Consider the following 55,500-nt stretch of genomic DNA (forward strand, 5'->3'; position numbering starts at 1 on the left):
GCTTGGGGCTTGGGGCTTCGGGCCGAGCGACGACGGCGCGAAGCGGGAAAATGGTGAAGCGGTTGGTGAAGCAGTGAAGCGGTGTAGCGGGTGCGGCGCGAAACCAGGCCCCGACGCGACAGCACCGCGCGTCGGGGCAGGCGTCGGTCAGGCCGCCGCGATCGGGTCCGCGCCGAAGCGGTTCGGGCCTTCGGTGCCGCGCGAGCACATCCACACGAGCAGCAGGATGCCGCCGACGATCGGGATCAGCGCCAGCAGCAGGAACCAGCCCGAGCGGCCCGTATCGTGCAGCCGGCGCACGCTGACCGCGATGCTCGGAATGATCAGCGCGAGCGAGATCAGGCCGAGCACGACGAGCAGCAGCAGCGTGATCAGGCCCGCGTCGTGGCCCGCCGCGCCGACGACCTGCGCGACGATCGACAGCACGCAGGTGAGCAGCGCGAAATACCAGTATTCGGCACGGCGCGCGCGGCCTTCGAAGGTCGCGTATTTATTGAGTACGGAACGAACGGCTTCTGAAAAATTCATCTTATTACCCTCCTGTTTTATATTGACGACCCCGGAAACAACGCCGGCATTATATGTTTGAATTTCGGCGGACTCCAATCTATTTTCACATGGCGGGTAATGCGTTCGCCCGGCTGCAGCGCGTGCCAGTACGGCGCGGGAACGGATACCGCAGCGGAATGCGGCGCCACAGACTTGCATGCCGCGTCATTTTAATAATCTTTAACACCTGACATAAACGACAGCCCCGGATAATCCGGCACTTGATTACAACCGAATGAAACCCGGTACGATCGATAATCGCTGCGAGTGACGCATTCGATTAACCGGCCGGTATTACGCCGGCGCGCAAGGCGCGCTACGCTTCGTCATTCCCGATTCCGGCCGAACCGCACCATGCTCCGTCGTCCATTCGTTCCGTCGCTGTCGCTCGCCTGCGCGCTGGCAACCGGCTGCGCGGGCACGCCGGCCCTGCCGCCCGGCGCGCAGGCGCCTGACGCACCGCATCCCGGCACGATCGCCCTGCACCATGCGTGGAACGGGTCGACGCAAACCCTGCGCGCGCAGGATGCCCCCGCGAGCGTCGCTTTCCGCTGCGCCGACGCGCGCGGCGAACCGTCGGAACGCGCCCGCGCGGCCTGGTGCGTGCCGGTCGTCGAGATCGAATCGGTGTCGGTCGATGCCGCCGGGCGCCCGGTCGCGCCGGCCGACGCCGTCCGGATCGAAAGCACCGCGTACGGGCCCGGCCACCGCTTCCTCGACCATACGCAGCTGAGGCGTGCCGGCCGGCCGCCGGTCTAGCGCCCGTATACGCCGATCACGGGCTTTCCCGGCCCCCTGCCGGCCATGGGGCCGGCGAGGCACCGTTCACGCCGACAACGGGCCGGCGCACGCGCCTAGCCCGCCGCCGCCCGCTGCAGCGCGGCGAGATCGAGCTTCTTCATCGTCATCACCTGCGCCATCACGCGCTCGGCGCGCGCGGGATCACCCGCCATCAGTTCCGGCAGCTGCACCGGCACGACCTGCCACGACACGCCGAACCGGTCGCGCAGCCAGCCGCACTGTTGCGCGCGCTCGTCGCCGCCTTCGGACAGGCGCGCCCAATAGCGGTCGATTTCGTCCTGGTCCCGGCAGTTGACGACGAACGACACGGCCGGCGTGATCTGGAACACGGGGCCGCCGTTCAGCGCGATGAACGCCTGCCCGTCGAGCTCGAACGCGACGGTCATCACCGCGCCCTCCGCGCTGCCGGATGCGTGCGCGCCGGCCTTGCCGTAACGCGCGACGTGCACGATGCGCGCGTTGTCGAACACCGACACGTAGAAACCGGCGGCCGCCTCGGCGTCGCGGTCGAACCAAAGGAACGGGGTGATGCGTTGTATGCGCGGGCTCATGGCGCTGCCTCCTCGATGTCGTGCCGGCACGGCCGCCGGTATTACATCGTAGGCGCTCTTCCCGCACGCGGCGGCGCTCCGGCCCGGCCGGTCGTGCCGTGCGCGGCCGCCGGATAAAAAAGGGGGCGATTTCTCGCCCCCGTTCCTTTCAGCGTGCGGCCCTGCCGCGTCAGAACGCGACGAAAGGCGCCGCGCCGCCGGTCGAGGTCTTGTCCATCCCGAAGTAGATCGTCCTGCCGTAGAAGTGCGGCATGCCGATGTCGAGCCAGCTGGACGAACCGAACGGGCCCGCGATGTCGTTGAACGCGTATGTCGACGGGTTCGAGAACAGCGAATCCGCGTTCATGAACGTGATCGGCACAGTGCCGGACACGCCGTTCTGGCCGGTCAGTGTCGCCGAGTCATTGACCGTAGTCGCCGGGCAGTAAAACTGCGTGTTCCTCGTGCATGCCGTCCCGTTCGCCGACGAATCGTTGAAGAAATACGCGTTCGAGCCCGTATCGAAGAAAGCGGTCACGTTGCGCCCGAGGAACGTCGCGTTGACGTCGCCCGTCGTGGTCGACGTCATCACGGTCTTCCCGGTCAGGTCGGGCAGGCCGAACGTCAGCGTCCCGGTTGCGCTGGCCTGCCCGCTGTTCGAGATGCTCGGCATCGTCACGCTCACCCCGCTGCTGTCGGCGAAACGATGAACCGGGTTGGCCACCTGCTGCGCCACCGGCACGAGCGCGACCGCGCAGCTCGCGTTGTCGCCGTTCGGGCACGCGTAGTAGTTGTTGCTCGACGACGTCGACGTCGCGCAGGTCGTGCCGCAGTCGACCGGCGCCGGCCCGATGCCGAGAATCCCGTTCGCGCCGAGCGCGCTCGCCGAGTTGGCCGACGCTCCGCCGTTCGTGCACGAGGCCGGCACGTTCGTCGTGCCGAGGTCGCCGATGATCTGCACGGGCAGCGAACGCGCCTGCTCGGCGCCGATCGACAGGTCGACCGTGCGCACCGAACCCCACGTATAGCTCGACACGAACTTGCCGCACTCGGCGACCGGCGCGCCGCCGCTCGTCACCTGCGGGAGGCTGCCGAGCACGCCCGACACCGCACTGCCGACGAGCCGCAGCCCGTAGGACGCGGTATCGACGAGCACGTTGTTGACCACCTGGCAGTTCGACGTGCCCGGCGCGCAGACCTTCACGCTGATGGTCGGAATGTTGATCACGTTCGCCACGCCGGCGTTGACGTTGATGACGGCCGTGTTCCCGGAATTGCCGTCCGAGCCGCCCGAACCGTTGTTGCCGCTGTTGCCCGAGTTGCTGCTGCCGCCGCCGTCGCCGCCGCCACCGCATGCGGTCACGAGGATGGCCGTCGCCGCCGCGAGGCCCAGCACGCCGAGCCAGCGCTTGAATGTACGAGGAATGCTCAAGGTCGCTCTCCCGCTGTCACTGGATGTCGGTGCCGGCCAGGCCGGCAGGCAGCGCCGCCGGCAGCCACGCCTGGCCCGAGAAGGCGCCCATGTGGCCGCCCGTCCGGATCACGAGGCCGCTCGTATCGACGGACACGGGCGCGCGCCAGCCGCGCGCCTTGTGCGCCGCCTGGACGCCAGCGGTGTACTGCGGGAAATAGCTGCCGAGCAGCGATGCGAGATCCGGCATCGTCGGCCCTTGCCATGCGAGGCCGAACACGCTGCCGGCGGCCGACGTGTATTCGTGAATGACGGTGCCCGACCCGAGCGTGATTTCGCGGACGGTATAGGCGGCGGCACTCGCCTGCACGCCGTCCGCCGAACGCATCGCGCGCTGCAGCGCACGCACGCTTGCGGCCTGATCGTCCGCCGGCGGCGACATCGGTGCGCCGCCCAGTTCGGCGTGCGCGTGGACGGCCCACAGCACACCCGTTGCAGCCGTCGCGTGCGCGACGGCGCGGCCCAAGCGTTTCAGCTTCACATTCCCTCCCACGGGACTGGCTTCGTGGCAGCGTGCGCGGCGATCGTGCCCGCGCCGCCTGCCGACGTATGAGTCGTATGAATGACGCTTCGTTGCTGCTGACGCGTAGTATGCCTGCTGAGTGTGTCGAAGTGTCAATTCGACGCAGGCCGACCGGCGCGTGCGCAGGCGGCTAGCCCGGGTAAACGTGGTGGACGTTGTGGAAACGGCGCGACGCATGCATCGCGCCGCCCCGCGAGACGGAGGCGCGTCGATGCACGCGGCAGGGTCAGAAGCCCAGGCTGGCGAGCAGGTCGTCGACCTGCCCCTGGTCCTGGACCACGTCGGATTTGCCTTCCGGCGCGATCTGCGGGCCGTTCAGCAGCGACTCGGGGCTGCCGGTCGAGCTCATCTGCTCGGCGGCGAGCGCGGCCGCGGTGGCCGCGAACTGCTCGCGCCGCTCGGGCGCGATGTTCTCGACGAGCACCGTGAGGAGCTGCTGCTCGATCAGGTAGACCATGTCCATGATCTTCTTGATCACCTGCCCGGTCAGGTCCTGGAAATCCTGCGCGAGCATGATCTCGAGCAGTTGCGCGCTGGTCGCCGACGTCGATTCGGGCAGCGTGCGCAGGAACGTGCGCGTATCGTCCATCAGCTCGCGCACTTCCGCGTGCTCGATCGGCGCCGCATACCACTGCGCCCAGCGCGCGTCGAGTGCTTCGGCTTCGCTCTGGAGGCGCGCCTGCATCGGCTTGGCCACCTCGATCGCATTCAGCACGCGCTCGGCGGCCTGCTCGGTCATCGTCGCGACGTAGCGCAGCCGGTCGCGCGCATCGGGCACGGCTTCGGCCGCCCGCTCGACATGCTTGTCGAGCCCGAGCTCGCGCATCGAATCGCGCAGCGTGCGCGTGACATGGCCGATGCGCGCGAGGATGCGGTCGCTCGCGTAATCGGCACCTTCGGCCTGGCCGTCGGCGCTGAACCCGGCGCCCGTCAGCGCGGCATGGATCGGCTCGTTCACGTCAGCTCCCGGCCTTCGCCATCTTGTCGATGATCTTGTTCAGCTTCTCGTCGAGCGTCGCGGCCGTAAACGGTTTCACGACGTAGCCGCTCGCGCCGGCCTGCGCCGCCGCGATGATGTTCTCCTTCTTCGACTCGGCCGTGACCATCAGCACCGGCAGGTGCGTGAGCGTCGCGTCCGCGCGGATTTCCTTCAGCATCGCGAGGCCGTCGAGGTTCGGCATGTTCCAGTCCGAGATCACGAAGTCGTAGCCGCCGCCGCGCAGCCGCGCGAGGCCGGCGAGGCCGTCCTCGGCCTCGTCGACGTTCGAGTAGCCCAGTTCCTTGAGCAGGTTGCGGACGATCCGGCGCATCGTCGGGAAATCGTCCACCACCAGGATTTTCATGCTCTTGTCCATCGTCGTTCCTTTCCAGATTCGTTTCCGTCGGGACGCGCATCGTGGCACGCGCCCCGTGACATTCCATTCAAACGCGCTGCACGCGGTCGCCCATCGTCGCCAGGCGCGCCATCACGCGGCGGCTCATGTCGGCGAGCGGCGCGACCTCGTCCGCGCCGCCGAGCGCGATCGCCTCGCGCGGCATCCCGAACACGATGCAGCTTGCTTCGTCCTGCGCGAACGTGTGGGCGCCCGCGCGTTTCATTTCCAGCAGGCCGGCCGCGCCGTCGCGGCCCATCCCGGTCAGGATCACCCCGATCGCGTTCTTGCCCGCGTGCGTCGCCGCCGAGCGGAACAGCACGTCGACCGACGGGCGGTGCCGGTTGACCGGCGGCTCGTCCGACAGTTGCGCAATATAGTTCGCCCCGCTCCTCGCAAGCAACAGGTGCGCGTGGCCCGGCGCGATATACGCGTGGCCCGGCAGCACGCGCTCGCCGTGCTCGGCTTCCTTCACCGCGATCCGGCACAGGCCGTTCAGCCGCTGTGCGAACGATTTCGTGAAGCCCGGCGGCATGTGCTGCGCGATCAGCACGGCCGGCGCGTCCGGCGGCAGCGGCGTCAGCACTTCGCGGATCGCCTCGGTGCCGCCCGTCGATGCGCCGATGATGATCAGCTTCTCGGTACTGACGAGCGGGTTGTTGATCATCGGCGCGGCCGCGTGGCTGTCCGCCGCGCGCGCGACGGCCTGCGGCTGCGGCGCCTGGCGCACGCGCGCACGCGACGCCGCGCGGATCTTGTCGGCGAGCTTTTCCGCGTAGTCGAGCATCCCGTCGCGAATCCCGACGCGCGGCTTCGTGACGAAATCGACCGCACCGAGCTCGAGCGCGCGCAGCGTGATTTCCGAGCCGCGCTCGGTCAGCGACGACACCATCACGACCGGCATCGGCCGCAGGCGCATCAGCTTCTCGAGGAAGTCGAGCCCGTCCATGCGCGGCATTTCGACGTCGAGCGTGAGCACGTCGGGGTTGTGCTGCTTGATGAGCTCGCGCGCGACGAGCGGATCGGGCGCGGTCGCGACCACCGTCATGTCGGGCTGGCTGTTGATGATCTCGGTCATCAGGCTGCGGATCAGCGCCGAATCGTCGACGCACAACACTTTGATCTTCTGCACTGCGGTCATGCCTCCTGCTTTCTTGATAGGTTCGCCGCATACGGGCTGCCGGCTTGCGGGTTCGCTGCCCGTAAGCCACTGGAGCCGCCGGCGCCGCCCGGCGCCGCGCCGCGTGCGCCGAACAGCTCGATACGCGGGCGCGCCGGCTGCGGCGCGGCCGGCCGTTTCGCCGCAAACAGCTCGACGTGAGGGCGCGGCCGCGCGGCGCGCAGGCGGTCGGCCTCGCGCGCGAGCGCGGCTTCGCGCTCGGTCACGCCCGGCACCTGCAGCCGCAGCTTCTTCACCATCGCGCGGCCCGTGCGCGGCATGAATGCGACCTTGCGCGGATGGACGTCCTGCAAGTCCTCCGCTGTGATGCGGATGCGTTCGAGCGCCAGGTAGCGGCGCACGAAATCGGCGTTGCGATCGCCGATGTTGATCGTCGTCATGCCGGCCAGCACGGCCGCGCCGCCGAACACCTTCGCCTCGAAGCGCTCGCGGCGCCCGCCGGCCTTGATCAGCTCGTTGATCAGCACTTCCATCGCGTACGCGCCGTAGCGCATCGAGTCGGACGCGGCCGCGCCCGCATCGGCGCCGTCGTCGGGCAGCATGAAGTGGTTCATCCCGCCGATGCCCGCGTACGGATCGTGAATGCACGCGGCGACGCACGAGCCGAGCACGGTCATCAGCACCATGTCCTCGGACGTCGTGTAGAACTCGTTCGGCAGCAGCTTCACGCCGGGCAGGCCGAAGTGGTTGTCGAAGTAGCGATTGGTCGCGATCGGCAGTGCGCTCATCCGCGCTCTCCAAAGGCGGGCACGGCGCCCGCGGCCCGCACACGCACCGGCGACGCCGTCGCGGCCGCCGCGGCCGCCTGCGCGCCGCGCGGCCGCGCGCCCTGCGCGGCGTCGCGGGTCAGTTCGTACACCGTCTGCCCGCGCAGCCGGAACGCCTGCGTGACGTACGTGAAGTTTTCCGAATGGCCGGCGAACAGCAGCCCGCCCGGCTTCACGAGCGGCTCGAAGCGCGACAGCACCTGCCCCTGCGTCGGCTTGTCGAAATAGATCATCACGTTGCGGCAGAAGATCGCGTCGAACGGCTTCGCGATCCCGTAGTCCGCATCGGTCAGGTTCAGCTGCTCGAAGCGGATCATCGCGCGCAGCTCGGGGCGCACCTTCACGCGGCCGGCCTGCGCGCCCGTGCCCTTCAGGAAGAAGCGCTTCAGCCGCTCCGGCGCCAGGTGCTTGACCTGGTCATACGTGTAGATGCCGGCCTCCGCCTTCGCGAGCACCTGCGTGTCGAGGTCGGTCGCGAGGATCGACGCGCCGCGCGCGGCCGATTCGCCGAGCGCCTCGATCAGCGTGATCGCGATCGAGTAAGGCTCCTCGCCGGTCGACGCCGCCGAACACCAGACCGATACGGGCGCCGGGCGCCCTTTCACGAAATCCGCCAGGATCGGGAAATGGTGCGACTCGCGGAAGAATGCGGTCAGGTTCGTCGTCAGCGCATTGGTGAACGCTTCCCACTCGAGCGGATCGTCTTCCTGCTCGAGCAGGTCGAGGTAGTCGCGGAACGTGTCGAGGCCGCGTGCCCGCAAGCGGCGCGCGAGACGGCTGTACGCCATGTCGCGCTTGTGCTCGGACAGCGAGATCCCCGCGCGTTGATGGATCAGCGCGCGGATGCGTGCGAAATCCGCGCCCGTGAACGCGAAGTCGCGCCCCGGCTCGCCCGCGCGAGGCGAGGCATCCGGTGCATCGGGTCGAAACGGCGCGCGCGCGTGCGACATGATTTAGAAGGTCTCCCAATCGTCATCGGACGTGCCGGACGTGGCCGGCGCCGGCTTCTCGCCGTTCAGCGCCGGGCGCACGAGCGCGGGCTTCGCGGCCGGCTTGCCGGCCGGCGCGGCGGTTTTCGCGAGACGCGGCCCGTAGCCGCCCGCGGCGGCGCCACGGGAAGCCGGCGCGTCCTTCGGCGCATGCGCACCGGCATCGGCCGCGCGCTTCGGTTCTTGACCGGCGCCCGACGCGGCCGCGGCACGCGGCGCCGGCGCGGCACGCCGTGCCGGTTGGGCGGCGGCCGGCGGGGCCGGCAGCGCGGCGACCGGCGCCGCGTCGAAACGCGGCTCCGACGTCAGCGCCGGCGCAGGCGCCGGTTCATGCGCGACCGGCCGCGCGACACCGCGCGACGGCGCGAGCACGATGCCGCCCGCGACGCGCCAGCCTGCGACGACCGTCTTCATCTGGCGCGTCTGCTCCTCGAGCGACGCGGCCGCGGCGGCGGCCTGCTCGACGAGCGCCGCGTTCTGCTGCGTGACCGAATCCATCTGGCCGACGGCACGGTTGACCTGCTCGATGCCGGTCGACTGCTCCTCGGACGCGGCGCTGATCTCGCCCATGATGTCGGTCACGCGGCGCACGGCCTGCACGATCTCGTCCATCGTCGAACCGGCGCGCGACACGAGCGCCGACCCGCTTTCGACCTTCTCCGCCGAATCGCCGATCAACTGCTTGATTTCCTTCGCGGCGCTCGCGCTGCGCTGCGCGAGCGAGCGCACCTCGCCCGCGACCACCGCGAAGCCGCGGCCCTGTTCGCCCGCGCGCGCGGCTTCGACCGCCGCGTTCAGCGCGAGGATGTTGGTCTGGAATGCGATGCCTTCGATCGTGCCGATGATGTCGACGACCTTGCCCGAGCTCGCCGCGATGTCCTGCATCGTCGACACGACCTGGCCGACCACGTCGCCGCCCTGCGTCGCGATGTCCGACGCGTTCACCGCGAGCTGGCTCGCCTGCCGCGCGTTCTCCGCGTTCTGGCGCACGGTGCCCGTAAGCTGCTCCATGCTCGACGCGGTTTCCTGCAGCGACGCGGCCTGCTCCTCGGTACGCTGCGAGAGATCGGTGTTGCCGGTCGAGATCTCGCGTGCGCCGACGTCGATCGATTCGGTGCCGCGATGCACGGCCTGCACCATCGCCGTGACGGCGTCCTGCATCCGCTTGATGCCGCCGAACAGGCGGCCGATCTCGTTGGTGCTGAATACGTTCACCGGCTGCGTGAGGTCGCCGCCGGCGATGCGCTCGAAGTGCGCGATCGCGTCCTCGAGCGGCTGCACGATCAGCCCGCGCAGCGCGAAGCGGATCGCGATCACGACGACGAACGCGATCGCGATGCCGGCCGCGATCAGCCCGATCATCAGCGAGATCTGCGACTGCGTCGCGGCCTGGCGTTCTTCCGCGCGCTTCTGCAGCGACGCGATCACGGCCGCCGCGGTCTGGTCGAACGCGACGAACATCGGGCTGATCTTCGCGTCGGCAATCGCGTGGTACGCCGCCATGTCGCCCGCGCGCGCCGCCGCGAATTCCGGCTCGACGCCTTCCTTCACGATCGTCGTGTAGCGTGCGGTGAGCTCGTCGAGGAGCGCCTGCTCGACGCCGAGCTTCGGCAACGACTGGAACGCCTGCCAGTTCTGGTTCGACTTCGCGAACAGCTCCTGCGCGCGGTCGAGCACCTTCGGCGCGTCGGCCGTGTTGCCGGCTTCGGTCAGCGTGCGGAAGCGGTCGAGCGCGACGCGCGAGCGCAGCAGGTGCGCGGCCGTGTCGTCGAGCGTGTGGATCGCCGGCAGGTCGACGTGCGCGATCTCGTCGAGCGAGCGGCTCGCGTGATTCAGCGCGTACAGGCCGAGCCCGCCGACGGCTGCGGCCAGCGCCACCAGGATGAGTCCCACCGCCGTGAGCGTCGTGCGGATCGACCAGTTATGCAACATTGCAGATTCTCCCGAAATTCCTGCGCGCGCGGCGCGCTTACCCGCCGAGCGTCTCGATCAGCGCCATTTCACGGCTCGACATCAGCTTCTCGATGTCCATCAGGATCAGCATCCGGCCGTCGACCGTGCCGAGGCCCGTCAGGTACTCGGTCGTCAGCGTCGCGCCGAATTCCGGCGCCGGCATGATCTGGTCGGTCTGCAGCGTCAGCACGTCCGACACGCCGTCGACCACCATCCCGACCACGCGATGCGCGACGTTCAGGATGATCACGACCGTCTGGTGGTCGTACTCGACGCGGCCGAGATGGAACTTGATCCGCATGTCGACGATCGGCACGATGATCCCGCGCAGGTTGATCACGCCCTTGATGAAATCCGGCGCGTTCGCGATGCGCGTGACGCTGTCGTAGCCGCGGATTTCCTGCACCTTCAGGATGTCGATCCCGTATTCCTCGTCGCCGAGCGTGAACACGAGGAATTCCTGGCCCGTCGCGTCGCCTTGTTCCGCGTCGCGGCGGCTCGTTGCCGCGTTCGCCGCGGCCGGATTGATCATTTGGACTTCAGCAGACACGTTTGCCCCCAATCGGTTGAATGGCGAGAGACATCAGAACATCGCGAGCTCGGCGCCGGCACGGGCGCCGTGCGTCGCACGGGTTTCGCGGTTCAGCGCCGCGACGTCGACGATCAGCGCGACGCTGCCGTCGCCGAGGATGGTCGCCGCCGAGATGCCGTGCACCTTGCGGTAGTTGGTTTCGAGGTTCTTCACGACCACCTGCTGCTGGCCGACCAGTTCGTCGATCAGCATCGCGAAGCGGCGCCCCTCGGTTTCCATGATCGTGACGATCCCCTGCGTCGGGTCGGTGCGCGCGTCATCGACCGAGAACACCTCGTGCAGCGCGACGAGCGGCAGGTATTCGCCGCGCACGCGCACCACGCGCTCGCCGTTGCCGACCGTGTAGATGTCGTCGTTCGACGGCTGCAGCGACTCCATCACGAAGTTCAGCGGCAGGATGAAGATCTCGTTGCCGACCTTCACCGACATCCCGTCGAGGATCGCGAGCGTGAGCGGCAGCACGATCCGCGTGGTCGTGCCGCGGCCGGCCTGCGACGTGATCTCGACGTGGCCGCCCATCGACTGGATGTTGCGCTTCACGACGTCCATCCCGACGCCGCGGCCCGACACGTCGGTCACCGTCTCGGCGGTCGAGAAGCCCGGCGCGAAGATCAGTTGCCAGACTTCGTCGTCGCTGATGTTGTCGGACACCTGCATGCCCTGTTTCGCGGCCTTCGCGAGAATGCGTTCGCGGTTCAGGCCCGCGCCGTCGTCGCTCACCTCGATCACGATGTTGCCGCCGTGATGCGCGGCCGACAGCACGAGCTGGCCGACCGCATCCTTGCCGGCGGCGACGCGCTTGTCGACCGTCTCGATCCCGTGGTCGAGGCTGTTGCGCACGAGGTGGGTGAGCGGATCGATGATCCGTTCGATCAGGCTCTTGTCGAGCTCGGTCGCCTGGCCGAACGTGACGAGCTCGACCTGCTTGCCGAGCTTGCCGGCGAGGTCGCGCACGAGCCGCGGGAAACGGCTGAACACGTAGTCCATCGGCATCATCCGGATCGACATCACCGCTTCCTGCAGGTCGCGCGCGTTGCGCTCGAGCTGCGCCATCCCGTTGAACAGGCGGTCGTGCAGCGCCGGATCGAACGCGCTCGCGGTTTCCGCAAGCATCGCCTGCGTGATCACGAGTTCGCCGACGAGGTTGATCAGCTGGTCGACCTTCTCGACGCCGACGCGGATCGAGCTGCCTTCGGCGCCCGATGCGGCCGCGGCGGCCGGGCGCGCGCGCTTGTCGTCGTGATGCGCGGCGGCCTGCGGCGCATGGTCGGCGTGCGCTGGCTGGGCCGGCTGCGGCGCCGGCGCGGCGGGCGCGGGCGGCGCTGCGGATGCCGGTGCGGCCGGTTGCGCGGCGGCCTGCGGCGCGAAGACCTCGGCGCGCACCGGTTGCGCGGCGGCGGCCGGTTCTGCAGCGGGGGCCGGTTCCACAGCGGATGCCGCGGCGTCATGAGCGGCGGCCGGTGCGGCCGGCGCCGTGCCGCGCGCGACGCGGATCTGGCTTTCGTCGATCACGAAGCAGCACACGGCGACGATGTCGTCGGACGGCACGTCCGATTCGACCCACAGCGTCAGGTCGGCGCCCACTTGCTCGCGGCCCACGATCCGGCCGAGGTTGCCGAGTTCTTCGGTCAGCAGCTCCTGGTCCTTCGCGTCGACGCCCACGAGCGTGATCTTCAGGTGCGGGCCGCCTTCGTCCGCGCCGGCATCGGCTGCCGGATGCGCAGCCGCGACGGCCTGCTCGACCACGTGGTCGGGCGCACGAGCGTCGCCGGCGGCCGTCTCCACGGCCGGAGCAGCCGGAGCAGCCGGTTCAGCGGCAGCCGGCGCGTCCGCGCCGCTCTCGGCCTTCAGCCGCTCGAGCTTCGCGCAGATCGTCGCGGCGGCGGCCGCGTCCGGTTCCGCGCTCGCGCGGTAGTCGACGAGCTGGTCGGACAGCACGTCCTTGGTCTCGAGGAACGCGTCGACCATTTCCTTGGTCAGCGTCAGCTCATGGTTGCGTGCGCGGTCGAGCAGCGATTCGAGGATGTGCGTCGTATCGGTCAGCGCGGAAAAGCCGAACGTCGCGGCGCCGCCCTTGATCGAATGCGCGGCGCGGAAGATCGCGGCCAGATCCTCGGGGTCGGGCGAACCGACGTCGAGGTTCAGCAGCAACTGCTCCATCTGCGCGAGCAGCTCGTCCGCTTCGTCGAAAAATGTCTGGTAGAACTGAGTGATGTCGAGAGTCATGCCCGGTCCCGGGTTGAATGCGTCGCGTGAATGTCAGGAGGCGGCCGGTTCGGACAGCGTCGCGACCAGGTCGACCAGCACGGCGGGGTCGATCGGCTTCTCGATCCAGCCGGTCGCGCCCGCGTCGCGCGCGGCGTCCTTGAATGCGTCGCTGCCTTCGGTCGTCAGCACGAGGATCGGTGTTTCCGTATAGGCGGTCAGCTTGCGCAGCGCGGCGATCACTTCGAGCCCGCTCTTGCGCGGCATGTTCTGGTCGGTCAGCACCAGGTCGTACGGCACGGTGGCCGCCAGGTCGAAGCCGGCCTCGCCGTCCGGCGCCACCGTCACGTCGTAGCCGGCCTGCGCCAGCGTTGCCTGGAGCAGCGCACGCATGGTCGCGGAGTCGTCGATGGCGAGAATGGTTCGGATCATGTCTGTCTCGGAATCTTTTAAGCGTCAGGGTTTCGGCACGGCGACGGCGGACGCCGCGAGCGCCGGCCGCGCGGCCGGCGCCGGGCCGGCCAGCTGCTGCGCGAGCTGCTGCGAGCCGGCCGCATCGGCCGACAGCGTCGTGGTCGTCGCATCGTCGCGCATCAGCGCCTCTTCGGATTTGCGGTTCAGCACGATCACGCTGATCCGGCGGTTTTCCGGGTCGAGCGGGTCGGCCTTGTTCAGGTTCTGCGTCGACGCAAGGCCGAGCACCCGCAGCACCTTCGCCTCGTCCATGCCGCCGGAGATCAGCTCGCGGCGCGACGCGTTCGCGCGGTCGGCCGACAGTTCCCAGTTGCTGTAGCCGCCCTCGCCGCCCGCGTACGGCACGGCGTCGGTATGGCCCTGGACGATGATCCGGTTCGGCACGTCGTTCAGCGTCTTGCCGATCTCGCGCAGGATGTCGCGCATGTACGGCTCGACGTGGTCGCTCGACATCGCGAACATCGGCCGCTTCTGCGAATCGACGATCTCGATGCGCAGCCCCATCAGCGTGGAATCGATGCGGATCTGCTGCTTGAACTGGCGCAGCGTCGGGTTGGCCTCGATCGCGGCCATCAGCTTGATCTGCAGGTCGTGCAGGCGCGCCTGCTCGAGCCGGTCCTGCGCACCCTGCGCCTGCGACCGGGAATTCTCGTCGCCCGCTTTCGCGAGACGCTCGGCGAGCTGCGTCATGCCGTCGGTGCGGCGCAGCGTGCCGGCGTCGACGCTCGACAGGTCGCGGCCGCCGCCGTTGATGATGCTGGAATCCTGCGAGCTGCGGTCGCCGCTGCCGAACAGCGCGGCCTTCAGCGGCGTGTTGAAGTATTCGGCGATCCCCTTCAACTGCACCGGCGTGACCGAGCTCAGCAGCCACATCAGCAGGAAGAACGCCATCATCGCGGTCATGAAGTCCGCGTACGCGAGTTTCCATGCGCCGCCGTGGTGACCCTTCTTCGCCGGGGCCACCCGCTTGACGACGATTGCGCGATCCTTGCTCTTGCTCATCGGGGGCCCCGCGTCACTTCGCCTTCACGCGGCGCACGTGCTCTTCGAGCTCGGAAAACGACGGGCGCTCGGTCGAGAACAGCACCTTGCGGCCGAACTCGACCGCGATCGCCGGCGCATAACCGTTCAGCGTCGCGAGGATCGTCACCTTGATGCACTGGAACATCTTGGTCGACTCGGCGACGCGCTGCTCCGCGAGGCTCGCGAGCGGCCCGATCAGCCCGTACGACAGCAGGATCCCGAGGAACGTGCCGACCAGCGCCTGCGCGATCATCGCGCCGAGCACCGCGGGCGGCTTGTCGGCGGACGCCATCGTGTGCACGACGCCCATCACGGCCGCGACGATGCCGAATGCCGGCATCGCGTCGCCGACGCGCATCAACGCATGCGCGGGGCCTTCGCCTTCCGCGTGGTGCGTCTCGATCTCCTCGTCCATCAGGCTCTCGATCTCGAACGCGTTCATGTTGCCGCCCACCATCAGGCGCAGGTAGTCGGTCAGGAATTCGACGATGTGGTGATCGGCGAGGATCTTCGGGTATTGCGTGAAGATCGGGCTCTTTTCCGGATCGTCGATGTCGGCCTCGAGCGTGAGCGTGCCTTCCTTGCGTGCCTTCGCGAGCAGCACGTAAAGAAGCGCCATCAGCTCCATGTAGACATCCTTCGTGTATTTCGAGCCCTTGAAGAGCGTCGGCAGCACGCGCAGCGTCGCCTTGATGGTCTTGCCGCCGTTGCCGAGGATGAATGCGCCGACGCCGGCACCCACGATCATCAGGATCTCGACGGGCTGGATCAACGCGCCCAGATGCCCGCCTGCCAGCGCATAACCGCCGAAGACGGACAACAGCGTCACGAGTGTTCCCACGATAATCAGCACTGCCTGTCCCTCACGAATGACCGGCGGGGAGACCGCCGTTAAACAGGTTTACGGCAGTCGGCAGGAAAACTTTCGCGGCCGCCCGGCGGCGGCCCGACGGTGTTTACCAGCAATTCGCAGACGATTAGCGGGCGATCCGCACCGCCCGGCGCGGCCCGCTCGCGCCCGCCCGGCGGCGCTCAGGCCGCGGCGGCGGCCAGTTCGGCGCGCGCGGCGGCGGCCTTGCGGGTCTTGCCCGCGCGCGACGGCGGCTGGCAAAGGCCGCAGACGAAACCTTGATGCGGATCATGCGCATGCGCGACGAAGTGGCCGCCGCAGCGCGTGCAGGGGGTCATCTGCAGCATCCCCGAATCGAAGAAACGCACGAGCGTCCACGCGCGCGTGAGGCTCAGCGCGGCTTCGTCGCCGGACAGGTTCACGTGCTCCTGGTAGAGCCGGTACGCCTTCACGATCGACTGGATCGGCTCGCAGCGGCCGTGGTCCTGCATGAACCGGTAGATGTTGTAGAACAGCGACGAGTGGATGTTCGGCTGCCACGTCATGAACCAGTCGGTCGAGAACGGCAGCATCCCCTTCGGCGGCGACACGCCCTTCAGTTCCTTGTACAGCTTGATCAGACGATCCCGCGACAGACTCGTCTCCGCTTCCAGCAACTGCAGCCGGGCGCCCAGTTCGATCAGTTCGATGGCGAGGGTGATTTCCTTCACCTCGATCACGACGCTTTTGCTTGCCATGGTGATAACCGTCCGCTTGACGTGATTCGGATGGATGGCCAGTACGCTGCCCGCCGGCGCGACACGCCGGGACTCAACGCAAGGCGGGGTGATGGATCAGCGGACGCCTTCGACCTGCTGCCCGGCCATCAGGATGGCCGAGTGGGCGTGCGCGACGACATCGCTGCGGCCCTTGTCGGCGAGCGACGACAGCAGCGCGTGATCATCGAAGCGGAAGCGGCACAGCATCTGGTTGGACGCGGCGAGTTTCACGGTCTGTGCGAGCGTGAGGTTCCCGAGCACGTCGGCCAGTTCCTGGGAAATTCCCATGCGGAACATGCCCATCGCCTTGTCTTCCCGCAGCAGGCGTTGCGCGAGGAGGAGGTACGACAGGTTGACCTCTTTGATCTCACTGAGCATTTCGCTGGTAGCGCTCATGATTCCCCCGTTAAAGAGCTTTCTTTGGCCATTCGTGTTATGAAAACGTTTGCTCGCTCGGAGCGCTCTGGGCGCTCGGTCGGCTCGTTTATAGTCTTACAGGGCGAATTTTGGCCAAACGGCATTTATGCCGGTATCAGCGAAGTGGCGTATGCCATGCAGGATTTGTCTGTAAACCGTGTAGGAATTTTTCCGACAAGGCGAATTGAAAGCTTCAATCGCGAAAGCAAGTGCCGACGCGGGTTCGGCCGAGATGGATCCAATGGCCCCGGTTCAATGACGAAAGGCTTGCCGGCAAGGCTGCCGGCAATCGGATCGGTAAAAATTATAGTGCTTTTTCACAATGACGCAACAATAGTTGCATCTGTCTCCATTCCTGATTCCGCGCCCTTTTTCTCGGGGTTTTTGCGTATTTCATCGTGTAACAAGCCTTAAGTGTTTGAAAAAACACTCGAACCCCTCAGGGCGATATCGATAATGGACTCCAATGGGCGGCGGCGCGAGCCGTGCCGGCCCGCCCCGCAGCTTGCCGTCCGGCGCCCCGCGCACCCCGCCCAGGGCACGGCCACGTACCGCCAACCGCGTGCGTCGGCGAGTTCCGCAACCTTGTACGGGATCCGCACCGGCACCACCGTGCCCCCGGATCAAACAGGAGAACACCCATGCGAATCGCCCAGATCGCGCCGCTTTACGAAGCCGTTCCGCCGAAACTCTACGGCGGCACCGAGCGTGTCGTGTCCTACCTCACCGAGGCGCTCGTCGAACTCGGCCACGACGTGACGCTGTTCGCCAGCGGCGACTCCGTCACGTCGGCGCGCCTCGAGGCGGCCTGGCCGCGCGCGCTGCGGCTCGATCCGTCGATCCGCGATTCGATGGCGCCCCATATGCGCCTCCTCGAGCAGGTCGCCCGGGTCGCGCACGAATTCGACGTGCTGCACTTCCACCTCGACTACCTGCCGTTCTCGCTGATGTCGCGCCTCGACACGCCGTATGTGACGACGCTGCACGGCCGCCTCGACCTGCCGGAACTGCAGCCGGTGTTCGACGCGTTTCCCGACGCGCCGGTCGTGTCGATCTCGAACAACCAGCGCAAGCCGCTGCCGCAGGCCGCGTGGGCCGGCACCGTGTATCACGGGCTGCCCGATACGCTGCTCACGCCGCAGCCGGGCGTGAAGCCCGAATACCTCGCGTTCCTCGGCCGGATCTGCCCGGAAAAGCGCGTCGACACCGCGATCCGGATCGCCGCGCAAAGCGGGCTGCCGCTGAAGATCGCCGCGAAGGTCGACAAGGCGGACGCCGATTATTTCAAGGAAGTGATCGAGCCGCTGCTCGGCGAGGCGCACGTCGAATTCATCGGCGAGATCAACGAGGCGCAGAAGCCGGCGTTCCTGTCCGGCGCGAAGGCGCTGCTGTTCCCGATCGACTGGCCGGAGCCGTTCGGCCTAGTGATGATCGAGGCGATGGCCTGCGGCACGCCGGTCGTCGCATTCAACCGCGGCTCGGTGCCGGAAGTGATCGAGGACGGCGTCACGGGCTTCATCGTCGAGGACGTACAGGGCGCGGTCGGCGCACTGCACCGGATCGACAGCCTGTCGCGCACCGCAATCCGCGAACGTTTCGATACGCGCTTCAGCTCGAAGGCAATGGCGCAGCGTTATGTCGAAACTTACGAATCGCTTTGCACGGGAGCACGCCAGCCGGTATTGCGCCGCGTCGCCGGCGCCTGATACGGAAATCCGCGAAGAAATATTTCGTAATCCAATCCGCGCCGCAATCGGCGCGCCAAACAAAAGAGCCGCATCGAGATGCGGCTCTTTTGTTTGGGGTTTTCGATCATTCGATCAGGAAACGATCGCGGTTTTTACCGACGATCCAATTCGGCGGCTTGCCGCGCCCGCTCCAGGTCGCGCCCGACTTCGGATCGCGGTATTTCGGCGGCAGCGGCGCCTTCTTCGGCGGGCGCCCGCGCTTCGCTCGCTCCGCGAAGCCCAGATCCTGGGCAGTCAGTCCATATTCGGCAATCTTTTGCTGGACTTCGGCAATCACTGCCGCCACTTCCTGGCGGCGCACATCGTCCGCCTGGGCCTGCAGATCCGCGATCTGCGCCTTGAGTTTCGCGTATTGAGACATTTTTCGACTCCCCTTTTGATGATGCGGCCCCGGCGAATCCGGCCGGGACACCAACATCCGTTACGCCATCCGCACTGCCGCCCTGCCCTTCGAAATTAATGCTGCCATCTTTAACCGATTCGACTATATCGAGAATGCGGACTTATTCTAATAAGGGCATTCGTCAGCCATTAAAATTTAACAATCGTTGACCCTCCCCCACCCGATTCATTTCCTATAATCCAGACCAATTCCGGATGACGGTTTAAATGCGTCGCGTCGTCCGGTCGCCTTCAATCCACTTGAACTTGAACGAGGTCCTTACATGAATCTTTCTCAGCGTCTCGCTGCAGAGGCATTCGGCACGTTCTGGCTGGTGCTCGGCGGGTGCGGAAGCGCCGTGCTGGCCGCCGCCTTTCCGGGCCTCGGCATCGGCTTTGCCGGCGTCGCACTTGCCTTCGGCCTGACGGTGCTGACGATGGCATTCGCAATTGGCCATATTTCGGGCTGCCACCTGAATCCCGCGGTGAGCGTCGGCCTGACGGTGGCCGGCCGCTTCCCCGCACGCGATCTCGTGCCGTACATCGTCGCGCAGGTTGTCGGCGCGACGCTCGGCGCATTCGTGCTGTACCTGATCGCCACCGGCAAGCCGGGCTTCGACGTCGTCGGCAGCGGCTTCGCGACGAACGGCTTCGGCGAGCGCTCGCCCGGCCACTACGCACTCGGCGCGGCGTTCATTTGCGAAGTCGTGATGACGGGCTTCTTCCTGTTCGTGATCCTGGGCGCCACCGACAAGCGCGCACCGGCCGGCTTCGCGCCGATCGCGATCGGCCTTTGCCTGACGCTGATTCACCTGATCTCGATTCCGGTCACCAATACGTCGGTGAACCCGGCCCGCTCGACCGGCCCTGCGCTGTTCGTGGGCGGCGAAGCGATCGGCCAGCTCTGGCTGTTCTGGGTGGCGCCGATCATCGGCGCGGCACTCGCCGGGATCATCTACCCGCTGGTCGCGGGGCGTGACAACGCCGTCGACCTGCTGCCGGCATCCGCTCGCACAAGCGAATAAATCACTACGGGGTCAAGCGAGCAGAGCAGCGAGCCTCACGCTGTCCAAGAAGATAGAGGCAGGTAATTTCGACGGGCGCCGCTGGCGCCCGTTTTTCATTTCCACCCGGGCGGGACGCTCAGGACGCGGCGGCGTTGCCTTCGAGCGAGAACAGCGTGCGCAGGTGGCGGGCGACGCCCGCGTCGAAGTTGTTGCCGATCCGCGGGATGTGCGGCAACCGCGCGACCAGGTCGGGGTTCGCGTTGTTCATCATGAACGCGTGGCCGGCGGTTTCGAGCAGGTCGATATCGTTCATGTTGTCGCCGAACGCGATGCAGTGGCCGGTGTCGACGCCGAGCCGCGCGAGCACCGAGCGCAGCGCGCGGCCCTTCGACACGTTCGCGGTCATCACTTCCAGGCAGTCGGGCAGCGAGTACGTGACATACAGCGCATCGCCGAAGCGCACGCGCATCTGCTCGGCGACGACCGCCAGATCGGCCGGATCGCCGATGTACAGCACCTTCGCGATATCCGTGCCGTCGTGCGCGGACATGTCGATCACGTCGTAGCGGAAGCCCGAATCCTGGTGGAATTCGAGCAGGTGCGGCGCGTCGCGGTCGATCAGCCAGCCCTGGTCGGTGAACAGGTTGACGATCACGCGGCCGTGCGCACCGACGATATCCGGCTGCACGAGGCCGCGGACGATTGCCGGATCGATGTCCTGCGCGTGGATCGTCGTGTCGTCCGGCGCATGCACGCGCGCACCGTTCGACGTGATCAGGTACGGCCGGATGCCGAGCACGTCGCGAATGCCGGCGACGTCCGCGTAGTGGCGCCCGGTGGCGATCACGAACTGCAGGCCGTCGCGGTCGAGCCGGCGGACGGTGTCGATCGTGTACGGATCGAGCTGGTGGTCGCTGTTCAGCAAGGTACCGTCGAGATCGGTGGCGATGACTTTGTACATGGGACGGAAGAATGGCGCTCAGGGCTCTGCGGAACGGCCATTCTAACGTCGCGCCCGGTTGCCTGCCGGACGGTTCCCGGTCGATCGCCGCCGTCGGCCCGGTTTCGGTGCGCGTTCAGCTGCCCTCGAATGCCTTCAGTTGCTCAGTTGCCTTCCGCCTCGCGCAGCGCCTGCAGCGCGAGCCGCAGCGCGCCGTGCGCCGAATCGTCGAGCGGCGCGCGCAGCCGTGCGGCATGGCGCGCCGGCACGGCCGGAGCCAGTGCGTCCGCCAGGCCGCCGCACAGCGCGACCGGCAGCGCCTGCTGCGGATCGAGCGCGTCGATCATCTTGCCGATCTCGTCGCCCGCCTGCGCGATCAGCGCGCCCGCGACCGGATGCGAACGGTGCGCGAACACGATCGGCGCAAGCCGCGCGTAGATCGTCTGGTTCGCATCGCACGACCACTGGACGAGCGCGTCGCGATCCTGCGCGCCCGTTTCCGCGAGCAACGCGTTCGCGAACGCATCGCGCGGTACGCGTCCGTCGAGCGCTTGCTGCGCATACGCGAGCGCGCGCACGCCGAGCCATGCACCGCTCGCCTCGTCGCCGGACGGAAAGCCGAAGCCGCCCGCGATCCGGCAGGCGCCGGCCGCGTCGAGCGCCGCCGCGATGCTGCCGGTGCCGAGCGCGACGATGAGCCCCGGCGCGCCGCCGTGTGCGCCGACGACGGTCGTATACGCGTCGCTCTCGACCGCGAGCGCGCCGAGCGGCGCCTGCGCGCGGAACGCGGCGAGCCACGCGGCATTGTTGACGCCCGCGAGCCCGCAGCCGAGCGCGCACTGCGGCCAGTCGAATGCGAGGCCGGCCCGCGTGAACGCCTCCGCGCAGGCCGCGCCGATCGATACCCACGCGCGCTCGATGCCGAGCCCGAGCCCCGACGGGCCGCCGCGCCCCTGCGCGAGCTCGCGCCCGTGCCGGTCGGCCAGCACCGCGCGCGTGCCCGTGCCGCCACCGTCGATCCCGATCGCAAAAAGTAATGCCGCCATGCCTTCATCCCGCTGATTCGAACAGGCGCCAAGCTTAACCGGATCGGCGCCGCGCGCCCATCTGCCGTTCGGCCGGCTGTTCCGTGAAAAGGGCTTCCGCTATGCTGGCACGATCGAACCGACACTGAAAACGAGGCAGACGATGTCGCAGCGGTGCAACTGGGTGAAGACTGAAGCGGATGCTCACTATCACGATACCGAGTGGGGCGTGCCGTCGCACGACGATCGCCACCTGTTCGAAATGCTGATCCTGGAAGGGGCGCAGGCCGGGCTGTCGTGGTCGACGATCCTGAACAAGCGCGCGGGCTATCGCGACGCCTTTGCGGATTTCGACGTCGATGCCGTCGCGCGCTTCACGCCGAAGCGCATCGAAAAGCTGCTCGAGAATCCCGGTATCGTGCGCAATCGCGCCAAGGTCGAATCGGCGGTCACCAATGCGCGTGCCGTGCAGCGCATCCGGGAAGAACACGGGTCGCTCGCCGCGTTCCTGTGGTCGTTCGTCGGCGGCACGCCGGTCCAGAACGCGTGGCAGTCGTACCGCGACGCGCCCGCGTCGACCGAGCAGTCCGACGCGCTCAGCAAGGCGCTGAAGGCGTACGGCTGCAAGTTCGTCGGTTCGACGATCTGCTATGCGCTGATGCAGGCCACCGGCATGGTCAACGATCACGAGGTCGGCTGCCCGTGCCACGCGCAATGCGCGGCGCTCGGCGGCAAGCAGCCGGCGCGCCGGCGCAAAGCGGGCTGACGGCGCGGGCATCCGCCGGCCGCTCATCGTTCGCCGCGGCCCTGCAGCGGTTATGCCGGTTATGCCGGCAATTCCTGTCAGGCCGCCGGCTGCCCCCTCACGAAACGATGCTCAACGCGCAACCGCTCACCTGGCGGCGCGCGACGGCGCCGGCGCCGGCGCAACCGCCCGTGCACCGCGTGCGGCCCGCACGCGCGCGCTGCGCTTCTTCACCCAGATGCAGATGCCCGTCACGCTCAGCATCGCGATGACGATCCCGAGCACGCTCACCGCGGCGCGGCCCGCGACGCCGGCGATCCGCCCCGAGTGCAGCGGAAACTGCCCCTGCATGAACAGGTCGCCGGCCGAGCCGCGGCCTGGCACCTGGGTGGCGACGGGCTTGCCGGTCACGGCGTCCCAGTAGAGCCACGCGTTGCCGAGCCCGACGTCGCCGTGCTCGTTGCCGGGCGTGAAGAACCCGACCGCGTAGGTATTCATCGCCGGCGCGAACAGCAGCGCGCCGGGCGGCGCGGCGATCCCCGCGTCGCGCCCGGCCGCGCGCGCGATCTCGACGATCCGCTCGCGCGGCAGCATCGTGCTGCCCGGCGGCGCGGGCGGGAAGTGTTCGGGATTCGTGTACGGCGTCTCGGCGAGCGGCGACACCAGCGATACCAGCGGCCGCACGACCGGCACGGCGAGATTCATCGAGATCGACGTGACCGCGACGACCAGCAGCAGCCCCCACACCCACACGCCGCCCGAGCGGTGCAGGTCGAACACCAGCGGATAGCCGCCGCGCCGCACGCGGAACACGAACGACTTGCGCCAGCTTTTCAGGTTCGGAAACGCGAGCACGAGTGCGATCAGGCTGTCGATCGCCCACACGATGCCGACGACGCCCATCACCCAGAACCCGAAATTGATCCCGCCATACACCGGCAGGAACAGCGAGTAGTGCAGCCGGTAGATGAACGGCATCACGTCGAGCCGCGCGAGCGACAGCGCGCCCCATTCGCGGCGCCCCTGCACCGCGCCGGTCGCGGGATCGACGGCGATCTGGCTGAAGTCGAGCGCATAGGGCTGGCCGGTCGCCGGATCGGTGCGCGGCATCACGCCGGCCTGCAGCGTGTGGCCCGGTTCGATCGCGAGCGGCAGATAGGTCACCTGCACACGCGGGTCGGCGGCCTCGATGCGCGCCGCGAGCGCGAGCGGATCAAGCGGCGCCGCATCGCTGCGTGCGGTGTAGAAGTCCGGGTTCAGCAGCGCGTCGAGCTCGTGGTCCCACGCGATCAATGCGCCGGTCAGCCCCGCGACGAACAGGAACAGCGCGATCGCGAGGCCGAACCAGCGATGCAGGCGGACGAGAAACGGTCGCAGGAACGCGTTCATCGCGCACCCGGCAACGGGAAAGCGGGCCGGCACGAGCGGCCCCGGATCAACGGAATGCAGGTCATTTGAGGTCACGCGCCGCGCACGAGCGGTGCCGGCCGTCGCTGGCGAGGCCGGATGCCCTTGCACGCGGCATGGAATTGTTGCGCGTTCGACGGGTTTTGATACGATGCGCGACATTTTATCGCAATGCGAATGATTCTTACTTGCATTTTTACTTTTCCACGATGACCGTCAGCCTCGCCCGCCCTCCCGTCCGTCCACGTCGCGTGGCCGCCGCCCTTGCCTGCGTTGCCGCGTCGCTCGCGCACGCGGACGATTCGCCCGGCGGCGCCACAGTGCTGCCTGCCGTCAACGTCACGGCTGCGCACGACTCGCCGCAGCACCTGACCGACACGGTCTCCACCGGCGCGCTCGGCACGCGCCGCCAGCTCGACACGCCGTTCTCGACGACGATCGTCACGTCGGAGGAACTCGAGGCACGCCAGCCGTACAAGCTCGGCGACGTGTTCGCGAACGACGCGTCGGTGTCCGACAACAGCGGCGCGTACAGCGCGTGGGCCAGCTACATGACCGTGCGCGGCATGCAGCTCGACTGGCAGAACGGCTACAAGATCGACGGGCTGCCGTTCGTCACGTACGGGATCACGATGCCGTACGAGCAGCTCGATCGCGTCGAGTTGCTGAAGGGGCTCGGCGGTTTCCTGTACGGCTTCGTGACGCCCGGCGGCGTCGTCAACTACGTGACGAAGCAGCCTGGTGCCGAACCCGTGCGCAGCGTCGACGTCGGCTACCGCAGCACCAATGTGTGGACCGAGCACGTCGATCTCGGCCAGCGCTTCGGGCCGGACGGCAGGTTCGGCGCGCGGCTGAACGCGACGCACGAGGAAGGCAAGACGTACAACGACGGCAACATCCGCCGCGACAGCGTATCGCTCGCGCTGCAGGCGAACCTGACGCGCGACCTGTCGGTGAATGTCGGCGCGCTGTACCAGGATCGCCGCACGACGGGCCAGACGCCGTCGATCTTCACCGGCAGCTATCCGGGCGGCGTGCTGCCCGCGACGATCAGCGGCGGCACGACGAACCTCGGCGGCAGGGACCAGTACCTGAACACGAACCTGCAGCTCTATACGGCCGGGCTGCAGTACCAGCTCGCGCCCGACTGGCAGCTCGACGTCGCGTACAGCTACAGCAAGGCGACGCGCCGTCGCAACGAAAGCACGCTGTACCTGCAGGATGCGGCCGGCAACTACACCGACAGCCGCTACGTCGGGATGGAGGATCATCGCTTCAGCCAGTGGCGCGCGATGGTCGAGGGCAAGGTACGCACCGGCCCGTTCAGCCACCAGATCGTGATCGGCGCGTCGTGGCAGAAGCAGGCGAACGACTATTCGGCGAACAGCGTGTTCGTGCCGCTCGGCGCCGGCAACCTGTATGTGCCGAATCCTTACCGCTACGACAGCCCGCACGGCTTCATCCAGTACCGCACGAGCGAGATCGTGCAGAAATCGCTGTTCGCGAGCGATACCGTGCAGCTCACGGAGCGCTGGTCGGTGCTCGCCGGCGTGCGCTACATGAACTACGAGCAGCGCTCGTTCCAGGCGAGCGGCGCGGAGGATCCCGGCTATCGCCAGAACGGCGTGGTGACGCCGACGTTCGCGGTGATGTTCAGGCTCGCGCCGACGACCACCGCGTACGCGAGCTACGCCGAATCGCTCGAGCCCGGCAGCCGCGTGAACGACGTCTACGCGAACGCCGGCCAGGTGCTCAAGCCGCTGCGCAGCAAGCAGTACGAACTGGGGATCAAGAGCGAGCACGCGCGCTGGAGCGCGACGGCCGCATTGTTCCGCATCGAGCGCAGCGCCGAATATGCGAACGCGGCGAACATCTACGTGCAGGACGGCGAATCGGTCATTCAGGGGATCGAGTTCGGTGCGCGCGCGAAATTCGGCGCGCGCTGGAACGCGGGCGTCGACGCGATGCTGCTCGACGCGTGGTACGCGAACGGGATCGGCAACAACGGCAACCGCGTCGCGGGCGCACCGCGTTTCGTGCTCGCCGGCGACATCGGCTATGCGGTGCCCGGCGTGCCGGGGCTGACGCTCGGCGTCGATGCGAAATTCACCGGCGCGACGCCGCTGCGCGCGGCCGGCGGCCTCGATGCCCCGGGCTTTCTCGTCGTCAATGCGGGGGCGCGTTACCTGACGCGGATCGGCCGCCACGACGTGACGCTGCGCGCGTCGATCGACAACGTGCTGAACCGCCGTTACTGGGAATACCAGTACGCGGACTACGTGAAGCCGGGCGACCCGCGCACGGTGAGCCTGAGCGCGAAGCTCGACTTCTGAACACCGCGCCGGCGGCCGCAAGCCGTCGGCGGCCAGCCGGCATGGCCGCACCGCGGCGGCCTCGGGATTTTCCCCGGGGCTCGAAAAATTCCGGGCCCCCAAAAGCAAAACGGCGGAGCGGCTTCTTTCGAAGCTCGCTCCGCCGTTTCGCGGCGAACCGTCAGACGCTCTTAGTGGAGCTTCTTCGGCAGCATCTGGCTGCGCAGGCGCTTGTGCAGGCGCTTGACGGCTGCTGCCTTCTTGCGCTTGCGGACTGCGGTCGGCTTTTCGTAGGACTGGCGTTCGCGCAGTTCAGCGATCAGGCCATTTTTTTCGATAGCACGGCGAAAGCGGCGAATCGCCACTTCGAACGGCTCGTTTTCTTTCAGAAGAATCGTCGTCATGTCGTTCCTAAATTGCTTAAACGGTCAAAAACGTAGCGGCCAAGCGCCACGCACCGGCCATCCGAGCGTCCCCACAAACAGGCGAAACGAGCGGAAATACGGCCTCGGAGGCCGGAAAAGAGAGGCGGAAAGCACCGCGAGTACGCTTCACAAGCCGCGTGCAGCGCCGCGTTTGACTGCCAGCAGACACGCCGAAAACGGCAGAGGCTTGACAGAAATCTCAATTCAGCCCGCCATCATAGCAGGGAATCACAGACAAAACCACCCTTTTGTCGAATGCGTGTGCACAGGCGAACGACTGCGTGCCGGGACCGCTCTCGGGCTACTTCCATCCGGCATCGTGCTGGGTCGGTCCGAAATGACAAAGAAGGATAAAAAATCGGGCCGAATCTCAACGCGCCCCTCAAGTTTTGTTTTGGTGCGCCGAAATCCTGCTCTGAGGCGGCCAGCAATGAACGAGTGCTTCCGCCGACGCCAAAACGGCTTTCCAGGGCTTTCGGCTTACACAGGAGATTTTTCCATGCTCGGAATTAACAGCAACATCAACTCGCTGGTTGCACAGCAGAACCTCAACGGCTCGCAAAACGCCCTGTCGCAGGCAATCACCCGCCTGTCGTCGGGCAAGCGCATCAACAGCGCGGCAGACGACGCAGCAGGCCTCGCGATCTCGACCCGGATGCAGACCCAGATCAACGGTCTGAACCAGGGCGTGTCGAACGCGAACGACGGCGTGTCGATGATTCAAACGGCATCGAGCGCACTGTCGTCGCTGACGAACAGCCTGCAACGTATCCGCCAGCTGGCCGTCCAGGCGTCGACGGGCACGATGTCCTCGACCGACCAGGCAGCACTGCAACAGGAAGTTGCGCAACAGATCCAGGAAGTGAACCGTATCGCGTCGCAAACGACGTACAACGGCACGAACATCCTGAACGGCAACGCAGGCATCGTGTCGTTCCAGGTTGGCGCGAACGTCGGCCAGACGATTTCGCTGGACCTGAGCCAAAGCATGTCGGCTGCGAAGATCGGCGGCGGCCTGGTACAGAAGGGCCAGACGGTCGGCACGGTGACGGGCCTGAGCCTCGACACCGCCGGCGTGTACACGTCGTCGGGCGCGGCGATTACGGCGATCAACGTGCTGTCGGACGGTCAAGGTGGCTACACGTTCACCGACCAGAACGGCGGCGCCATCGCGCAAACCGTTGCTCAGTCCGTGTTCGGCGCAAGCGCAACGACCAGCAACGGCACGGCAGTCGGCAATCTGTCGATTCAAGCGAGCGCAACCAGCACGAGCATGTCGTCGGCGGCGCTCACCGCAATCACGAACGCAGTTGCGCAGATCAACGCCGTCAACAAGCCGGCAACCGTGTCGGGCCTCGACATCAGCACCGTCAGCGGTGCGAACGTCGCGATGGTGTCGATCGACAACGCGCTGCAGACGGTGAACAACGTTCAGGCACAGCTCGGTGCGGCACAAAACCGCTTCACGGCAATTGCCACGGCGCAGCAGGCAGAATCGACCGACCTGTCGTCGGCACAGTCGCAGATCACCGACGCGAACTTCGCGCAGGAAACCGCGAACATGTCGAAGAACCAGGTGCTGCAACAAGCTGGCATCTCGGTGCTCGCACAGGCAAACTCGCTGCCGCAGCAGGTCCTGAAGCTCCTGCAGTAATCGCGTAGCAACCCACGGCCGGGCCCCGCGTAACGCGCGGCCCGGCCGTAGTCACTTGGCGCGCGGGGCCTTGCCCCGCCGTCAGGTCCTTATCCAGAATTTCACGGACTACCCGCCGCACGGAGCACTACGATGTCGACGATCAATCCCGCCGTCACCGCCGCCAACAGCTCGGCCAACAGCGCGCTGCAACAGGCTGCCCAATCGATCATCAGCGGATCGACCGGCAACTCGTCGATGGACGTCAACTCGCTCGTGACGGCGCTCGTCAATGCGAAGACCGCCGGCCAGACCGCCGCGCTCAGCGCGCAGCAGGCCAGCGACAACACCCAGATTTCCGCGTACGGCGCCCTTTCGGCCGCGCTGAGCGCACTCCAGGCCGGCGTCACGACACTGTCGAACGGCTCGCTGCAAAACACCTTCACAGCCACCGCGAGCGGCACCGGCCTGACCGCGACCGCGGGCGCCGGCGCCGTCGCCGGCAGCTATTCGGTCGGCGTCACGCAGATCGCGACGTCGCAGTCGCTGTCGTCGGCCGCGTTCGGTGCGTCGACGGCGCTCGGCACCGGCACGATGACGCTGTCGCTCGGCAGCAAGTCGTTCACGGTCAACGTGGGCAGCAACAACAACACGCTGTCCGGCATCGCCGCCGCGATCAACAACACGACCGGCAACCCGGGCATCGTCGCGTCCGTCGTCAACGGCAGCGACGGCGCGCACCTCGTGCTCAGCTCGACGCCGACCGGCGCGGCGAATGCGATCAGCGTCGCGGTCAGCAACGTGACCGGCGACAACGGCCTCTCCAGCCTCGGCGTCACGTCGACGGCCAGCACGACGGGCGGCCAGTCGTCCATTGCGTCCGCCAACAGCAGCGCCGCCTGGAAGCAAAGCACCGCCGCGCAGGACGCCGCCTTCACGATCAACGGCATCGCCGCGACGAGCGCGAGCAACACCGTGACGGGAGCGATCACCGGCGTCACGCTGAACCTGACCTCGGCCGCCGTCAGCGGCACGCAGCCGCAAACGCTGACGGTCGCCACCGACACGAAGACGCAAGCGTCGGCGATCAACAACTTCGTGACGCTCTACAACACGCTCGTCACGACGATGGGCTCGCTGTCGAGCTTCACGGCCGGCGCGTCGTCGCAAGGCCCGCTGCTCGGCGACTCGACGCTGAACACGATCCGCAACGCACTCGCGTCGGTCGTCGCGGGCGGCGTGAGCAGCAACGGCTCGACGGTCAACCTCGCGTCGATCGGCGTCACGCTGCAGGCCGACGGCACGCTGCAGGTCGACAGCACCGCGCTCAACTCCGCGCTGCAGAACAACCCGACCGGCGTCGCATCTCTGTTCAACTCGACGAACGGGATCGGCCAGCAGCTGACGAAGGACATCACGAACTACACGCAGACGGGCGGGCTGATCGCCGCACGCACGACCGCGCTCAACAACGACCTGAAAAGCGTCGCCACGCAGCAGACCAACCTGTCGAACTACGTCGCGCAGCTGACCAGCCAGTACCAGGCGCAATTCACCGCGCTCAACACGCTGATGGCGACGATGAACAGCAACTCGCAGTACCTGACGCAGCTGTTCGGCGGCACGAACAGTGCCGGCGCGCTGTCGAGCAACAAGAGCTGACCGCCGGCCGGACAGGAGAGCCACGATGGAACAGACCGAACTGATCGCCCAGCTCGACGCGCTCACCGACGCGATCGAACATGCGGCCGCGATGGCCGACTGGATCGAGGCGGCGCGCCTCGTCGACCTGCGCGAGCCGCTCGTTGCGTCGCTCGCGGCCGATCAGCCGCCGGCCGGCATCGCCGCGATCCGCCGGATTCAGGCCAGCAACGCGCGCATCTTCGCCGACGCGCAACGCGCGCAGCAGGAGCTGACCAACGAATACCAGGCGGCGATGGGCCGCGTGCAGGCCGTCGGCCAGTACCAGAGCATCGCGAGCCGTTAAATCGCGCCACGCGGCGCCCGACACGCGCGCGCCGCCAACCTGACAACAAGAACTACGCGCTGATGTGAGGGCGTGCTCGTTCGCCTCCGCCCGCCTCGTGCGGGCGTTTTTTTTGGGGTGCCGCCCGGCCCTGCGGCGGGCCGTTCAATCGGCCAAACTGACCGGGCTTTTACCGTCATCTCGCGGCATCGGCGCAGCGGCGCGCTACCCATAATGGTATCGACCGACTTTCCGCAGATCCCATCATGTTCTCGACCGAACTGCCCGCCTCCGCCGCGCTCACGCCCGAACAGCAGCTTGCGCAAGACATCGCGCTCGTCATGGAGAACGCGCTCGAACGCCAGCGCAGCGGCGCGTTCGACGACGCCCGGGCACTGTACGAGGCCATCCTCGACGCGGTGCCCGCGCATGGGGATGCGCATTACAACCTCGCGGTGCTGCTGGCCGATACGGGCCACGCGGCCGACGCGGTGCCGCATTTCGAAGCCGCCCTCGGCGCTAGCCCGGACAACGGCTACTACTGGGTCAGCTACATTCATGCGCTGCATCGCAGCGGGCAGACGGCCGCCGCGTGGATCGCGGTCGAAATCGCGCAGCAGCGCGGCGTGCACGGGCCTGCGCTGAACGGCCTGATCGCCCAGTTGGCGTCACCCGACATCGTGCTCGCAACTGCAGCGGTCGCGGCCGCCCCAAGCGGCATCGATGCGGCGATCGTCCTGGAAACCGCGGCCGGGCGGAGCGACTCCGGCAAGCCTGCCCGCCGCCCCAATCAGACGCTGCTGCAAAAGCACGCAGCGCTGTTCGACAAGAACAGGCACGCGGAAGCCACCGCGCTTGCGCGAAAACTGGTCAACGACTATCCGGAAGACGGCGCATGCTGGCGCGCGCTTTCCGCCTCGCTTCACCGGGAAGGCCGCTTCGCGGAGATGATCGAGGCCGGCTTGCGCACGGTCGAATTGCTGCCGAACGAAGTCCTCGTGCGCATCCTGCTGGCCGATACGCTGCGGGCGATGAACCGTCTCGCGGAAGCCGACGAGCAGTGCACGCGCCTGTACCAGCTTCAGCCGGATCACCCGGAGGCCATGCGGATTCGCGGTCTCGTGCTGTTCGCGCTGCGCCGCACGGATGAAGCGCTCGCGGCCTGCCGGCGCGCGGTCGAACTCGCGCCCGGGGCCGCCGCGCCGTGCGGCACGCTCGGCTTCGTGCTGCTCGAACTGGGCGCAACGCAGGAAGCGATAGGCTGGCTGAAGCGCGCGATCGAAATCAACCCGACCGACAGCGTCACCCACAGCAGCATGCTGTTCTGTATCGCGCACAGCAGCGAATTCGATCCGCAGGCGCTCGTGGCGGAGCACCGCAAGTTCGGCGAGCGCTACGACAATCAAAAGCGCAAGCGTGCGGCCGTGTTCTCGAACCCGCGCGATCCGGCGCGCAAGCTGCAGGTCGGCTTCGTGTCGGGCGACCTGTACAGCCACGCAGTCGCCTCCTACGCGGTGCCCGTGATCGAGCATCTCGCGGCCGACCCCGGCATTGCGATGCACTTCTATCACAATCACTTCGAGGAAGATCACACGTCCGAGCGCTTCAAGGCCCACGCCACGACCTGGCGCAACGTCACCGGCATGAGCGACTCGGCCTTCCTCGAACGCGTGCGCAACGACCACATCGACATCGTGATCGACCTGTCGGGCCATACCGGCCGCAACCGGCTCGTTGCGCTGGCGCAGCGCGCCGCGCCGGTTCAGGCGTCGTGGATCGGCTATCCGGCCACGACCGGCCTCGCCGCGATGGACTACTACCTGACGGACCGCTTCGTCGCACCGCACGGCGCATTCGACGACCAGTTCATCGAGCAGATCGTGCGGCTGCCCGCGATCGCGCCGTTCATGCCGCCGCCGAACTGCCCGCCCGTCAACGTGCTGCCGGCGCTGCACAACGGCTATACGACGTACGCCAGCTTCAACCGCCTGAACAAGCTGAGCCCGCACGTGATCGAGGTCTGGGCGCGCGTGCTGCACGCGGACCCGACCGCGCGCATGGCGCTCGGCGCGATCGGCAGCGACGGCGACCAGCAGACGCTGACCGAATGGTTCGCGGCCGCCGGCATCGATGCCGGCCGCCTGACGTTCCACCGGCGCTCGAACATTCCCGTCTACATGCAGCAGCATCACGGCGTCGACCTCTGTCTCGACGCGTTCCCCTACACCGGTTCGACGACCACGCTGAACGCGCTGTGGATGGGCGTGCCGACCGTGACGATCCCCGGCGCGACGATGGCCGGGCGCGGCAGCGCGGGCTGGCTGCAGCACGTCGGGCTCGACGCGTACATCGCGACCGACGAGGACGACTTCGTCGCGAGGGCGCTCGCGCTCGGCCGCGACACCGCCGCGCTGCAGGCGCTTCGCGCCGGCCTGCGCGCGCGCTGCGGAGAGTCCGCCGCGTTCCGGCCGGCTGTCGTCGCGGCCGGGCTGTCGTCGGCGCTGCGCACGATGTGGACCCGCTGGTGCGCGGGCGAACCCGCGACCGCATTCGACACGCCGCTGTTCGACGACATGACCACCGCACAGGCCGCGGCAGAGGCCTGAACCTCACGTCAGATCGAGAGAGACCATCATGACCGCCAGCCTGCCCGCGTCGTCCGTCGCGCAACTGCCGCACGAACGCATCTACGTCACGCAGCCGCACCTGCCGCCGCTCGACGAATTCCTGCCGTACCTGGAGAAGATCTGGGAGAGCCGCACGCTGACCAACGGCGGCCCGTTCCACCAGCAGTTCGAGCGCGCGCTGTGCGAGTATCTCGGCGTGCCGCACCTGTCGCTGTTCGCGAACGGCACGCTCGCGCTCGTCACCGCGCTGCAGGCGCTGCGCATCAACGGCGAAGTGATCACGACGCCGTATTCGTTCGTCGCCACCGCGCATTCGCTACTGTGGAACGGCATCAAGCCGGTATTCGTCGACGTCACGCCCGGCACGCTCAACCTGGACCCCGCGCGCATCGAGGCGGCGATCACGCCGCAGACCACCGCGATCATGCCCGTGCACTGCTACGGCAATCCGTGCGACGTCGACGCAATCCAGAAGATCGCCGACAACTACAACCTGCGCGTGATCTATGACGCCGCGCATGCGTTCGGTGTGCAGAACACCACCGGCAGCGTGCTCACCCACGGCGATCTGTCGGTGCTGAGCTTCCACGCGACGAAGGTGTTCAACACGTTCGAAGGCGGCGCGATCATCTGCCCCGACGCGAAGACCAAGCAACGGATCGACCACCTGAAGAACTTCGGTTTCGTCGACGAAGTCACGGTCGTCGCGCCCGGCATCAACGGCAAGATGAGCGAAATCAACGCCGCGTTCGGGATGCTGCAGTTGCAGCACATCGACGGCGCACTCGCGCGCCGCCGCGAAATCGACACGCTGTACCGCACGCTGCTCGCCGACGTGCGCGGCATCCGCTGCGTGCCGCTCGGCGGCCAGACCGTCGCGAACCATGCGTATTTCGCGATCCTCGTCGACGAAGACTATCCGCTCGATCGCGACGGGCTGTACCGGAAGCTGCGCGACTACGACGTGTACGCGCGCCGCTACTTCCATCCGCTGATTTCGGAATTCCCGATGTACCGCGGGCTGCCGTCCGCCAACCGCGACAACCTGCCCGTCGCGACCGAGGCCGCGCGCAAGGTGCTGTGCCTGCCGATCTACCCGGCGCTCACCGACGACATGGTCCGCCGTATCGTCGAGCTGATCGCGCGCTGACGCGCGACGCCTACAGGTAACGCTCGCCGGCCGCGCGCGCGCGGATCCGGCGGGCCGGGTTGCCGTACACGACGGTGTACGGCTCGACGTCGTGCAGCACGACCGCACCCGCGCCCACGACGCCGTGCTCGCCCACCGCGATCCGGTGCCGCAGCATCGCGCCGAGGCCGATCGCCGCGCCGCGGCCGATCCGGCAGTTGCCGCCCGTGACGACGCCTGGCGCGAGGCTAGAAAAATCCTCCATCGTGCCGTCGTGATCGAGCGACGCGTTCGTGTTGACGATGCACCCGTTGCCGATCGCGCAGCACGGATTGATCACCGCGCCGGCCATCACGACCGTACCCGCACCGATCGTCGACGCCTTGCCGATGCGTGCGGCCGGATGCACCGCCGACACGCACGGCAGGCCCGGCACGAGCGCCGCGAGAGCGGCCGTCACGTTCTCGCGCGCGTGGTTGTCGCCGATGGCGACCAGCAGCCCGGCGATGCCGTGCGCACCGACCAGATCCGGCAGGTCGCGTTCGGCGCCCAGTACCGCGTAGCCGAGGGTCTCCTCGCCGCGGGGCCGGAACGAATCGATCAGCCCGGCGATCCGGTACCGGCCAGCCTGTTCGACGATGTCGATCACGACCTTGGCGTGACCGGACGAGCCGACGATGACGATGTTTTCCACAAGGGCCTCGATTGATCTGAAAGCAGGGGCGGCCTTGCCGCGTTCCCCGCAGTATGCCGCGTCGCCGCACTCGCGCGGCGCGCGCCGTCACGTCAGACGACCTGCGCCGTCTCGTCCGCCGTCACGCGACCCGCTGCGAAATGCGCGGCAAACGCCGCACGCACGCGCTCGGCCATCTGGATCCAGCTTTCGTCGCGCCCGCGCCGGAACAGCCGCACCGTGCCCGGATACCACGGCGAATCGTCGCGGCCGTGCATCCAGCGCCAGTCCACGTCCTGATTCGGCAGCAGCACCCAGCAAGGCTTGCCGAGCGACGCGGCCAGATGCGCGGTGGACGTGTCGACGCACACCACGAGATCGAGTTGCGCGACGATCGCGGCCGTATCCGCGAAATCGTCGAGCTCCGAGCCCAGGTGCAGCAGCGGGAGGCCGCCTGGCGGCTGACGCGCCTCGTCCTCGCCCTGCCCTTTCTGCAGGCTCACGAAATTCACACCCGGCACGCTCCATAGCGGCGTCAGCAACGCAAGCGACGGCAGCGAGCGGTGCGCGTCGTTGTGATGCTTCGGGTTGCCTTTCCACACGAGGCCGACGCGCGGGCCGGCCGGCAATACATCGAGGCGTGCGCGCCAGCGCGCGACGCTGGCCGGATCGGGCGCGAGCCGCACCGGCGGCGGGATCGTGTCGAGTGTCGTGCCCGTGTGCATCGGCGCGCTCAGCAGGCTCGTCCAGTAATCGAACTGCGCGGCTTGCGCCATCGCCGTCTCGTGATCCAGCACCGCGTCGACGCCGTCGACCGTCGCCATCAGCCGATGCAGCGCGGGCTGACCCGCGAACACCACGCGCGCCGCGTGCCGCGCCCGAAAGTCCGCGAAATAGCGGCTGAACTGCAGCATGTCGCCCAGGCCGTCTTCCTGCCAGACGAGCAGCGTCTTGCCGGCGAGCGGCTCGCCCTGCCACTGCGCGCACCGCAGCACCTCGCGGGTCCGGCGGTGCACGAACGCCGTTTGTTCGTAGCGCGATTCGTAGCGCCGCCAGCCTTCTTCGAACCGGCCCAGGCCGAGCAACAGCGTCGCCAGGCCGAAACGCGCATCGCCATAGTCCGCACGCAGTTCGAGCGCGCGGCGGTACGCGCGTTCGGCGTCGTCGTGGCGGCCGGCATGCGCGAACGTGGTGCCGAGGTTGTAGTGCACTTCGGCCATGTCCGGAGCGAGCGACAGCGCGTCGGCGAACACGGCCATCGCTTCGTCGTGGCGCCCCTGCGCGCGCAGGACGCAGCCGAGATTGTTGTGCGGCTGAGGCAGGCCGGGACGGCAACGGATCGCGTCGCGATAGGCCGCTTCGGCTTCCGGCAGGCGATCGAGGTTCTGCAGCGCGACGCCGAGGTTGTAGTGCGCCTCCGGGTGATCCGGGCACAGCACGAGCGCCTGGCGGCTGGCGGCTTCCGCTTCCGGCAACCGCTGCATGTCGACGAGGATCGCGCCGAGATTGGCGTGCGCGAGCACGAAGTCCGCTCGCACGGTAATCGCGAGCCGGTAGGCGAGTTCCGCTTCGGCGTGGCGGCCCAGCACACGCAACAGGTTGCCGAGATCGGTCAGCACGTCGGCCGACTGCGGCTCGATCAGCAGCGCCTGCCCGAATGCCTGTTCCGCTTCATCGAGCCGGCCGAGCGCTTCGAGCACCTTGCCGAACCGGTGATGGTGCGACGCCCGCAACGGCGTGACGGACGCGAGCTGCCGGCGCAGGAGTGCCTCGGCATCGGGCAGGCGCCCTTGCGACACGAGCAGCGCGCCGAGGCCGTCGCAGGCCGGCTCGAACGCCGGCATCGCGTCGATCGCGCGCCGCCACCATGCTTCCGCGTCGGCCAGCCGGTTCAGGCCGAGCGCGCAGACGGCCGCGATGTGCAGCGCCGCGACTGCCAGCGCCGGCCGGTCGAGCAGAGGCGCGACGAGCGACAGTGCGTCGGCGAACTGTCCGTTCTGGCACAGGGTCGCCGCGTGTTGAACCAGCGCGGATTCGTCGGAAGCAGGGGTCATGTCATGCGGCGCCGCGCGGCGCGCGGCGCGAACGGACGGTCAGACGGACGCCGGCACGGCGGCCGGTTGGCCCGGCTGGCTGACGGCCAGGTCCCTGGCTTCCTGGAGCGCTGCGAGCGTGTCGAGTGCGCGCCCTTCGTCGGCGGTGAGATCGACCAGAAATGCGTCGTTGTTCTGCTTGATCCAGTCGAGGGGCATGTCCCACCACGCGAGCTGCAGCAGTCGTTCGCGCACTTTTTCCGTGAAGCGGAAGCGAATCAGACGGGCCGGTGAACCGGCATAAATGCCGTACGCCTCGGTGCGGAAATTGGGCGGGATGACGGCCCGCGCGCCGATCACGCATCCGCTCTCGATCTGGCTGCCACCGAGAAACAGCGCTTCGTCGCCGATCCAGACGTCGTTGTGGATCACGGTGTCCGCGTATTGCGGCATCGGCGGATTCTCGAGGCCGTTACCGTAGAGGCTGAGCAGGCTCGTGGAAATGGTCCGGATCTCGTGCTGGCCATTCAACAGGAACCTCAGACGCATTCCGCCAGCCACGTGCTTGCCGATCACGAGTTTCTGAACGTCCCGATCGTACTTTGCGATCGAACCCACACCGATCGACGAGCACCGGCCGATATGACACGTCCCCATCGGCGCCTCTTCATCGACCCAGTTGCGGAAAAAATTGTTCGGAATCGCCGAAAAGGCGCCATCCCGGTAGCCGAGCACGATGAAATGCTTCGCCCACGGATGGTCAGGCAGCACGCCAATACAATCGTCGGAGGTCGTAACGTTCATTCGCAGTCGCAAGTGTGCCGGTGCGGCGGCTCGATGCCGGGCCGCTCGAAACGGCGGTGGAAAACGTCGCGGCACATCGGCCACGAGCATGGACGATGCAGTATAGAAAGCCGGCGACGGTAGCCGACATCGAATAAGAACGGCGTTCTGGCTTCTGTTCCGGAGATAGGGACTGGTGGGGTCTCGCGTGCCCACGGCTTGACGTACCACGCGTCGATGAGGAATTGCCGGCAGCGGCCGGCGCGCGAATCATTTCGCGCTCGAGCGTTGGCGCCCGATTTTCCTTCGTGATGCTCACACGTCGGCAGAGTCGCCGCTTCGATCCGGCCAGCCGGTTCCGTCACGGGAGCCGGCCGCAGTGGCGATGTGGCTACGTGCTGCCGCGGCCTTCACCAACGACGCGCCCCTCACTCTCCATCACCGCCCTCGCGCTCAATTACTCGACGAACACCCACCGCAACTACTCGAACTGCACGAGCTGGAACTGCACGAACTCGACGAACTGCAGCTCGACGACGAGCAACTGCTGTCCGATGCATCGAACGCACTGCCGCTACCCGCTTTCAGCGCGGCGAGCGACGACATCCGCGACGCGGTCTGCACGGTTTGCGAATACACCGACCAAGCGGTGCCGGCCAGCGCACCCGCACCGAACAGCGCGGCAGTCCACAGCAACGGGTCCGTGTCGTCGCGTTCGCGGTCCTGCGCCTGCTGCGCTGCGTGCGCATTGGGTTGCGAGGGTTGCGAGGGTTGCGGGCGCTGCGGATTTCGCGCGGCACGCGGATCGTGCGCGATCCGGCGCGCAAGCAGCGCGGCCCGCCCGGCAGCCGTCGCCCCACCGCGCCCGAAACCGGTCAGCCGCCGCACGACGATCCGGTACGCGACCGCGAACACCACCATGCAGACCGCGAGCAGCAACACGGGCCGCCCGCGGCTTAGGCCGATCGCGAGTTTGGCGGCCCCCGTGCCCAGTACGATCAGCACGATCGCACGCGCGGCCAGGCGCGACGCGCGCATCTCGCCGGGTGCCCACAGCCAGCCTTGTGCGCGCATTCCGTCGACGACCTCCTGCGCATACCCGGCGAGTCGCTTGCGAAACACGTCGTAGCTCACGGTGCCGGACGGCTGCTCCTTGAGCCACGCGCAGTGGTCGTCATGGCGCCCCGCACGCTCCATGTCGGCGATCTGCACGCAGCCACCCTGCCCGGGGGCGGTCCACAGGTCGACCGCACCCGCCTGCGCGAGCGACATCGTCACGACCTCGGCGACCCGTGCTTCGCCGCCGGTGAGATAGGCGACTTCGTCGGTGCTCAGGTCGGCCGACGCCTTGCGCGTACGCCCGCCCCAGCGTCGACAGCGGAACTCGATCGCCTGAAGCACGACGATCAACAACAACGCGACGACGCACGCAGGCACATAGAACGCGAGAAACTGCGGCCCCGCGTAGTTCAGCACGTTGAAGTCCTGCGCCGATGCGCAGGTCGCCGCGACGCTCGCGGCGGCGGCCGGCCACGCGAGTTTCGGCAGCCGGTCGCGCCAGGTTCTGCGCGACTGCACGGCGGCCGGCGAATTCGCGTCCCCCGCCCCGTTCGCGGCCGACGGTTCCGGGAGCGGCGATCCGGATGCGGCACGCAAGTCGGCAGGCCGCGGCCAGATCGACTCCGGCGGCTCGCAGCCGAACAGCCGGCGATAGCTGTCCAGCGTGTCGCGATAACGCTGCGCGTACACGGCGGCCTCGTCCGGCGCGCCCGTGCCGGGCATGTGATGCAGCCGCGCGCGCAGCACGCCGGCGCAGAAGACGTCCCAGTATTCGAGCGTGTATTGCAGGTGGAAATGCCATGCGGCATCGACCGCGACCGACGGCGTGACCGGGTGTCCGGCCGCCTGCGCGAGAAACGCGAAGCGCTTGTATTCGTCGATCACGGCCAGCGCGTGCGCATGCGACCAGCCTTCGGCTTCGGCAAGACGCCGGCTGTACGGCAGCGGCGCGTTCGGGTCGTCAGGGGAATACGCGTGCAGACGCGCGAGCAACGCGTGCTGCGCATCGGTCAGCGCGCGGGCATCGACTGCGGTCGAGGTAGACGGAATGGCAGCCATCGGGAGTCGGCGCGATGCGCGGACGGCCGCCGCGATCGACGCTTGGAGTTGTCGTTGCCGGGGATTCTCGCACATCGGCGAGGCGGCGCGACGGCGTGCCGGCCGCCTGCATCCGGGGCCGCTCGCCGCGCTGCGCCACGGGTCGGAAAGTCAGAAATCGAGCTGCGCGATCGTGATGTCGAGCGCGGCCGCGACCTTCTTGCGCATCGACTTGCGCAGCTTCCCGCGCTTTTCCTGTTTGGCGTAGTCCGAGCGACTGATGCCGATCCGCCGCGCGACCTCGGCCCGCGTCAGGCCGAGATGCTCACGCCACGCACGCGCGGGCGAGCTTCCGTCGAACACGACGCGCGTCACGAGCTCGTGCGGAATCAGGTCGCGTGCGGCGCACCGCTGCGCGACATAGTCCGCGTACGGAATCACGACGAAGGCTGGCGCGCCGTCCGGGCCGTTGATGATCTGGACTGGGAGGGATTTGCTCATGCGGGGATCGCGCCGCCGGCTTCTGGGCGGCTGTTCGTCGTTTCGGTCGACATGCTCAATCGGTGTTTCAGGCTGGCTTCGGGTGCGTCGAACGACATCGGTGCAAGGTTTCGCCCGGTCGGACGCGTGCGTTCGGAAACCGCCACGCTGATGGCAGGCCGAAATATTACTGCAAGCGGAGAAATGGTGATGCGGATGAGACGGCGAAACCGCCGAACGCCTGAACAGGCATGTTTTGGCGCGCCCGGCTGGGATCGAACCAGCAACCCCTGCCTTCGGAGCTTTACCGGCACACCAAGAGCCTTTAAAAATCAATGCCTTGCACGACTCGCAATCAGCAAAACCAAGGCTAATCAAGGTCAATCAGGGTAATCCAAGCTCACCAAACTGTAATTTCACTGTACAGGATCTGCGCAACCTCCTACCCGAGATAGGCAAGGTCACAACGCGAGCTTTGGCGGCCCATACACACCATAATTCGGCCCCGCACCGCTCACTGGCACAGACACTTTGTAGCCGGAGACGAAGTGCCCCATGATGTATTTTCCACTTCCTCCGATGGAGGCATCGATTGCAAATGGAGCGAACGCAACAATCGGCACATAGGACGAACTCGAACTGTTCGTGACGACAGGCATTAATACCGTCACGCCTACCGGAACTGAACCGTAAAGCGCCGCCTTTGCACCTGGGGCGAGGTAAATGCTTTCTCCGATGCTGAGCTGGGTCGGATTACCCGATTGCATTAGGCCCGCGAGTGTTGGTACGTCGTTCGCGTTACTGAGGAATGATGTCCAGGTACCAGCTGTGCACGACGAGCCATATACTTGCCCGTTCGTGATGGTGAGTTCGTACGGTATGTTCGTCAGCGGGTAATAAAGTGGCTGATTCGTTGTCGAATTCCAATACTGATCAAATACGCATTGGTCCAGCGCTATTGGAAACACCCCGCCCGCGCCGATTGACCCCGGCGACGTCACGACTGCAACCGCGGTGGCGCTGCCTGACGTACTCGCGACTCCAAGCAGGCCACCCAGCAACAGGGGAATATTGCCGCCGTTCACATGGGTTGAGCGCGACACCGTGACCTGTACAGCGGGTACGTCGTATGTACCTGGTGCAATTGTGGTCGACTGCATTCCATAGGGCGTTCGCGTCAAATTCCAATAGCCGGCCGTAACCGCGCCGGTCGATAGCTGAACTCCTGCCGCCGCGTTGAGCGCAACGGCTTGGTTCGCTGCGGCGGCCGCCTGCGACCAGTTCAGTGCCGTCCCACCGGACGTCAAGACTCTGGCGCCCGCGAGCGCGGCGGCATCGGCCGCGTTCTGCAACTGGTTGCGGACAACTGCAACCCAAGCAATGTCGATGGCCAAGGCGCCAAACATCAGCAGCGGAATCAAGAACAGCAGGAAGAAAAGCGCAACGGCCCCCCGCTCTCGCTCGCCCGACACTTGGCATCGGTCGAGACAAGATACCTTGCTGGCCCAGGACGGGACACATCGCATAAGTCGCAGCTCCCATTTTCCTCAAACGCATCGACAACAATATTACAAAACACTGAGACTGCATAACGAAGGCGCATAAAAGTGCATAGAAGAAGCGCCACGCCGACCACGCTAGGCAGCCCCCAGCGCTGGGCGCATGAGCGCACAAAAGGCGTTCATTTTTGCGAGCAGGTGGGGCGGGGTCACAACTGCGCGCGCCGCTTACGGTTGCCCCCTGGCGGGCGGCCGAGCCGGCCGGCATGAGCAGGGAGATAGATCAAAAAGCCCGCCCTGGATTTGCCTCGGGAACGGAGGAATGTCGACGGTCACCCTTCGGGCTCTTCGGCGTTTCAGATCTGAATCTTCCGGGCCTATCTTTCCCCTTCCAACGTGCATTGGGCGGTAGTGCGGCGCGCAGTCGACGCGAAATTAGTGTTTCACAGTACAAGCCTGAAACATTTTCGATGCCACCCCATTTTTTTGGGTCCGTCGCGCAATCAAGCGCCTCATGCAGCAAGCGAGGGCGGCATATGGTGCGCGTTTTGCTTAGTCGCTGACCAAGTGCGGGCATGTATTGGGACACAGCACGTTGGGCTCGTGCAATCGGATGGCGCGCTCCAACTGTGCATTCAAAGCGACGAATCAATGCACTGGTGGCGATCTGGTCAGCGGACGCCGCAAGCCACAAAGGCTTGGCTTAACGGGGAAAAATAATGACGAATCGGAAAAACTGGCAGAGGCAACGAGGCGTTGCCGTTGTGGAATTTGCACTGGTACTTCCCGTGCTGCTGTTGATTCTGTTCGGCATTATCGAGTTCGGACTTGTGATGTTCGACCAAGCTGTCATCACAAACGCAAGCCGTGAAGGTGCTCGAGCAGGAATTGTTCTCAAAACCCCTAAGGCGACGACAACTGACATCCAGAACGTCGCACTCAACTACTGCCAAAGCCATCTCATCAGCTTGGGCAGCACGTCAACCCCAACGGTCTCCGTGCCGTCTGGCCAAGGTGGAAGCTTCGGCACCCCCCTTACTGTCACCGTCACGTACAAATTTACTGGACTGGCTCTAGGTTCATGGATTGGTCCGCTCAGCAAGCTGCTGACGTTGACGGCTACGACCGTCATGAACAATGAATGAGGAGCCGGTCATGGATCGCACTCGCTCACAATCGGTAGACCTACCTTGCTCGCCCAAACAGTCGATGTACGCCCGTGGTTCAAAGAGTCGTCGGAATCAGAGAGGTGCGGTAGCAATAACGGTCGCTCTCTTGATGTTGATACTGCTTGGTTTTGCCGCACTCGCAATCGACGTCGGCTATCTTTTTGTTGTCCGGAATGAACTGCAAAACGCAGCCGATGCTGCCGCGCTGGCCGGTGCGCCATGCATCTACCCGCGAGCGCAATGCAGCAACACAAAAGCCGCAGTTCCGGATTGGGCAACGGCCCAAGCACAGGCCGTGCTGGGTGTCTCGTTAAATAAGTCGTCGAATAAAACGCTGACAGGATATACGTCCGATGTGTCGTACGGTTACTGGGACGTTACAGGTAGCGTCAAGGGCCTTCAAACGTCGATGCCATCATCGCCGGCCGTTGGCAAGCCTGCAGTGCAGGTGATTGTCAGCCGCTCTGGAACGAAGAATGGCGGCGGCGTCCCTTCGTTTCTAGCAAGGCTCTGGGGCTTCCAGTCTGTACCCGAGAACGCCGTGGCTGTCGCGGTCGTTTCGGAGCCCGGAAACGTTGGCTCCGGTGCGCTATTCCCGGTTGCGCTGACGAAGTGCATGTATGACCAGTACTGGGATTCGTCGAACGGAAAGCCCAAAGTCGCAACATCCACAACGCCGCCTGGCTCGGGGCAACCAAACCAAACGGTCGGACAGCCGTACACCTTTTATGTGACCTCGTCCTACCACGCTGGCCCGTGCGAGGCGGGTCAATGGACGACTTTCGATACAACCGCCAACGATGTGCCGACCGTGCGCAACTTGATATCCAACGGTAACCCAGACCCGTCATCAATTGGATCGCCAAGTGGTGTTTGCTCCACACCAGACGCAACATGCACCTATATCCAACCTGGCACGAAGACAACGCTGTACACATCCGTCAACGACTGTAGCGCGGCTGGCAACAAAGCCTGCGAGTATGTCCTGGTTCCGATTGTCCAGGATCTCGCGACCACGTCCTACGAGCGAATCCTTGCATTTGCGTGTGTACACATTGATCAAGCAGTTGGCGGAAGCGGGAAATACATTCAAATGGAGATGAGCAACAATCCGGACAAATGCCAAGCATCCGGGGCAGGTGGCGTCGGGCCGTACTATGGCGCGCTCACACCTGCGCGATTGGTGGAATGACGGGAAGGAGATCTTGGATATGCCGATCGATCCGGGAGACTATGAGCGTCTGCTTTACGGCGCCCCTTCAAAGAAGGTTCGAAGGTCGAGAAATATTCGGTGGTTGATTGCATTGATCGCCGTGGCGATTATCGATTTCGCACTGTTGGCGGTAGATCTAGCATCACGTAACACGAGCGTCGAAAACGCGAACAGAAGTGGAGTCCGCTCCAATGCGGTCCTTCGTGTGCCGACATTGCGAACGCGCGACACATCATTCGAGGCCCGACGATTGGTGCGCACGAAATTGTGAATTAAGCGTTTCTGAAGGTTGTGTAGTTGGCCCGCGGGAGCAATTGGTTTCCCGTGTTGGGCCGTGCTCCGGAGGGGGTACGGGGCACGGCTCTCTTTTTACCTTTGACCGAACCTTATGGGCCAGAGCAGCAGTGACAGCGACATTGTGGATAGTACGCATACGGGGGTAAATATGTGTGATCGTTACGCTGGAATTGAACGAGACCTAGTGCATATACAAAATGCCCTGCAAATCCTTTCGAAGAACCGCGATGAATTTCCGCTGGGGAAGTCGATTCGCGACCCCGCATATTGGCAGGCGCGCATTGAGTCGATTCGCGCTGAGGCCGACCGCTACAACTACTGTGATCTGCGAAATCGGTCTGATAAGCTGCTCATCGAGATTTCGAAGCTGCAGTATTGGACCGCTCGACTTCGCGACACGGATGTTGGTGCGGTCCCTGCCTCGCGAAGATCTCCCCCTCCGCAGAAAGTGGTGTCGCCTAAGGACAAGCGCGACACGCGCCGACCATCCGTAGCGCACTGCAACTCTATTCCGCGAACGAAATGACCCTCCCAGGCCCGACCGGTCGGCCATGGCGCCCTGCATGAACCGGTGATCGCAGCAAACAGCCTACGACGGCCGTACGGTTGCACGATTTCGTCACGCATCAAAACGCACGATTTCCGGGCACCACTAATCGCCCGAACCCCCTCGCCCCAAGGAGGCGCGACTGTTCAAACGCTTCGAACCACAACATGCTTCCGCGCGACGGCGCGCACAGCGAAAGCGCGAGCCTGCATAACCAAGGTGCATAAAAGTGCATAGAAGAATCGGGCCAACGGTCGCCGCGCAGCCCGCGCCGAGCGGCCCCGAGCACCTGGCGCATGGGTGCATAAAAACCGTTCATTTTTGCGGGCAGGTGGGGCGGGGTCACAACTGTGCGCGACGACGCATCGATTCGCATCGTCGCGCATCAAAACGCATGATTTCCGCGCACTGGAAAACGCCCGCAACCCCACACCACAAGGGCCGCCGAGCCTAGTAGCCGGGTGCATTAGAACCACCCTGCCAAGCGAAGCCCGCAGGCGGGGAGGGGACCGCGCAGCGGCCGGCGCGGCGCGGGTCTCCCTGCCCCCTCCCCACCCCGCTGGACACCCTGCACGGCCGCACGACAGCCTCGCTGCGGCCCTCGTCGGACGGCGTCCGACCCTAACGCACCCCGCACGGACCAACCCGCTGTAGCGCCTCTGATCGCGCCCGCCTCAGACGCAAAAAAGGGCCGCGCCCGGCTGCCCGGTGCGCGGCCCTGCCGCATGACTTCGAATCGCTGGATGCGCTACGCGGTCGCCAGCGCTGGCGGAATCTCGTAATCGTCGAACAACACGACCTCTTCGCCGAGCCAGTCGTTCAGCTCGGCGAAGCGGGCCTGCAGCGGCTTGATTTCGTTCCGGCCGAACACGCGCGCCGCGGTGTCCGGCGTGCCGAACCCGCCCGAGTTGCTCGGCACGATGCCGAGCAGTTGCGGCGGCACGCGATGCGCGGCGAGCAGGTCGTCGCGCGTCACGTTCTTGATGTTGAAGAACTCGTCCTTCGCCGCGACCTCCGACACGGGGATGAGCTGGATGCCGTCCTTCTTCCCGCCTGGCGCGTACATGAACACGTTGCGGAAATTGCCCGGCCCCTTCGCGTTCTTCAACGCCGTGCGCATGTTGTCGACATCCTCCTGTTTCTGCGCCGCGTCCGTCATGTACAGGATGAAGCCCGCGTGACTGCCGTTTTCGTAGTATTTCCGCCGGAACAGCGTCGACGATTCGTTCAGCCAGGCCGAGTGAAGCGAGCTGAGATATTCGGGCAGGCCGTACACCTCCTGGTTGATGTCCGGTCGCATGAGCTGGAACACGCTGCCCGGCTCGAACTCATGCTTGTCCTGCCAGCCGTTCACGTACACGAAGCCACTGAAATCTGCCTTGCGCCGCGTGTATTTGGCCAGGGCCGGTTCGAGCCGCAGCGTGTCGCCGAGCTGATTGCGGCGGCGTTCCAGGTAGCCATTGCCGAACGTTAGGAAGTCGAGCGCCCACCGTTCGAACGCGTGCCGCGACAGCCATTTGTGCGGCCGGAACGTCGACGCCAGCACGTTCGCCTTGAAGTACAGCGCGGAGCTGTGGTGCGTGCTGGCGCGGAACGATTTCGCCAGGCCGGCGAAGCTGACGGGCGGCTCGAACCAATCTCCATTCGACCAGCATTCGACGTAGTCGAGAATCTCGGCGCGGTTCATGACCGGCGTGGGATCGTCGAAGGTGAAGACCTCGGCGCGCGCCGGCGCGGCGCCGGCGGCGCCCGAATCCGGCGCGGCCGCGAACGTCCGCGGCGCGCGCGATCGGCGCTTGCTCATGAATAGAACTCCGTGAAAGATGAAGAATTGATGCCGCCGCCGGCAAGCGGCTCGCGGTCGATCGCGTGCAGGCAGGCCCACGCTAGATCCGCATGGCCGGTCTCGTCGTTCCGGTCAGCCGTGAACGTCGCCTGTCGACCGCTCGGCGTCATGGTCTGTTTGATGGCCATGAAGGCGGCGGCCAGGTCGGTCCAGCCCGCGTCGAATTGCAGGCGGCCATTGCGGATGACGGATTGCCCTTTCAGCACGAGGCGAGTTTTCACCTCGGGCGAGTAGTTCAAGGCGACGACGGCCGGGTAGAACTTGCGCACGAGCTGATAGACGCCCTGCCCCATGCCGGTCGTGTCGATCGCGATGTAGCCCACGTTGTAGCGCTGCGTGATCTGCTCGATCGCCGCGGCCTGTTCCTCGAAGTCGTTGCCGCGGAACTGCTGACGTTCGAGCACGCGGAAAGCCCCACCCTCGACGCGCGGTGGCGCCACGACCACCAGGCCGGCCGAGTCGCCAGTCAGCGCCGGATCGTAGCCAACCCATACCTCGCGATAGCCAAACGGGCGCAGCAGCAGCGGCGAGAAGTCGCTGGCCCATTCCTCCCACGAGTCGACCATGCAGCGTTGCAGCTCGGCCAGCTTGAACACCGACAGCGAATCGTCGATGAACGCGCACATCAGCAGATTGGCGAACTCCTCAGCGCTGTATTCGCGGCGCAGCTCGTCGATGTCGAACAGGTCGCAGCCGCCCGCCATCGCATCAAGAATCGTCACGATCTGGCGCCACTGTGCATCCTCGCCCAGCATGCCGCGCACGAGCGCTTCGTGGCTCGTGTCGATCTGGATGCGATCGCCGGCCGCGCGGCCGCGGTTCGCGTGCGCGCCGCTCCAGAACGCATACGCCTCATGCGTGATGCTCGATGGCGTGCTGAAGTAGGTCTTGCGCCAGCGCTTGTGCATCGCCATGCCCGACGCGACCTTGTTCAGCTCGCGAAACTTCGGAACCCAGAAGTATTCGTCGAAATAGAAATTACCGTGATACGACTGGGCCGTGCGCGCATTCGTACCCAGGAAATACAGAATCGCGCCGTTCGGCAAGATGATCGGATCGCCGGTCAATTCCACGTCGGCCGCGTCGCGCGCGAACTGCGCGATGTACTGTTTGAACACGTGCGCCTGTGCCTTGCTGGCCGACAGGAAAATCTGATTGCGGCCGGTTTCGAGCGCGTCGACGAACGCTTCGCGCGAGAAATACCAGGTCGCGCCGATCTGCCGTGACTTCAGGATGTTGCGCGTGCGTTGATCGCCATTGCGATACCAGACCTTCTGGTAGTCGAATAGCGATTCGCGGAACGCCGCCACGATCCGCTCGTGCTGCTCCTCACTGATCTCGTTGCGCGGCGGCTTGCGTTTCGGCCCGGCATTGCGCGCAGCAATGTTCGGGTTCAGGTCACCTTCCTTCCCCGTCTCCCCGTATTTCTGCACACGCGCGAGCCGCTCGATCTGGCGGCCGAGCAGGTCGATTTCCTTGTAGTCCGCGCCGTCCTTCTTGTCCTTCGCAATCAGGACCATCAGGCGCGTTTCGGCCGCCGCCTCGATGCGCTCGATCGGCGTCGCGTCTTTCCACTTGTCGCGACGGCACCACGACGCCACGGTCGCGGGCTTCAGTTCGAGATGCCGTGCGATCGACGAGATGCGCCAGCCTTGCCAGTAGAGCGAACGCGCGATCTGTCGCACGTTCGCTTCGCGTTGAATTGGATCTGTCGTTTCGAGCATGCGGCAAGCGTAGGGCGACGCGCGCGCGCGATCACGCGGAGCACTACGTACCCGTGCGAGCAACACACGCCGCTCGTTGAGCCGTGGCGCGTGAAGGTCGAACATGAGAACCACATTCACTGACCCACGGTTCGACCTCTATCTATGGCAACCAACAAAACGAAGTTTTTCCGCGTAGCAGTCGAAGGCGCGACTGTCGACGGTCGCGAAATTAAGCGTGAATGGCTCACGCAGATGGCGAAGAACTACAACCGCGAGCTGTACAGCGCACGTCTGAACATTGAACACCTGAAGGGATGGGCGCCGCTCTCTGCCACCAACCCGTTCGGCGCATACGGCGACGTAGTTGCGCTGAAAGCAACCGAGATCGAAGACGGCCCGCTGAAAGGCAAGATGGGGCTGTACGCGCAGCTCGATCCGACCGACGAGCTGGTCGCGCTGTCGAAGAAGCGCCAGAAGGTCTTCACGTCGATCGAAGTCAATCCCGACTTCGCCGACATCGGCGAAGCGTATCTGGTCGGCCTGGCCGCGACCGACGACCCGGCAAGCCTCGGCACCGAAGCACTGCAATTCGCGGCGCGCCGTTCGAACAATCTGTTCTCGGCCGCGTGCGAAACGTCGATCGAGTTCGAAGGCGAACCCGAATCGACGAGCCTGCTGTCCATCGTCAAAGGCATGTTCGCGCGCAATCGCTCGACGGACGATCAACGTGACGCCGACGTGCGCCACGCAGTCGAAGAAATTGCCGGCTTCGCCAGTCAGCAGGGCCGCGACGTCGCCGCGCTGCGCGTTGACCTCACCACCGCGCAGGACGATGCGGCCGCCGCGAAGAAGCGCGCCGACGAGGCGATGGCCGCTGTCGAAGCACTGACTGCGAAGCTGTCGGCCACCGATAACGGCGCACCGCGGCGCCAGCCGTCGACCGGTTCGACCGGCGAGCTCGTGACCGACTGCTGATCCCTTCCACGCTCACACCCCGGAGAACCCAACTCATGAAGAAGGAAACGCGCCAGGCGTATCGAAAGTACGCCGCGCAAATCGCCAAGCTGAACGACACCGACGACGTATCGCAGAAATTCGCCGTCGAGCCGTCCGTCCAGCAAACGCTCGAAACCAAAATGCAGGAATCGAGCGCATTCCTGAAGAGCATCAATATCCTGCCCGTGACCGAGCTGGAAGGCGAAAAGCTCGGCCTGTCGGTATCCGGTCCGATCGCGAGCCGCACCGACACGACGAAGGCCGAACGTCAGCCGATCGACCCGACGGCGCTGGACAGCAACCGCTACCGCTGCGAGAAAACCGACTACGACACGGCCATTACGTACCGCAAGCTCGACGCCTGGGCGAAATTCCCCGACTTCCAGCAACGCATCCGCAATGTGATCCTCTACCAGTCTGCGCTCGACCGGATCATGATCGGCTGGAACGGCGTAAAGGCGGCACTGTCGACGGACAAAGCAGCGAACCCGCTGTTGCAGGACGTGAACATCGGTTGGCTGCAACAGTATCGCGACCGCGCCGGGCATCGCGTGCTGCACGAAGGTGCGAAGGAAGCCGGCAAGGTGCTCGTCGGTAAGGGCGGCGACTACGTGAACCTCGACGCGCTCGTGATGGACATCGTGTCGTCGATGATCGACCCGTGGTTCCAGGAAGACACGGGGCTCGTTGTGATCTGCGGCCGCGAGCTGCTGCACGACAAGTATTTCCCGATCGTCAACACGACGCAGGCACCGACCGAGCAGCTCGCGGCCGACCTGATCGTCAGCCAGAAGCGCATCGGCAACCTGCCGGCCGTGCGTGTGCCGTTCTTCCCGAAGCGGGCGATGATGGTGACGAAGCTGGAGAACCTGTCGATCTACTTCCAGGAAGGTGCGCGCCGTCGCTCGCTGATCGACAACCCGAAGCGCGACCAAATCGAGAACTACGAATCGTCGAACGACGCGTATGTCGTCGAAGACTTCGGTTGCGGCTGCGTCGCGGAAAACATCGAGCTGGTGGCGGCATGACGATCAACACGCCCGCTCGCGCGCACTTCGCGCGTGTGTCGGCCGCCCGCGCGGCGGCCGCGACGGCGCCCGGTCAGACGATGGCCGGTGCGACGCCCTACGAGCTGATGCTCGCGAAGCTCGCGGCCGACCGCCGCGCCCTGAAGGGCGTGCAGTCGGTCGCCCGCAAGGTCGAACTGAAGCGGAAGTTGCTGCCGGAGTACGCCGACTACGTGGCGGGCGTGTTGAACGGCGGCCGCGGCGCCCAGGACGACGTACTCGTGACGATCATGGTCTGGCGCATCGACGCCGGCGACTACGACGGTGCGCTCGCGATCGCCGCGTACGCGCTCACGCACGGCCTCGCGCTACCCGACCAGTTCGAACGGTCGCTCGCCTCCGTCGTCGCCGAGCAGTTCGCCGATGCCGCGCTGGCCGCGTTTCTTGAGCGCAGTACGTTCGACGCCGCCAGCCTAGAGCTGGTCGACGAGCTGACGGCCGACGCAGACATGCACGACCAGGTACGCGCAAAGCTCTGCAAGGCGCTTGGCTATGCCGTACAGGACGCCGACCCGCCGCGCGCTCTCGACTATCTGCGCCGCGCGCTGTCGTTGAACGATCGCGTCGGCGTGAAAAAAGACATCGATCGGCTCTCGAAGCTGATCGAAGCCTCGGGCCGTCAGGGCGACGGAACCGAAGGCACGTAAAGAGCCCAACCCCGGCATGGCGGCACCGAAGGCACGGCCCAACGCCTGACGGACACAGGCCCTGACCTTCGGTCCACCGCCATCACTCCCCGAATCGACCATGAACAGTTTCGTTGCCACTGCTGCGCCTGCCGTCGCGGCGTCGCCGATCGACGGCACGCTGACGAACGACGGCTTCTTCCCGGACATCGACCTGTCGGCGCTGCGCGACGCGATGCGCCTGGACGGCACCGTGACGCGCGAACGCCTGCGCCACGCCGCGCGCGACGCCATGCTGACCGTGAACGACGAGCTGGCCGCGTGGCGCGCCCGACAGCGGGCAGCGGGCGCGGGTTCGCTTGCCGACGTGCCGGCCGAGCGGGTCGACGGCGAATCCGTGCACGTGTTCCGTTACCGGCGCGCGGTCTACCACCTGGCGCACGCGGATGTGACGGAGAAATACCGCGGCTTCGACTCGACGAAGAGCGGAGGCCAGGTGGCGGCCGAGCTGGCCGTGACCGCCGACGAGTCGCGCCGCAACGCACGGTGGGCCATCAGCGACATCCTGGGCGTCGCGCGCTCGACGGTTGAGCTGATCTGATGAAGGTCGCCACGCTTCAGGGTGAAACGCTCGACGCCCTTTGCTGGCGGCACTACGCCAGCACGGCCGGCACCGTCGAAGCGGTCCTGGAAGCCAATCCCGGCCTCGCCGAGCTGGGCGTCGTGCTGCCGATGGGAACCGTCGTCGACATGCCCGAGCTGAACACGATCGAGCAGACGAAGCCCCTCCTGCAACTGTTTGACTGACCTGGAATTGTCCGAATGGCTGAACCGAACACCACTACCGCCGCAGCGCTTGCCGCCGCGATCGGCCTGGCCGGCATCGCGCCGGGCATCGACGGCGATGCGCTGATCGGCGCGTTCGCGGGCGCCGCGCTCGTCGTCGTCACCTCGAAAGACCTCGGCATCGGCCGGCGCGCCGCATACATGCTCATCTCGCTCGTGATGGGCTATCTGGCCGCGCCGGAAATCAACCACCTTGTGCCGGTCCGCTCATCGGGCGTCGCCGCGTTCTTCGCCGCCGCGCTCGTCATCACGGTCACGCTGACGCTGATGGAGCGCGTGAAGGACATCGACTTCGGCGCGCTGATCCGCAGGGGGAAATGACATGCACCTGTCGTTTGCCCTGGTCGCGCTCGCCGCGCACCTCGCCGTCATCCTGCGCGTACTGACCTACCGGAAGAACGGCGCGCGGCACCGTTCGCACGTTGCCTGGACGGCTTGGTTGATCGTCGCGATTTCCGGCGGCTCGGCAATCGAGCTGCTCATCCACCCGAAGCCGGTCGGCTTCTTCCAGGCCGTGCAGGCCGTGATGCTGGCCATGTTCGTCTACCTCGCGCGCGGGAACGTCGCGCGCCTTCTCCGGAGCACCGAATCATGAATATTCTCCGCTTCAACGACCGCGGCGCCGAAGTCGGCCTGCTGCAGCAACGTCTCCTACGTGCCGGCTACGCGCTCGACGTGTCCCACCTGTACGACGAAGCGACCGAGCAGGCCGTTAAGGCGCTCCAGGCCGCCGCCGGGATCGTCGTCGACGGCCTCGCCGGCCCGAACACGTATGCCGTGCTGTCGGCCGGCCAGCGCGACCGCAAACACCTGACCGAAGCGGACATCGCGCGCGCCGCGGACAAGCTCGGCGTGTCGCCCGCGTGCGTGCGCGCTGTCAACGAAGTCGAATCGCGCGGCTCGGGCTTCCTGGCGGACGGACGGCCCGTGATCCTGTTCGAGCGGCATGTTATGTATCGGCAGCTCGTCGACAGCATCGGCGCGAACGACGCCGTCCACTACTCGCTCCTGTTCTCGAACGTCGTCAACCAGAAGCCGGGAGGCTACCAGGGCGGCAGCGCCGAATACGTGCGACTCGATACTGCCGCGCGAATCCACGCGGCGTCGGCTTACGAATCGGCGAGCTGGGGCGCGTTCCAGGTGATGGGCTACCACTGGAAGCGCCTCGGCTACGCGAGCATCGACGAGTTCGTCGCGCGGATGGAAACGAGCGAAGGCGACCAGCTCGACGGGTTCGTGCGCTTCGTCGCGGCCGACTCGTCGCTGCTGTCCGCCCTGAAGAACCGGAAGTGGGCCGCGTTCGCGAAGGGCTACAACGGCCCGGACTATGCCCGCAACCTCTACGACGCGAAGCTCGCCCAGGCGTACGAACGCTACGCCGGCACGAAGGCGGCCGCGTGACCGTGCCGAGCCTTCGGTTCTGGCTGGCGCTCGCTGCTCTCGTCGCGGCGGTCGCCGGCGCGCAATATGTGCGCGCGCTGCAGGGCCGCCTCGCCACAGCACAGGATGCCGTGCGCCAGGCGAAACAGGACGTAGGCGCGCGCGACGCGATCATCGGCCGGCTGCTCACGGATGCCCGCGAGAAAGACGAGCAGCGCGCGCAGCTCGACCGCACACGCGGCACCGTCGACGCGACGCTCGCCGCGTATCAATCGCAACTTCGGAGACTCATCGATGAGAACGAAGCCGTTCGCACGTGGGCTGCTGCTCGCCTGCCTGACGATGTTGTGCGCCTGCACAGCAGCCCCGCCCTCGCCGGCGCCGACGATTACGCTCAACGCGTGCGCAGCGGTGACGCGCTGCACCCTGCCCGCGACGCATCCGCAGACGAACGGTGATCTGAGCGACGCGCTGACCGTCGCGCGCGCGGCATGGGCGCGCTGTGCGGCCGAAGTCGACATGATTGCCGCGTGCCAGGCGCGCAGTCAGACGAACCCGCAGACGGCCGCCCATGATTAAACCGAACAGCCTGCGCGCCGCGCTCGTCGCGGCGCTCCCTCAACTCACCGCAGCACCCGACCTGCTCGTCGTCTTCATCAACGACGGCCACATTGTCGCGACCGGCACACGCACGCCATCGTTCGAATACCGGTACGAGTGCGAGATTCTCATCCGCGACTTCATCGGCAGCGCCGACGATGTGATGATCGCGGTCGTCGAATGGGCGCGCGCGAACCAGCCCGACCTCGTGACCAATGCCGACCGGCGCCGCGACGGCATGACGTTCATCGCCGACATCCTCGCGAACGATGCCGTCGACCTCGCGATCAAACTGAAGCTCACGGAAAGCGTTGTGGTCGGTACAGACGAAGGCGGCCGCCGCACGGTCGAACACGTCGACGACGCGGCCGAGCAATGGGTGGCGTGATGGACGACGATCTGCGTGCGCTTGAGAAGTGGGCCGGCGGGCTGCTCGCGAAGCTGGCGCCGGCAGCTCGCCGGCGACTGTTTCGCGAGCTGGGGCGCGATATGCGCCGCGCGCAGCAGTCGCGCGTCGCCGCGCAGCAGAACCCAGACGGCAGCGCGTACGTGCCGCGCAAGATCAAGAAGGGCGGCAAGGGCTTGCGCACCAAGGTCGGCCGCATCAAGCGGCAGGCGATGTTTCGCAAGCTGCGCACCGCCCGCTATCTGAGGATCGATGTCGAGGACACGGGGCTCGCGATCGGCTTCGACGACCGCCTGTCGCGCATCGTGCGCGTTCACCAGGAAGGCCAGAAGGCCCCCGTCGAACCGGGCGGCCCGCTCGCACAGTATCCGGTGCGCGTCGTGCTCGGCTTCAGCTCGGCCGATCGCGAACTCGTGCGCGACCGGCTGCTACGCTACCTCAACCGCTGAATCGTTCACGGCAGCCAGGCGCGTCGACGCGATCGCGTGATACGCCTGGCTCGTCTCACATCCGACCCACTGCAGGCCGGCTTCGCGCGCGGCGACCAGGAACGTCCCGGAACCAGCGAACAGGTCACACACGACGCCGCCATCCGGCACCAGGCGCACCACATCGCGCGCCAGCTCGATCGGCTTTTCAGTGACGTGTTGCTTCGGCAGCGCCAGGCGTGTTGGGAACACGCCTTGCAGGTACACGTCACTTTCGTTCATCGGCCCGCGGCTCGCCCATACGATGAATTCGGCCTGTTGCGCGAATCCACCTCGACGCGGCCGCGTACGACCTGGCGTCTTGTCCCATACGGCGATGCCTCGGAGCGTCAGGCCGGCCGCCTGCACCACGTCCGTCAACGTCGCGAGCTGGCGCCAGTCGATAAAGCAAACGAGCAGCGCGCCGGATTTCATCGCACGGCGGCATTCGGTCAGCCAGGCGTGGCACCAGAACGCCCAGGCGCGTTGATCCATGTTGTCGCCTTCGAAGTCGGTATAGACCGCCTTCGTGTCGCTGTTGATGTACTTCTGGCTCGGCGCGCGCGTTCGTGCGGACAGGTGCAGGCCGCCCGACGCATACGGGGGATCGGTGAATACCAGGTCGACGGACTGATCCGGCAGTGTGCGCGCCAGGGCGAGCGCGTCGACACGATGGAGCTGGTTGAGCATTGGGGTAATGTCGGCCGCGGGCACGGCGTCTGAAATGTGAATCGTCATGGTTCTGAGGCAACGTGAAAGGGACACCCGCGACGTGTGCGAGGCATGTCATCGAGCGAGCAATAACGATTGTCGACGCACGCTTGCTCGCGCACGCGACGAGCATGCTGTACCCGCGAGCACGACATTTGCGTTCGCTCGCGTCACGCGAGGGCGGCCGGCAACATGGTCGGCATGGATGCGAACGAAATTCAACGACAGGCACGCAACGCCGTGCGCAAGGGCTCTATT

At 66.3% G+C, this 55,500-nt stretch carries 56 protein-coding genes (1 of these 56 only partly in view); 25 read left to right on the top strand and 31 right to left on the bottom strand.

Annotation, left to right across the window (positions count from 1 at the left end; all coding sequences use genetic code 11):
* Window positions 1–147: 147 nt before the first annotated feature.
* The gene (locus tag FOZ70_RS25625; RefSeq protein WP_021162679.1) at window positions 148–528 is read right to left on the bottom strand and encodes a DUF805 domain-containing protein; all 381 of its coding nucleotides are present in this window, start codon (window positions 526–528) and stop codon (window positions 148–150) included.
* Window positions 529–903: 375 nt separating this feature from the next.
* On the opposite strand from FOZ70_RS25625, the gene FOZ70_RS25630 reads away from it, so the two are divergent.
* Complete coding sequence (locus tag FOZ70_RS25630) at window positions 904–1,308, top strand: hypothetical protein (RefSeq protein WP_219707161.1); 405 nt, start codon at window positions 904–906, stop codon at window positions 1,306–1,308.
* 95 nt (window positions 1,309–1,403) lie between these two features.
* On the opposite strand, the gene FOZ70_RS25635 is transcribed toward FOZ70_RS25630, so the two are convergent.
* From FOZ70_RS25635 to flhD, 16 genes are all read right to left on the bottom strand, one after another.
* Complete coding sequence (locus FOZ70_RS25635; RefSeq protein WP_021162681.1) at window positions 1,404–1,901, bottom strand: VOC family protein; 498 nt, start codon at window positions 1,899–1,901, stop codon at window positions 1,404–1,406.
* Window positions 1,902–2,070: 169 nt separating this feature from the next.
* Complete coding sequence (locus FOZ70_RS25640) at window positions 2,071–3,312, bottom strand: DUF3443 family protein (RefSeq protein WP_060048993.1); 1,242 nt, start codon at window positions 3,310–3,312, stop codon at window positions 2,071–2,073.
* Between the two features lie 16 nt (window positions 3,313–3,328).
* Window positions 3,329–3,832, bottom strand: a complete 504-nt coding sequence (locus FOZ70_RS25645; RefSeq protein WP_059678248.1) for a DUF2844 domain-containing protein — start codon at window positions 3,830–3,832, stop codon at window positions 3,329–3,331.
* A 268-nt stretch (window positions 3,833–4,100) separates the two neighbouring features.
* The gene (gene cheZ / locus FOZ70_RS25650; RefSeq protein ID WP_021162684.1) at window positions 4,101–4,832 is read right to left on the bottom strand and encodes a protein phosphatase CheZ; all 732 of its coding nucleotides are present in this window, start codon (window positions 4,830–4,832) and stop codon (window positions 4,101–4,103) included.
* Window position 4,833: 1 nt separating this feature from the next.
* Window positions 4,834–5,229, bottom strand: coding sequence for a chemotaxis response regulator CheY (gene cheY / locus FOZ70_RS25655; RefSeq protein ID WP_006485893.1), 396 nt, complete (start codon window positions 5,227–5,229; stop codon window positions 4,834–4,836).
* A 67-nt stretch (window positions 5,230–5,296) separates the two neighbouring features.
* On the bottom strand, window positions 5,297–6,388 hold the full coding sequence (locus FOZ70_RS25660; protein WP_042977249.1) for a chemotaxis response regulator protein-glutamate methylesterase: 1,092 nt from the start codon (window positions 6,386–6,388) through the stop codon (window positions 5,297–5,299).
* Window positions 6,385–7,155: a chemoreceptor glutamine deamidase CheD gene (gene cheD, locus FOZ70_RS25665; protein WP_059493932.1), complete on the bottom strand. Its 771-nt coding sequence runs from the start codon at window positions 7,153–7,155 to the stop codon at window positions 6,385–6,387. Before cheD ends, FOZ70_RS25660 begins: the two co-directional genes overlap by 4 nt.
* Window positions 7,152–8,144, bottom strand: coding sequence for a CheR family methyltransferase (locus FOZ70_RS25670; protein ID WP_111998726.1), 993 nt, complete (start codon window positions 8,142–8,144; stop codon window positions 7,152–7,154). The genes cheD and FOZ70_RS25670 overlap by 4 nt, the downstream gene beginning before the upstream one ends.
* Before the next feature lie 3 nt (window positions 8,145–8,147).
* The gene (locus FOZ70_RS25675; protein WP_059814651.1) at window positions 8,148–10,115 is read right to left on the bottom strand and encodes a methyl-accepting chemotaxis protein; all 1,968 of its coding nucleotides are present in this window, start codon (window positions 10,113–10,115) and stop codon (window positions 8,148–8,150) included.
* Window positions 10,116–10,152: 37 nt separating this feature from the next.
* A complete protein-coding gene (gene cheW, locus FOZ70_RS25680; protein ID WP_021164320.1) occupies window positions 10,153–10,668 on the bottom strand; it encodes a chemotaxis protein CheW in 516 nt (171 codons plus the stop codon).
* A gap of 51 nt (window positions 10,669–10,719) precedes the next feature.
* Complete coding sequence (gene cheA, locus FOZ70_RS25685) at window positions 10,720–12,954, bottom strand: chemotaxis protein CheA (protein ID WP_219707162.1); 2,235 nt, start codon at window positions 12,952–12,954, stop codon at window positions 10,720–10,722.
* Window positions 12,955–12,987: 33 nt separating this feature from the next.
* The gene (locus tag FOZ70_RS25690; protein WP_021164383.1) at window positions 12,988–13,365 is read right to left on the bottom strand and encodes a response regulator; all 378 of its coding nucleotides are present in this window, start codon (window positions 13,363–13,365) and stop codon (window positions 12,988–12,990) included.
* A gap of 24 nt (window positions 13,366–13,389) precedes the next feature.
* Window positions 13,390–14,409, bottom strand: coding sequence for a flagellar motor protein MotB (motB, locus tag FOZ70_RS25695; protein WP_048025309.1), 1,020 nt, complete (start codon window positions 14,407–14,409; stop codon window positions 13,390–13,392).
* Between the two features lie 13 nt (window positions 14,410–14,422).
* Window positions 14,423–15,283 (bottom strand): flagellar motor stator protein MotA, encoded by an 861-nt coding sequence (gene motA, locus FOZ70_RS25700; RefSeq protein ID WP_011350592.1) that lies wholly within the window; start codon window positions 15,281–15,283, stop codon window positions 14,423–14,425.
* Between the two features lie 179 nt (window positions 15,284–15,462).
* Complete coding sequence (flhC, locus tag FOZ70_RS25705) at window positions 15,463–16,017, bottom strand: flagellar transcriptional regulator FlhC (RefSeq protein WP_011350591.1); 555 nt, start codon at window positions 16,015–16,017, stop codon at window positions 15,463–15,465.
* 96 nt (window positions 16,018–16,113) lie between these two features.
* Window positions 16,114–16,434: a flagellar transcriptional regulator FlhD gene (gene flhD, locus FOZ70_RS25710; RefSeq protein WP_027788649.1), complete on the bottom strand. Its 321-nt coding sequence runs from the start codon at window positions 16,432–16,434 to the stop codon at window positions 16,114–16,116.
* A gap of 662 nt (window positions 16,435–17,096) precedes the next feature.
* Between flhD and FOZ70_RS25715 the strand changes: the two genes are divergently transcribed.
* Window positions 17,097–18,161 (top strand): glycosyltransferase family 4 protein, encoded by a 1,065-nt coding sequence (locus FOZ70_RS25715; protein WP_021162850.1) that lies wholly within the window; start codon window positions 17,097–17,099, stop codon window positions 18,159–18,161.
* 106 nt (window positions 18,162–18,267) lie between these two features.
* Here FOZ70_RS25715 and FOZ70_RS25720 read toward each other — a convergent pair whose 3' ends face one another.
* The gene (locus FOZ70_RS25720; protein WP_021162849.1) at window positions 18,268–18,564 is read right to left on the bottom strand and encodes an H-NS histone family protein; all 297 of its coding nucleotides are present in this window, start codon (window positions 18,562–18,564) and stop codon (window positions 18,268–18,270) included.
* 304 nt (window positions 18,565–18,868) lie between these two features.
* Between FOZ70_RS25720 and aqpZ the strand changes: the two genes are divergently transcribed.
* Window positions 18,869–19,609: an aquaporin Z gene (gene aqpZ, locus FOZ70_RS25725; protein ID WP_021162848.1), complete on the top strand. Its 741-nt coding sequence runs from the start codon at window positions 18,869–18,871 to the stop codon at window positions 19,607–19,609.
* A gap of 118 nt (window positions 19,610–19,727) precedes the next feature.
* Here the strand turns inward: aqpZ and FOZ70_RS25730 are convergent, their stop codons facing one another.
* Together FOZ70_RS25730 and FOZ70_RS25735 are read right to left on the bottom strand one after the other, a co-directional pair.
* Complete coding sequence (locus tag FOZ70_RS25730; RefSeq protein WP_021162847.1) at window positions 19,728–20,552, bottom strand: Cof-type HAD-IIB family hydrolase; 825 nt, start codon at window positions 20,550–20,552, stop codon at window positions 19,728–19,730.
* A gap of 143 nt (window positions 20,553–20,695) precedes the next feature.
* Window positions 20,696–21,577, bottom strand: a complete 882-nt coding sequence (locus FOZ70_RS25735) for a BadF/BadG/BcrA/BcrD ATPase family protein (RefSeq protein WP_219707163.1) — start codon at window positions 21,575–21,577, stop codon at window positions 20,696–20,698.
* A 142-nt stretch (window positions 21,578–21,719) separates the two neighbouring features.
* On the opposite strand from FOZ70_RS25735, the gene FOZ70_RS25740 reads away from it, so the two are divergent.
* Window positions 21,720–22,322, top strand: coding sequence for a DNA-3-methyladenine glycosylase I (locus FOZ70_RS25740; RefSeq protein ID WP_059490251.1), 603 nt, complete (start codon window positions 21,720–21,722; stop codon window positions 22,320–22,322).
* Between the two features lie 126 nt (window positions 22,323–22,448).
* On the opposite strand, the gene FOZ70_RS25745 is transcribed toward FOZ70_RS25740, so the two are convergent.
* Window positions 22,449–23,690: a PepSY-associated TM helix domain-containing protein gene (locus tag FOZ70_RS25745; RefSeq protein WP_219707164.1), complete on the bottom strand. Its 1,242-nt coding sequence runs from the start codon at window positions 23,688–23,690 to the stop codon at window positions 22,449–22,451.
* Between the two features lie 227 nt (window positions 23,691–23,917).
* Between FOZ70_RS25745 and FOZ70_RS25750 the strand changes: the two genes are divergently transcribed.
* On the top strand, window positions 23,918–26,041 hold the full coding sequence (locus FOZ70_RS25750; protein ID WP_219707204.1) for a TonB-dependent receptor: 2,124 nt from the start codon (window positions 23,918–23,920) through the stop codon (window positions 26,039–26,041).
* Between the two features lie 170 nt (window positions 26,042–26,211).
* Here the strand turns inward: FOZ70_RS25750 and rpsU are convergent, their stop codons facing one another.
* Complete coding sequence (gene rpsU, locus FOZ70_RS25755; protein WP_006401410.1) at window positions 26,212–26,424, bottom strand: 30S ribosomal protein S21; 213 nt, start codon at window positions 26,422–26,424, stop codon at window positions 26,212–26,214.
* 520 nt (window positions 26,425–26,944) lie between these two features.
* On the opposite strand from rpsU, the gene FOZ70_RS25760 reads away from it, so the two are divergent.
* From FOZ70_RS25760 to vioA, 5 genes are all read left to right on the top strand, one after another.
* On the top strand, window positions 26,945–28,099 hold the full coding sequence (locus tag FOZ70_RS25760; protein ID WP_021161125.1) for a flagellin: 1,155 nt from the start codon (window positions 26,945–26,947) through the stop codon (window positions 28,097–28,099).
* Between the two features lie 132 nt (window positions 28,100–28,231).
* Window positions 28,232–29,740 (top strand): flagellar filament capping protein FliD, encoded by a 1,509-nt coding sequence (gene fliD, locus FOZ70_RS25765; RefSeq protein WP_059620871.1) that lies wholly within the window; start codon window positions 28,232–28,234, stop codon window positions 29,738–29,740.
* Between the two features lie 25 nt (window positions 29,741–29,765).
* Entirely contained in the window at window positions 29,766–30,065 is a 300-nt protein-coding gene (gene fliT, locus FOZ70_RS25770; protein WP_027788658.1) for a flagellar protein FliT, read from the top strand.
* A gap of 245 nt (window positions 30,066–30,310) precedes the next feature.
* Complete coding sequence (locus FOZ70_RS25775) at window positions 30,311–32,650, top strand: tetratricopeptide repeat protein (RefSeq protein WP_059587961.1); 2,340 nt, start codon at window positions 30,311–30,313, stop codon at window positions 32,648–32,650.
* 28 nt (window positions 32,651–32,678) lie between these two features.
* The gene (gene vioA / locus FOZ70_RS25780) at window positions 32,679–33,821 is read left to right on the top strand and encodes a dTDP-4-amino-4,6-dideoxy-D-glucose aminotransferase VioA (protein ID WP_027788660.1); all 1,143 of its coding nucleotides are present in this window, start codon (window positions 32,679–32,681) and stop codon (window positions 33,819–33,821) included.
* 10 nt (window positions 33,822–33,831) lie between these two features.
* On the opposite strand, the gene FOZ70_RS25785 is transcribed toward vioA, so the two are convergent.
* The 6 genes from FOZ70_RS25785 to FOZ70_RS25810 all read right to left on the bottom strand — a co-directional run bounded on the left by FOZ70_RS25785 (window position 33,832) and on the right by FOZ70_RS25810 (window position 41,392).
* Window positions 33,832–34,494 (bottom strand): acetyltransferase, encoded by a 663-nt coding sequence (locus FOZ70_RS25785; protein WP_048025298.1) that lies wholly within the window; start codon window positions 34,492–34,494, stop codon window positions 33,832–33,834.
* Between the two features lie 92 nt (window positions 34,495–34,586).
* Entirely contained in the window at window positions 34,587–36,527 is a 1,941-nt protein-coding gene (locus tag FOZ70_RS25790; protein ID WP_219707165.1) for a tetratricopeptide repeat-containing glycosyltransferase family protein, read from the bottom strand.
* A 39-nt stretch (window positions 36,528–36,566) separates the two neighbouring features.
* Window positions 36,567–37,310, bottom strand: coding sequence for an acetyltransferase (locus FOZ70_RS25795; RefSeq protein WP_219707205.1), 744 nt, complete (start codon window positions 37,308–37,310; stop codon window positions 36,567–36,569).
* Between the two features lie 432 nt (window positions 37,311–37,742).
* On the bottom strand, window positions 37,743–39,407 hold the full coding sequence (locus FOZ70_RS25800) for a TIGR04222 domain-containing membrane protein (protein WP_219707166.1): 1,665 nt from the start codon (window positions 39,405–39,407) through the stop codon (window positions 37,743–37,745).
* A 150-nt stretch (window positions 39,408–39,557) separates the two neighbouring features.
* Window positions 39,558–39,887, bottom strand: a complete 330-nt coding sequence (locus FOZ70_RS25805; protein ID WP_059490270.1) for a helix-turn-helix transcriptional regulator — start codon at window positions 39,885–39,887, stop codon at window positions 39,558–39,560.
* 440 nt (window positions 39,888–40,327) lie between these two features.
* On the bottom strand, window positions 40,328–41,392 hold the full coding sequence (locus tag FOZ70_RS25810) for a TadG family pilus assembly protein (RefSeq protein WP_081057208.1): 1,065 nt from the start codon (window positions 41,390–41,392) through the stop codon (window positions 40,328–40,330).
* A 692-nt stretch (window positions 41,393–42,084) separates the two neighbouring features.
* On the opposite strand from FOZ70_RS25810, the gene FOZ70_RS25815 reads away from it, so the two are divergent.
* Together FOZ70_RS25815 and FOZ70_RS25820 are read left to right on the top strand one after the other, a co-directional pair.
* The gene (locus tag FOZ70_RS25815) at window positions 42,085–42,510 is read left to right on the top strand and encodes a TadE/TadG family type IV pilus assembly protein (RefSeq protein WP_059620865.1); all 426 of its coding nucleotides are present in this window, start codon (window positions 42,085–42,087) and stop codon (window positions 42,508–42,510) included.
* A 64-nt stretch (window positions 42,511–42,574) separates the two neighbouring features.
* On the top strand, window positions 42,575–43,726 hold the full coding sequence (locus FOZ70_RS25820) for a pilus assembly protein TadG-related protein (protein ID WP_059620864.1): 1,152 nt from the start codon (window positions 42,575–42,577) through the stop codon (window positions 43,724–43,726).
* Between the two features lie 1,613 nt (window positions 43,727–45,339).
* On the opposite strand, the gene FOZ70_RS25825 is transcribed toward FOZ70_RS25820, so the two are convergent.
* Both FOZ70_RS25825 and FOZ70_RS25830 read right to left on the bottom strand, forming a co-directional pair.
* Entirely contained in the window at window positions 45,340–46,395 is a 1,056-nt protein-coding gene (locus FOZ70_RS25825; protein WP_219707167.1) for a phage portal protein, read from the bottom strand.
* Window positions 46,392–48,161 (bottom strand): terminase ATPase subunit family protein, encoded by a 1,770-nt coding sequence (locus FOZ70_RS25830; protein ID WP_059620862.1) that lies wholly within the window; start codon window positions 48,159–48,161, stop codon window positions 46,392–46,394. Before FOZ70_RS25830 ends, FOZ70_RS25825 begins: the two co-directional genes overlap by 4 nt.
* Window positions 48,162–48,305: 144 nt before the next feature.
* On the opposite strand from FOZ70_RS25830, the gene FOZ70_RS25835 reads away from it, so the two are divergent.
* From FOZ70_RS25835 to FOZ70_RS25885, 12 genes are all read left to right on the top strand, one after another.
* Entirely contained in the window at window positions 48,306–49,118 is an 813-nt protein-coding gene (locus FOZ70_RS25835; protein WP_059620861.1) for a GPO family capsid scaffolding protein, read from the top strand.
* A 35-nt stretch (window positions 49,119–49,153) separates the two neighbouring features.
* The gene (locus tag FOZ70_RS25840; protein ID WP_059620860.1) at window positions 49,154–50,167 is read left to right on the top strand and encodes a phage major capsid protein, P2 family; all 1,014 of its coding nucleotides are present in this window, start codon (window positions 49,154–49,156) and stop codon (window positions 50,165–50,167) included.
* On the top strand, window positions 50,164–50,853 hold the full coding sequence (gene gpM, locus FOZ70_RS25845; protein ID WP_016038216.1) for a phage terminase small subunit: 690 nt from the start codon (window positions 50,164–50,166) through the stop codon (window positions 50,851–50,853). Before FOZ70_RS25840 ends, gpM begins: the two co-directional genes overlap by 4 nt.
* 100 nt (window positions 50,854–50,953) lie before the next feature.
* Window positions 50,954–51,433, top strand: coding sequence for a head completion/stabilization protein (locus FOZ70_RS25850; protein WP_016038215.1), 480 nt, complete (start codon window positions 50,954–50,956; stop codon window positions 51,431–51,433).
* Window positions 51,433–51,639 carry a tail protein X gene (locus tag FOZ70_RS25855; protein WP_016038214.1) on the top strand — a complete coding sequence of 69 codons (207 nt, stop codon included), beginning with the start codon at window positions 51,433–51,435 and terminating at the stop codon, window positions 51,637–51,639. The genes FOZ70_RS25850 and FOZ70_RS25855 overlap by 1 nt, the downstream gene beginning before the upstream one ends.
* A gap of 15 nt (window positions 51,640–51,654) precedes the next feature.
* Window positions 51,655–51,999 (top strand): putative holin, encoded by a 345-nt coding sequence (locus FOZ70_RS25860; RefSeq protein ID WP_016038213.1) that lies wholly within the window; start codon window positions 51,655–51,657, stop codon window positions 51,997–51,999.
* 1 nt (window position 52,000) lies between these two features.
* Window positions 52,001–52,273: a phage holin family protein gene (locus tag FOZ70_RS25865; protein ID WP_059620859.1), complete on the top strand. Its 273-nt coding sequence runs from the start codon at window positions 52,001–52,003 to the stop codon at window positions 52,271–52,273.
* Window positions 52,270–53,079, top strand: coding sequence for an N-acetylmuramidase family protein (locus tag FOZ70_RS25870; RefSeq protein WP_059620858.1), 810 nt, complete (start codon window positions 52,270–52,272; stop codon window positions 53,077–53,079). The genes FOZ70_RS25865 and FOZ70_RS25870 overlap by 4 nt, the downstream gene beginning before the upstream one ends.
* On the top strand, window positions 53,076–53,516 hold the full coding sequence (gene lysB / locus FOZ70_RS38200; protein WP_016038210.1) for an Rz-like lysis system protein LysB: 441 nt from the start codon (window positions 53,076–53,078) through the stop codon (window positions 53,514–53,516). The genes FOZ70_RS25870 and lysB overlap by 4 nt, the downstream gene beginning before the upstream one ends.
* On the top strand, window positions 53,401–53,637 hold the full coding sequence (gene lysC / locus FOZ70_RS25875) for an Rz1-like lysis system protein LysC (protein WP_226129374.1): 237 nt from the start codon (window positions 53,401–53,403) through the stop codon (window positions 53,635–53,637). Before lysB ends, lysC begins: the two co-directional genes overlap by 116 nt.
* Window positions 53,630–54,046 carry a phage tail protein gene (locus FOZ70_RS25880; RefSeq protein ID WP_059620857.1) on the top strand — a complete coding sequence of 139 codons (417 nt, stop codon included), beginning with the start codon at window positions 53,630–53,632 and terminating at the stop codon, window positions 54,044–54,046. The genes lysC and FOZ70_RS25880 overlap by 8 nt, the downstream gene beginning before the upstream one ends.
* Complete coding sequence (locus FOZ70_RS25885; RefSeq protein ID WP_081057207.1) at window positions 54,046–54,513, top strand: phage virion morphogenesis protein; 468 nt, start codon at window positions 54,046–54,048, stop codon at window positions 54,511–54,513. The genes FOZ70_RS25880 and FOZ70_RS25885 overlap by 1 nt, the downstream gene beginning before the upstream one ends.
* Here the strand turns inward: FOZ70_RS25885 and FOZ70_RS25890 are convergent.
* Window positions 54,493–55,269, bottom strand: a complete 777-nt coding sequence (locus tag FOZ70_RS25890) for a site-specific DNA-methyltransferase (RefSeq protein WP_059620856.1) — start codon at window positions 55,267–55,269, stop codon at window positions 54,493–54,495. The genes FOZ70_RS25885 and FOZ70_RS25890 overlap by 21 nt on opposite strands.
* Window positions 55,270–55,443: 174 nt before the next feature.
* Between FOZ70_RS25890 and FOZ70_RS25895 the strand changes: the two genes are divergently transcribed.
* Window positions 55,444–55,500, top strand: the 5' end (the start) of a protein-coding gene (locus FOZ70_RS25895; RefSeq protein WP_219707168.1) for a phage baseplate assembly protein V. Its footprint extends 630 nt past the window's final position; only the first 57 of its 687 coding nucleotides appear in the window; the start codon lies at window positions 55,444–55,446; its stop codon lies off the right edge, out of view.

The organism is Burkholderia sp. COPS (assembly GCF_019425585.1).
Taxonomy (GTDB): domain Bacteria; phylum Pseudomonadota; class Gammaproteobacteria; order Burkholderiales; family Burkholderiaceae; genus Burkholderia; species Burkholderia cepacia.

What these genes read in the sequence shown, in the direction of transcription:
- FOZ70_RS25720 (WP_021162849.1), bottom strand. Translation starts at nt 18,564, where the DNA reads ATGTCTCAATACGCGAAACTCAAGGCGCAGATCGCGGATCTGCAGGCC.
- rpsU (WP_006401410.1), bottom strand. Translation starts at nt 26,424, where the DNA reads ATGACGACGATTCTTCTGAAAGAAAACGAGCCGTTCGAAGTGGCGATT.
- FOZ70_RS25855 (WP_016038214.1), top strand. Translation starts at nt 51,433, where the DNA reads ATGAAGGTCGCCACGCTTCAGGGTGAAACGCTCGACGCCCTTTGCTGG.
- FOZ70_RS25885 (WP_081057207.1), top strand. Translation starts at nt 54,046, where the DNA reads ATGGACGACGATCTGCGTGCGCTTGAGAAGTGGGCCGGCGGGCTGCTC.
- vioA (WP_027788660.1), top strand. Translation starts at nt 32,679, where the DNA reads ATGACCGCCAGCCTGCCCGCGTCGTCCGTCGCGCAACTGCCGCACGAA.
- FOZ70_RS25675 (WP_059814651.1), bottom strand. Translation starts at nt 10,115, where the DNA reads ATGTTGCATAACTGGTCGATCCGCACGACGCTCACGGCGGTGGGACTC.
- FOZ70_RS25870 (WP_059620858.1), top strand. Translation starts at nt 52,270, where the DNA reads ATGAATATTCTCCGCTTCAACGACCGCGGCGCCGAAGTCGGCCTGCTG.
- FOZ70_RS25880 (WP_059620857.1), top strand. Translation starts at nt 53,630, where the DNA reads ATGATTAAACCGAACAGCCTGCGCGCCGCGCTCGTCGCGGCGCTCCCT.
- FOZ70_RS25625 (WP_021162679.1), bottom strand. Translation starts at nt 528, where the DNA reads ATGAATTTTTCAGAAGCCGTTCGTTCCGTACTCAATAAATACGCGACC.
- FOZ70_RS25635 (WP_021162681.1), bottom strand. Translation starts at nt 1,901, where the DNA reads ATGAGCCCGCGCATACAACGCATCACCCCGTTCCTTTGGTTCGACCGC.
- FOZ70_RS25890 (WP_059620856.1), bottom strand. Translation starts at nt 55,269, where the DNA reads ATGACGATTCACATTTCAGACGCCGTGCCCGCGGCCGACATTACCCCA.
- FOZ70_RS25850 (WP_016038215.1), top strand. Translation starts at nt 50,954, where the DNA reads ATGAACAGTTTCGTTGCCACTGCTGCGCCTGCCGTCGCGGCGTCGCCG.
- FOZ70_RS25795 (WP_219707205.1), bottom strand. Translation starts at nt 37,310, where the DNA reads ATGAACGTTACGACCTCCGACGATTGTATTGGCGTGCTGCCTGACCAT.
- FOZ70_RS25730 (WP_021162847.1), bottom strand. Translation starts at nt 20,552, where the DNA reads ATGTACAAAGTCATCGCCACCGATCTCGACGGTACCTTGCTGAACAGC.
- FOZ70_RS25735 (WP_219707163.1), bottom strand. Translation starts at nt 21,577, where the DNA reads ATGGCGGCATTACTTTTTGCGATCGGGATCGACGGTGGCGGCACGGGC.
- FOZ70_RS25750 (WP_219707204.1), top strand. Translation starts at nt 23,918, where the DNA reads ATGACCGTCAGCCTCGCCCGCCCTCCCGTCCGTCCACGTCGCGTGGCC.
- cheY (WP_006485893.1), bottom strand. Translation starts at nt 5,229, where the DNA reads ATGGACAAGAGCATGAAAATCCTGGTGGTGGACGATTTCCCGACGATG.
- cheW (WP_021164320.1), bottom strand. Translation starts at nt 10,668, where the DNA reads ATGATCAATCCGGCCGCGGCGAACGCGGCAACGAGCCGCCGCGACGCG.
- FOZ70_RS25690 (WP_021164383.1), bottom strand. Translation starts at nt 13,365, where the DNA reads ATGATCCGAACCATTCTCGCCATCGACGACTCCGCGACCATGCGTGCG.
- motB (WP_048025309.1), bottom strand. Translation starts at nt 14,409, where the DNA reads ATGAGCAAGAGCAAGGATCGCGCAATCGTCGTCAAGCGGGTGGCCCCG.
- FOZ70_RS25830 (WP_059620862.1), bottom strand. Translation starts at nt 48,161, where the DNA reads ATGCTCGAAACGACAGATCCAATTCAACGCGAAGCGAACGTGCGACAG.
- FOZ70_RS25860 (WP_016038213.1), top strand. Translation starts at nt 51,655, where the DNA reads ATGGCTGAACCGAACACCACTACCGCCGCAGCGCTTGCCGCCGCGATC.
- FOZ70_RS25660 (WP_042977249.1), bottom strand. Translation starts at nt 6,388, where the DNA reads ATGACCGCAGTGCAGAAGATCAAAGTGTTGTGCGTCGACGATTCGGCG.
- FOZ70_RS25805 (WP_059490270.1), bottom strand. Translation starts at nt 39,887, where the DNA reads ATGAGCAAATCCCTCCCAGTCCAGATCATCAACGGCCCGGACGGCGCG.
- fliD (WP_059620871.1), top strand. Translation starts at nt 28,232, where the DNA reads ATGTCGACGATCAATCCCGCCGTCACCGCCGCCAACAGCTCGGCCAAC.
- aqpZ (WP_021162848.1), top strand. Translation starts at nt 18,869, where the DNA reads ATGAATCTTTCTCAGCGTCTCGCTGCAGAGGCATTCGGCACGTTCTGG.
- FOZ70_RS25745 (WP_219707164.1), bottom strand. Translation starts at nt 23,690, where the DNA reads ATGAACGCGTTCCTGCGACCGTTTCTCGTCCGCCTGCATCGCTGGTTC.
- cheD (WP_059493932.1), bottom strand. Translation starts at nt 7,155, where the DNA reads ATGAGCGCACTGCCGATCGCGACCAATCGCTACTTCGACAACCACTTC.
- fliT (WP_027788658.1), top strand. Translation starts at nt 29,766, where the DNA reads ATGGAACAGACCGAACTGATCGCCCAGCTCGACGCGCTCACCGACGCG.
- FOZ70_RS25840 (WP_059620860.1), top strand. Translation starts at nt 49,154, where the DNA reads ATGAAGAAGGAAACGCGCCAGGCGTATCGAAAGTACGCCGCGCAAATC.
- FOZ70_RS25820 (WP_059620864.1), top strand. Translation starts at nt 42,575, where the DNA reads ATGTACGCCCGTGGTTCAAAGAGTCGTCGGAATCAGAGAGGTGCGGTA.
- gpM (WP_016038216.1), top strand. Translation starts at nt 50,164, where the DNA reads ATGACGATCAACACGCCCGCTCGCGCGCACTTCGCGCGTGTGTCGGCC.
- FOZ70_RS25810 (WP_081057208.1), bottom strand. Translation starts at nt 41,392, where the DNA reads ATGCGATGTGTCCCGTCCTGGGCCAGCAAGGTATCTTGTCTCGACCGA.
- FOZ70_RS25740 (WP_059490251.1), top strand. Translation starts at nt 21,720, where the DNA reads ATGTCGCAGCGGTGCAACTGGGTGAAGACTGAAGCGGATGCTCACTAT.
- FOZ70_RS25825 (WP_219707167.1), bottom strand. Translation starts at nt 46,395, where the DNA reads ATGAGCAAGCGCCGATCGCGCGCGCCGCGGACGTTCGCGGCCGCGCCG.
- FOZ70_RS25835 (WP_059620861.1), top strand. Translation starts at nt 48,306, where the DNA reads ATGGCAACCAACAAAACGAAGTTTTTCCGCGTAGCAGTCGAAGGCGCG.
- FOZ70_RS25670 (WP_111998726.1), bottom strand. Translation starts at nt 8,144, where the DNA reads ATGTCGCACGCGCGCGCGCCGTTTCGACCCGATGCACCGGATGCCTCG.
- FOZ70_RS25715 (WP_021162850.1), top strand. Translation starts at nt 17,097, where the DNA reads ATGCGAATCGCCCAGATCGCGCCGCTTTACGAAGCCGTTCCGCCGAAA.
- FOZ70_RS25815 (WP_059620865.1), top strand. Translation starts at nt 42,085, where the DNA reads ATGACGAATCGGAAAAACTGGCAGAGGCAACGAGGCGTTGCCGTTGTG.
- FOZ70_RS25630 (WP_219707161.1), top strand. Translation starts at nt 904, where the DNA reads ATGCTCCGTCGTCCATTCGTTCCGTCGCTGTCGCTCGCCTGCGCGCTG.
- FOZ70_RS25865 (WP_059620859.1), top strand. Translation starts at nt 52,001, where the DNA reads ATGCACCTGTCGTTTGCCCTGGTCGCGCTCGCCGCGCACCTCGCCGTC.
- lysC (WP_226129374.1), top strand. Translation starts at nt 53,401, where the DNA reads ATGTTGTGCGCCTGCACAGCAGCCCCGCCCTCGCCGGCGCCGACGATT.
- FOZ70_RS25790 (WP_219707165.1), bottom strand. Translation starts at nt 36,527, where the DNA reads ATGACCCCTGCTTCCGACGAATCCGCGCTGGTTCAACACGCGGCGACC.
- cheA (WP_219707162.1), bottom strand. Translation starts at nt 12,954, where the DNA reads ATGACTCTCGACATCACTCAGTTCTACCAGACATTTTTCGACGAAGCG.
- FOZ70_RS25775 (WP_059587961.1), top strand. Translation starts at nt 30,311, where the DNA reads ATGTTCTCGACCGAACTGCCCGCCTCCGCCGCGCTCACGCCCGAACAG.
- flhC (WP_011350591.1), bottom strand. Translation starts at nt 16,017, where the DNA reads ATGGCAAGCAAAAGCGTCGTGATCGAGGTGAAGGAAATCACCCTCGCC.
- FOZ70_RS25800 (WP_219707166.1), bottom strand. Translation starts at nt 39,407, where the DNA reads ATGGCTGCCATTCCGTCTACCTCGACCGCAGTCGATGCCCGCGCGCTG.
- FOZ70_RS25760 (WP_021161125.1), top strand. Translation starts at nt 26,945, where the DNA reads ATGCTCGGAATTAACAGCAACATCAACTCGCTGGTTGCACAGCAGAAC.
- flhD (WP_027788649.1), bottom strand. Translation starts at nt 16,434, where the DNA reads ATGAGCGCTACCAGCGAAATGCTCAGTGAGATCAAAGAGGTCAACCTG.